The organism is Paenibacillus sp. P2(2022) (assembly GCF_029522175.1).
Lineage (GTDB): Bacteria > Bacillota > Bacilli > Paenibacillales > Paenibacillaceae > Paenibacillus > Paenibacillus polymyxa.
The window spans coordinates 1-56,141 of sequence record NZ_JAKWFI010000015.1; the positions used below are offsets into that span (position 1 = coordinate 1).

Below are 56,141 nucleotides of genomic sequence, written 5' to 3' on the forward strand. Positions count from 1 at the left end.
TCCCATGCAGGAAAAGGATGTATCGGGTATTAGCTACCGTTTCCGGTAGTTATCCCTGTCTTGTGGGCAGGTTGCCTACGTGTTACTCACCCGTCCGCCGCTAGGTTAGTTAGAAGCAAGCTTCTAATTAACCCCGCTCGACTTGCATGTATTAGGCACGCCGCCAGCGTTCGTCCTGAGCCAGGATCAAACTCTCCATTAAAGACCAACCGAAGTTGGTTATAGAAGGAGCGATTAGCTCATTTTGAAACTGACGAGATAAAATATCTCTTTGTTTGATTTTGCGAACAAAATCGGTTCACTCACTCGTTGTTCAGTTTTCAAAGATCAAGTCTTCATTATATCTTACTTTGCTTCATCACCGCATCTCAGCGGCGACTTTTATAATATATCATCTCTTTTTGAATTTTGCAAGAGTTTTTTTTAATTCTTTTTTCGAGCAAATCCTTCAAAAAGGAACGAAAGTTAATTTAACATGAATATTGAATAGAGTCAATACTTTTTTTGATATCAGAAAGTATATTTACTTCCTGATATCTCGGTTTGATATAGTTCTTCTTTATCTTTTTATTGTTTGGTTTGCGGGACACGGCCTCTGCGTGCATATTTGGATAGTTCCTTGGCGGGTGCAAAACGGGCATACATGCGGAAAACTGTTTTATATCGAAGTGCTATAGCATAACGGATATCCTGGTCCAATCGGGTATCACTCATGTCAAGTAGCATTTCATCTAGTTCCTTACGAAGAACGTAGTCAAGTTCCTTGCATTCTTTTTCGTTAAACAGCATTCCCAACATATGACCATACTCCCTTATCAGCAGATTATATAGTACTTATATTTGCTCAATTAATTGTTCCAAACTTTACCTGTTTTTAAACTCAACTGCTAAGGTTTCAAACTTACTCCAAGTAATCTTTAATGCTTTTCTTTACGCTCTCCCTTTTGTTATGTTCAATTTTCGGGAAATATATAAATAATTGGCCATATTATTTTAATGCGACAATAAACGATAAGTTATGCCGCTCTCAATCGCAGCTGCTATAAATAGAAAGATGACAGACCATATTGACACGGTCAACGTTTGTTTCAAAAAAACCTCCCACGATGGGCCAGTACCTTTGCGTTTTAGTCCTATGCTTGTACCTAGGGTAGATATTATATTGACCCCAAACTTCAAACCGAAGGCACAGGCGATAATCAAAACAGGCAATTCAATTACACCATGAGGCAATAATCCTTTTACGACAATTTCATACATACTTCTTCCCATATCTGTCTGCAGGTGTACTACAAAACCTAAAACCATTCCGTTCACAATCAAAAATATAAACGGTACGATTCCAAAAAGAGCTCCGGTATATATTACTAGCACGCATTTGATTGCATTGTTGAAAAAGATAAACACAAAAAAACTCCATTGTGGATGCTCAGAGTTCTGCAATCGTTGCGCCACTCCCCCCAGTCCCTCCATTTGTCGTGCCAACATAGACTGAATAACACCTGTACTTAGCCATCCCACTACAATACTTGCGCAGAAAAAAAGTGCAGCGATCAAAATTAGCCGTCTTGTCGTGCGTAAATCATAAAAAAATGCTCTTAGTCCCATTTGTTGATTCCTCCTATTAGTCCAATGGAATAATTAACAACCCCTGGCATAGCTTTAAGTAAACAAGCACTTCTAGGATGAAAGGGGCATTAACCATGAATTCTTTTTTCTATGTATTGAACGGCAAAAAAATTAAACGATTCTTGATCGTAATGGCAGCGGCCGTCTTTACTGCCGGGGTCATTTATGTAGAAACCGATAATGTTACGGTTTTTTCCGAGGAAGCGCCAACTGCCGTTTACAGTGTGCCTACGGATAAAAAGCTGATCGCTCTCACGTTCGACATTAGCTGGGGTGATAAGCGTACTGCCCCCATTTTAAAAGTTCTCGAAGATAAAAAAGTGACCAAGTCCACCTTTTTTCTTTCTGCCCCTTGGAGCAAAACACACCCAGAACTCGTGAATCAAATTAAAGAAAGCGGATTTGAGATTGGCAGTCATGGCCATAAACACGAAAACTATAGCAGCTTAAGCGATGAAGAGATTCGTAAGCAGATTTCAACGGCTCATACCACATTAACCGAGCTGACTGGACAATCCCCGAAGTTAATCCGTATGCCTAATGGTGACTTTGACAAAAGGGTACTTCAAGTTGCCAGCACTTTAGGCTACAAAACCATTCAATGGGATACTGACTCCCTGGACTGGAAAAACCCTGGTACGCAGGTCATAATCGACCGTGTTGTAAATAAAGCACATCCCGGTGATATCGTCCTTCTTCATGCCAGTGATTCTTGTAAACAAACTCATGAAGCGTTGCCCATCATTATCGACAAGTTGCGGGCACAAGGCTATGAATTTGTGACTGTATCCGAACTGCTTCAACAAGGTACAGTAAAAGGTAAAGAGGTTCGCGATCAAGCTCTGGGTCTTTAAGGAGTTATTTTACATCGTTCTCAGCTAAAAACCAAAAGCAACTCGACATATTTCTCCCCAATCATCCGCATACTATCCACATTCATGATAAAGGAGGAATACGGCCATGAATTGGACTCGTTTGCGATTTGTTAGCATGGTATGCGTACTGGGCGTTGCACTGAGCGGCTGCGGCTCGGATCAGGGTTCTGCACCTCCCCAGAACAGTTATAAAGAGATGAAAACGATGGTGGTTGATATCCTGAAAAGTGATGATGGAAAAAAAGCCGTAGAAGAAGCCTTAACCGGGGAAAAAGAGGGACAATCCGGTCAAAGTGGTGGAGGAGGTGGATCTGGAGGCAGCATGGGAATGAAAATGCTTATGTCCACACAATCCGCTGAACAGATGAAAATTGCAGTAAAAGATACTTTGATCTCACCTGAATATAAAAAAGAAATCGAAAAAATTATGACTGATCCGCGTTTTGCCGGAGAATTTGCCAAAGCCATCAACAGTCAAAGCAAACAGCTTCATATGCAGCTTATAAAAGACCCTTCTTACCAAAAATCAATTGAAGAGATGCTAAAATCGCCAGAACTGACCAAGATGTATATGGACTTAACTAAAACCCCGGAATATCGCAAACAATCTATGACAGTCATGCATGATGCTATGCAGAATCCGATTTTTCGGCTTGAGGTCATGAATTTACTCAAAACTGTTGTGCAAGAAGAACTTCAACCTAAGGTTGAGAAAAAAGGCGGAGAGCAAGGTGGATCCGGGGATCAAAAGCAAGATGGTGGTGGTGGTGAAGGAGAACAAGGTGGTGGTGAAGGAGGTCAAGGAGGAGGTCAGTAAAAAAAAGGCTGGTTCAACAACCAGCCTTTTTTATTATTCAGATTCCATGTGCAACCCGGTAATTTGGGCGGCTATATCATTATAAATAGCTCCTGTCGCCGACTCCGATTTATATACGGATGGAGAAAAATCGGCTTCTGACGGATGATTATCTGGGATACCCAGCGGAATTTGTGCCAAAAGTTTCGTATGAAGTGTTTCTGCCAACATAGCCCCGCCTCCCCGTCCAAAAACATAGTCTTTTTCTCCAGTGGAGGACACATAATAGGACATGTTCTCCACGACGCCTATGACCTTATGATCCGTTTGAAGGGCCATTGCCCCTGCACGTGCAGCTACAAAAGCTGCCGTCGCATGCGGAGTAGTGACAATGATTTCTTCACTCTGCGGAATCATTTGATGTACGTCAAGCGCTACATCACCAGTACCTGGTGGTAAATCGAGTATCATATAGTCCAGCTTGCCCCATTCGACATCACTAAAAAACTGTCTAAGCATTCTCCCCAGCATGGGACCTCTCCAAATAACAGGATTGTTTTCTCTCACAAAGAAGCCCATGGACATGATTTTGATACCAAATCGTTCCACTGGCTGAATGATACCATCTTCGACAGAAGGTACGTCCTCTACCCCAATCATATCCGGCACACTGAATCCATAGATATCAGCATCAATTAAACCCACTCGCTTACCCTGTCTGGCTAGAGCTGCCGCCAAATTCACAGCTACTGTCGATTTTCCGACACCACCTTTTCCGCTTGCAATGGCAATAAATCGTACGCCAGATGCTGGATTAAGCAGCTCATATTCTTGCATACCAACAGCATGTCCTTTGGTCAAAACCGGATCAGCTACCTCCTCGGTATCCTCTCCATTTTGTATAGCTGACTTTTCAGACTCAGATGCCTCACGAATACGAATATGCACGTGACTTAATCCCGCCTTTTCTAACGTCTGCCGGATTTCCCGATCCAGTTCCGTCCGAGTCTCTTCTTGGCTATCCAGGGTAATAGCAGTCAATGATACCCGATCCTCTTTAACAACCACATCCCGAATAAAATGGAGGTCAACCAAACGGCGCCCCGTTTGAGGCTCTCGCACTTGCTGAAGTAGCTCTATAACTTGCTCTCTCGATTGCATGAATAATCAGCACCTCTGCTTTATTGATTTACGTAGTGGTAAACACTTACAGTATACCACTATCTGACTTCAGGTGCTGATGAGGTTGCCTTTTCCCCGGCACTGTAACGCAAAATACCTTTATATATAGATGCGGCCACTTGTCTCTGATAGTTCTCGTCACTGAGTCGTCTGGCTTCCTCTGGATGGGACAAAAATCCGACTTCTACAAGAGCTGCTGGCATTTTGAGTGCCTTTAATAAATAGACCGTGTTTACGGTCTTAGCCACTCTGTCCGTATTTTCCAAATTGCGCTTGATTTCTTCCTGAATTAAGGATGCCAAATTCTCGTTATCTGCATGATTAGGTACGAAAAAGGTCTGGGCTCCACTCCAACGGCTCGACGGGATACTGTTCATATGAATACTTAAAAAGAGGTCCGCTTGCTGCTCCTCAATCATACGTACCCGTTGCTTTAAATCCTCCGTTTTTCTTCTGGAATAGCCTTTTGTTTCTTGCTGCGCCAGATCGCGATCATCCTCACGTGTCATGACGACAACTGCCCCTGCTTGCTGTAAATAATCTCGCAAATAAAAAGCGATCGCCAAATTAATATCCTTTTCAATGACCCCCTCTTTGCTAACCGCTCCTCCATCAGGCCCTCCGTGTCCGGCATCTATAGCAATTACCTTACCAGTAAGCGGTAGACTCCAATGAATCCACGCTCTCGAAGCAGGTATCTCATACAATGTCAGCATGATGAATAGAACAGCGAGACAACAGCCTAACAGCATTTTTTGCAGCGTCCGATAGCGAATCCACAGTGTGACCTCTTTTTTACGATTGTTTTTTTGCATAACAAAACGCCTCCGTCCTATACAGATACTAATAATCTATATGGGACGAGGCGTGTAGTTAGTACAACTCAGGCATGAACATATTCTTTCATACCTTCAATCAGCACTTGAGCGACTTCTGGGCGTGTAAATTCCGGTGGCGGACAAACCCCGGAGCGTAACAATTCCCTCACTTTGGTGCCAGAGAGCGTCAAATGATGCTCCTTGGGATGTGGGCATGTTTTACTTGAGGCCATATTTCCACATTGGGTGCAGTAAAAGCTGTGTTCAAAAAACAACGGGGTAATCCCCAGCTCTTCAGGTGTAAAGTGCTTGAAAATTTCCTGCGCTTCATAGGTACCGTAATAGTCCCCTACACCCGCATGATCTCTTCCGACAATAAAATGAGTGCAGCCGAAGTTCTTCCGCACAATAGCATGGAAAATGGCCTCTCTAGGACCAGCGTATCGCATGGCAGCAGGAAAGACCCCCAGAAAGGCTCGATCAGCCGGATAATAGTTGTCCAGCAACACTAGATAGCTCTTCATACGCACATCTGCTGGAACGTCATCTGACTTGGTCTCTCCAACAAGTGGATTTAGAAATAAAGCATCCACAATTTCCATCGCGCTTTTTTGAATGTACTCATGTGCCCGATGTACCGGATTTCTTGTTTGAAAACCGACTACTGTCTTCCAGCCCTTTTCAGCAAAATGGCTACGTGTCTGTGCTGGTGTGTAATAAAATTCGCTAAATTGAGTAGGTTTGGGTCGATTCAGCACTTGCACCGTTCCACCTACATAGGTAGCAGGTCGATCTAACAATTTATTTACGCCAGGATGGGCCGGGTCAGCCGTCTTGAATACACATCTGGCTTCCTCTGCCTGGTCAACCTGATAAATACTCTCAATATCAAGTACAGCATAGATGATACCATCTGTTTCCCCCACCAAAGCCACCTGCTGACCTAGTTTCAGTTCACTGGCTATGGTTTCTACTACTGCAAGAGTAATGGGAATACTCCAGACTGTACCATCAGCAAGACGCATATCCGTTACCACTGAACGATAATCTGACTCATTCATAAATCCCGTCAATGGAGAAAAGGCACCTACTCCAATTAAATCCAGATCAGAAATCGTCCATGAGTTTACAGGGATAGGAAACAATTCACCTGCAGCCTGCAACAGTGCTTCTTGCTGCGGTCCAGTTATAATTCTATCAACGAGCGTTCCGCCATGCGGAAGAATTGCAGTCATGATGCACTTCCTTTCTATTCATAAATAAGTCTCAGAGCTACCTACATACCATTTTTTATTGGTGGAGCCCACACTCCGTTTTCTCATTGCCTGACCAACGGCCAGCACGTGGATCTTCACCTGGCAGGACTTCACGTGTACATTGCTCACAGCCAATACTGGGAAAATTACGGTCATGCAATGGATTATACAATACATCATGAGTGCGAATATAGTTCCATACATCCTCGGAAGTCCAGCTTGCCAAGGGGTTAAATTTAACGAGACCAAACTTTTCATCATACTCTACCTTTTTTGCATTCGCACGCGTAGGAGCCTGATCGCGACGGATACCGGTAATCCATGCATCGTATTGAGACAGAATGCGTGTCAGCGGCTCAACCTTGCGTATACCACAGCATGCATTAGGATTTGATTTCCACAGCTCCTCTCCATGCTCCGCAGCTTGCTCTTCTGGAGTGATTAAGGGAGAGACTCTAACAAAATCCAAATTGTATCTAGCTTTCATCTGATCACGCGTATCATAAGTTTCTTGAAAATGAAAGTCGGTATCCAAGTAAAAAATATCGGTAGAAGGGCTAATTCTTTGTAGCATATCTACTAGTACTACATCTTCTGCTCCGAAGCTACAAGCAAAGGTGAGGTTGGGAAATGTCTGAACAGCATATTGAATAATTTCTTCAGGCGTGGCCTCTTCCAGTTCACTTGCCTTGACTCTAATCAACGCTTCTTTCTCCAATAAATTCATTATCAATGCGCCTCCATATGAAGATTCATAAACAAGTGATACTTCAATGCCGACTAAACTAATAAGATTAAGTACAGTATAAAACTTTCATATTCATTGTCAATCCAAGCAAAATCGTCATACTGTAAACATTTATCATCCCGCATGAAGCAGGAACGTTGTTCTGTCAGCATTCTTAAACGCTCTCCTGCATATTCAACCAAGTTCAGTGGCTATATATAAAATATTCTTATACCAAACGTTTAAAAATTGCCTTAGATTGCTTAATAACTAAAAGTAACTAGTCATAGCAGAGGGTATGCCTGAACGTAAGTATTTTAGGTTAGCGAAAATGCTTCCTCTACTCCACCCGAGACAAAGATATACCCACTACTCGGCTGTCATCGTAATCCTGGATAGCTATGGCTATTATGATCAGGTAAAAATATCTGAGGATAAAAGCGCCCTTCCTTAGAGCCATGATTATCCTTGGATTTGGTCAAGGAAATATAATTAGGGTTCGTTCGTCATATTTACATTTGCATTCAAAGATGAAGCATACGTGGTCGTGCTCAGCTCAAGGTAAACCAGCTCTGACTATAAGGTTTACATCCGAAGAATCCCACTACTAAATCGGGAGCTCTGATGCTAATCGTGCTTCTATTAAGGAATATTACAAAGAAATGGCACCCAGATCGATAATAAGCCTCTCAACACTCCTATAGCGCTCACAGAGGCCCTCCCTGAGAAATTAAAGCATTCAGATATACAGATAGCCCTTAACGTAACTGGAGCCCTATTTTAGCCCATTCTCAATGGTTAAAAATACTCACATCATCATCGCTGCAATTACGGAAGCCGAGGAGATGGGCAGTACCAAGCTAAAGATTGCTCTGCAAAAGTTCCCTGATCTTTTTAATTAGTCACAGGTTGTGAACATTACAGGATAAACTGTGTTGAAATAGCAAACTATATTTGTGCATAAGTATACCGATCTTAGTTACATCGTGGATAACTTACGTATTCCAGATAGTATATGCACCTTTTTATGTATCGCAGGGCAGACGTAGCCATAAAATTCTAGTGTAGATCCATTTATCCACATGTAGTTAATGTGCAGCAAATGATCTAAATAAAAAAGAACCCTTTCCATAAGGAAAAGGTTCTTCTGTATTCGAAATATTAACGTTTCGAGAACTGTGGTGCACGACGAGCGGCTTTGAGGCCGTATTTTTTACGTTCTTTCATACGTGGGTCACGAGTCAAGAATCCTGCTTTTTTCAAAGCTGGACGGAATTCTGGGTCTGCTTTCAACAGAGCACGGGAAATACCGTGGCGAATTGCGCCTGCTTGACCAGAGATACCACCACCATGAGCGATAACGAGTACGTCATAGCTACCAAGTGTTTCTGTCAGATTCAGTGGTTGTTTTACGATCAGTTTGAGAGTTTCCAAACCGAAATATTCATTAATATCACGCTTATTGATGACAATGCGTCCTTCACCCGGTACGAGACGAACACGAGCTACCGAATGTTTACGACGACCTGTCCCATAGTATTGTACTTGTGCCATGAAACTGTCCTCCCTTTTAATTATCCGCGAAGTTCGTAAACTTCAGGTTTTTGTGCTGCATGTGGATGCTCTGTACCTCTGTAAGCTTTAAGTCTCAGCTTCATTTTGTCGCCTTGACGAGTTTTAGGAAGCATACCGTGAACAGCCAATTCCAACATACGTTCAGGTTTGTTCTTAACCATATCTTGTGCAACTGTTACTTTCAGACCACCTGGGTGCAGGGAGTGACGATAGTATTTTTTGTTCTCCATTTTTTTACCGGTCAATACGATTTTCTCCGCATTGATTACAACAACAAAATCACCTGTGTCCACATGTGGTGTAAACTGTGGCTTGTGTTTGCCGCGAATCAACGCAGCCGCTTCGCTTGCCAGACGGCCGAGCGTTTTGCCTTCGGCATCAATGATGTGCCAATTGCGCTCAACTTCATTTGGCTTCGCCATATACGTAGTACGCATGAAAAGTATCCTCCTTAAGTTCGTTAACAGAAATCATCATTTATCTTCGTTCGTTAAGTTGCTGCATTATCGATGGATTAGATGTTGCTATAAAGTGATTATCTTAATTGGGGCTGTGGGAAAGCCATTAAGAAAACACAACTTTTATATTACAGGATAACCATCAATTCTGCAAGGAAAAAATCAATGTTTTTTGATGTTTTCTTCGTACTCTACATTCCAGAGCGTTAAAGCGTGTCCAACGGCTGTAGGGCCAGCCTTTGAACGGTTTTTTGCTTCCAAAATGGAAGGAATATCATCCGGCGATTTTTTGCCTTCTCCCACTTCCAGCAAAGTCCCCATTATAATCCGAACCATGTGCTGCAAAAATCCGCTACCTGTAATATAAGTATGAATAATTCCCTGATCGTCCGACCCTGGACGTGAAAAGGAATGGTCTACCGTTATATAGGCTTCGTAAATAGTGCGAACATGATTCGTCTTTTGGGAACGTCGAGATGCGAACGAAGTATAGTCAAAGGTGCCCACTAAATGAGCCAACCCCTTTTCCATCGCTCTTACATCCAGACTCGTTGGATGATGGGCCTGTGTACGACGGTGAAAGATGTCTGGAAACCGGTTCGCATTAATACTGTACCGATACGTCTTCCGCTTCGCCATGCGGCGTGCATGAAAGGACAGTGGCACCTCTCTCGCATCCGTAACGATGATATCACGAGGCAGCCAGGCATTAAGTGCCAGACACCAGCGATGTATCGGAATCGGCGATTCAGTATGAAAATTGAATACCTGCCCGTATGCATGCACACCTGCATCTGTACGTCCTGAGCCCGTAATTTTAAGACGTTCGCCCGTCAATGAGTATATAGCATTTTCAAGACAGTCCTGAATGGTGTTGCCACTAGGCTGCGTCTGAAAGCCATCATAGTGGGTTCCATCATAGTTCACCTTCATGCACAAGTTCCGCATGCTTCTCACACCTTTGCAGGGGTATTCTCTGGTCTTACAGGAAATAACCGAACATAACAAAGGAGAAGCCCCTCAAGGACTCCTCCAAGAGAAAAAAAGGGTTGTTCAGAATCAAGCCGATTCTGTCCACCCTTCCCTCATCTTCGCCTGTTTACGCGCGGTCAACCAATTCCAGATATACCATTGGAGCGGCGTCGCCACGACGAGGTCCCAGTTTCAAGATACGAGTGTATCCACCTGGACGCTCATTGTAACGTGTAGCCAATTCGCTAAACAGCTTTTGGATTGCATCCTGCTCACCATCCAAAGTTTCACGGCGAACGAACGCAGCCACTTGACGACGTGCGTGCAGATCTCCTTTTTTCGCTTTGGTGATCAGTTTTTCAGCAATAGAACGAACTTCTTTCGCTTTAGCCTCAGTAGTTTGGATACGCTCATACAAGAACAGATCGGTTACCAAATCACGAAACAAAGCTTTACGGGCACTGGAATTACGGCCCAATTTTTGGTATGCCATGTAGTTTCCCCTCCTTCACAAAAACGTTGCTGTGCTATTCTTCCGTACGAAGTCCTAAACCAAGTTCCTCGAGCTTCTCTTGTACTTCTTCCAAAGATTTGCGACCCAAGTTACGGACCTTCATCATATCTTCTTCAGATTTAGTCGTGAGTTCTTGTACCGTATTGATACCAGCGCGCTTAAGGCAGTTATAGGAACGGACGGAGAGATCCAGCTCTTCGATCGTCATTTCAAGAACTTTTTCTTTCTTGTCTTCTTCTTTTTCGACCATAATTTCTGCATCTTTTGCTTCATCCGTGAGTCCCACGAATAGCATCACATGCTCGGTCAAAATTTTGGCTCCAAGGCTCACAGCTTCTTCAGGACGAATAGTTCCGTCTGTCCAAACCTCAAGTGTCAGCTTGTCATAATTCGTAACCTGGCCGACACGCGTATTTTCTACGCCGTAGTTCACGCGTGCAATCGGAGTGTAGATGGAGTCGACGGGAATGACGCCGATCGGCTGGTCATCACGTTTATTCCGATCCTGCTTAACGTAACCGCGACCGCGATTGGCAAAAATACGCATGTGAAGTCTCGAACCCGGTCCGAGCGTTGCAATGTGAAGATCCGGATTAAGAATTTCCACATCACTATCCGCACGGATATCACCTGCCGTTACAACTCCTTCGCCTTCCGCATCGATTTCGAGTACTTTCTCTTCATCTGAGTGGATTTTAAGCGATAAAGCTTTCAAGTTCAGAATGATCTCCGTTACGTCTTCCTTCACACCGGGAACCGTTGCAAACTCGTGCAGAACCCCATCGATCTGAACCGATGTGACTGCTGCCCCCGGTAACGAGGATAACAGAATACGGCGAAGCGAGTTCCCCAGCGTCGTACCGTATCCGCGTTCCAGCGGTTCTACTACGAATTTTCCATAGGTGCCATCATCATTGACGTCAACCGTCTCAATTTTCGGCTTTTCGATTTCTATCACTGCAATATCCCTCCTTCAAAACGTCGCTCCTATATGAAACATTCACCTTATCCATAGTCTATCATGCAGTATACCTAAACATCCATTCTTGGCAGTTTGTGCCGGATCTATACTACACGCAGAGGAGAAATCTCATTAGACGCGACGACGTTTTGGAGGACGGCATCCGTTATGAGGTACCGGAGTTACGTCTTTGATCAGGTTAACTTCCAGACCAGCAGCTTGCAAAGAGCGGATTGCTGCTTCGCGACCTGCACCAGGTCCTTTAACCATGACTTCGACTGTCTTCATGCCGTGTTCCATAGCAGCTTTAGCAGCAGTTTCTGCGGCCATTTGCGCTGCGAATGGAGTAGATTTACGGGAACCACGGAATCCCATGCCGCCTGAGCTGGCCCAAGAGATTGCGTTACCGTGTGGGTCTGTGATCGTAACGATCGTGTTGTTGAACGTGGAACGGATGTGTGCCACGCCACTCTCGATATTTTTACGGTCACGGCGTTTTGTGCGTACAACTTTTTTCGGTTTAGCCATTGAATGTTATCCTCCCTTCTTATTTCTTCTTGTTCGCTACAGTCCGACGAGGACCTTTACGGGTACGAGCATTAGTTTTAGTACGTTGTCCACGAACAGGCAATCCACGACGGTGACGAACACCACGGTAGCAGCCAATCTCAGTCAGACGTTTAATATTCAAGGAAATTTCACGACGCAGATCGCCTTCTACTTTAACTTCTTTGTCGATCGTTTCACGTAATTTGCTCACTTCATCTTCAGTCAAATCACGAACACGCGTGTTTGCACTGATGCCTGTTTCCTTCAAAATTTTCTGAGAAGTCGTCTTACCGATTCCGAAAATGTAAGTCAAGGCGATCTCAACGCGTTTGTCACGTGGCAAATCCACACCAGCTATACGAGCCATTTTACGCTACACCCCCTTCTATTAACCTTGTTTTTGTTTGTGTTTCGGATTTTCGCAAATAACCATTACATTCCCTTTGCGGCGAATGACTTTGCATTTCTCGCAAATAGGTTTTACAGAAGGTCTTACCTTCATGTTGATTACCTCCTCCAAGCTTTACCCTGGTAAAACTCGCTTCGTGAACATTCACATCGTTTTGCCGAGCAAAACAAGTTTTTTTAAATGACGTACGTTTAATAAAAACCTGCATGAATTACTTGCGGTACGTTATACGGCCTTTAGTTAAATCGTAAGGCGATAACTGTACAACCACCTTGTCGCCTGTCAAAATACGGATAAAGTGCATCCGCAGCTTTCCGGAAACATGAGCAAGAATTTGATGACCGTTCTCCAGCTCTACCTTGAACGTAGCGTTCGGCAGTGGCTCGATTACCGTACCTTCAACCTCAATGACATCTTCTTTGGCCAAAGTCAGTCTCCTTTCTCTTCAGCTTGGTATTCGGACGAGTCCAGGAAAGTTTTCACTGCATGCCGCAGTTTTCCGTTCGTCACCCGACCGCTTTCGTTTAAACTATTTACAATCTCGCTACTAATCTTTGGCTGAGGTACCAAATGAAGAACATTTTTCTTCTTCGCTTGATCAAACTTTCGTTTATCCCCATCCGCAATATACACAAACCTGCTATCTGCTATTGAAACGACAACCGCAATCTGTCCGGCACCTCTGCCCTTCAGAATCTTCACCAGCTGACCGATTTGCAGGTTTCCTTGCTGATTCATTCCAATCACCTACGCACTCAGTTTCGTGAAAATGTCCATGCCGTCCGCTTCGCACGTCACCACTTGCTCAAAATGAGTACAAGTGATTACGTTCATCGTAACGACCGTCCAGTTGTCTTCCAGCGTCCCTACAAGGCGAGCACCTATTGGAATCATTGATTCAATAGCCAGCACAATGCCGGTTTTCAGCCTCGGCCCCTGCTCAGGAATACCACGGTTTGGATTCTCAATATATTGCCGAATGGCATGCGACATTGTAAACTGGCGAGTTTTCGTAATGACATCGCCTTTGTTTAACTTGCGTTTGCCGGGAAATCCGTGCACCAGTTGTTCGTTGACTGAAGCGCAAATGCTAGCAGGAAAACCGTTATAACCTTTAAAAGACGGCACAGCTCCCTGACTGCGAATATACCGATCAGCTAAATGATCAAGTTCACCGGTCGTAATACCGGGCTCGATGTGTCCTGCTAAGAAATAACTCGTTGCCGAATTCATTTTCCTAGCTTTCCTCATAAAGCTTGATTCCGTCCCCGACTTGCAAATGATCATTACAGCTAACCCCGCAACAAGGACACGATATTTTGGGAAACCACATCAATATCCTGTTCTCCGTCAATATGACGCAGAAGATTCTGGTTCTCATAAAACGTGAGGAGTGGTGCTGTTTTATTACTATATTCGTCAAGTCGTGTTCTTACGCTATCTTCGTTATCGTCAGGACGCTGATAGAGTTCACCACCGTCTTTATCGCAAATGCCTTCAACCTTAGGAGGATTAAAGACAATATGATAGCTAGCTCCGCAGCTTTTACAAACTCGCCGTCCTGTGATTCGTGCCAACAAGTTGTCACGATCCACTTTCAGGTTGATGACATCATCCAGCTTCGTATTCAAACGGCCCAAAATTTGATCCAAGGCTTCAGCTTGAGCTAAAGTTCTTGGAAAACCGTCCAGCAAGAAACCTTTCTTGCAATCACGCTGCTGCAGCCGTTCTTCAACGATACCGATTGTTACATCATCCGGAACAAGTTCACCCTTGTCAATATACTCTTTGGCTTTAATGCCAATAGGTGTTCCCTGTTTCATCGCTAGGCGAAACGCATCACCTGTCGAGATATGAGGAATGCCGAACTCCTTCACAATGACATCTGCTTGTGTACCTTTACCAGCCCCCGGAGGGCCCATGATCAAAATATTCACAATCTGTCACTCCTCAAGACGACCCCTACACAAGAAACAGCACAAAAGGTGCCGGTAAGCATGCGAACATCCTATGCCGGTACCTATTGCCTATTTGTTGATGAAGCCTTTGTAATGGCGTTTGATCAGTTGGCTTTCGATTTGCTTCATCGTATCCAATGCTACACCAATAATGATGAGCAATGAAGTACCGCCAATTTGCACGGAACGAGGCAAGCCCGAAAGCGAACCGAAGAATACCGGCAAAACGGATATGACTGCCAGGAACAAAGCTCCTGTCATTGTCAAACGTGACATTACTCGTGTCAAGTATTTCTCCGTGGCTTTACCTGGGCGAATGCCTGGGATATAACCGCCGTTTTTCTTCATATTGTCGGCCATTTGCTGCGGATTCATCTGTACAAAGGTATAGAAGAATGTGAAACCGATAATCATTACGACATACAAAACCATGCCCAGTGGCTTGTCATAATACAAGTAAGTGGTAATCCACTTAGCCCAAGCATGATCTGCCCAGAAACTCGCAATAATTGTCGGGAATTGCAGCAATGATACCGCAAAGATTACCGGAATAACGCCTGCCGCATTAATTTTCATCGGAATATGCGTATTCTGGCCACCGTACATTTTGTTGCCAACTACACGTTTTGCGTATTGTACTGGAATTTTCCGAATACCTTGCTGGATGTAGATAACACCAACGATAATCAGAACAACCACCAAGGCAATGATAATTGCCTTCAGAATATTCATAAACAGCTGATCTGCTTGAATAAACTGAGATTCTACAATCGTCCGAATATGTCTTGGAATACCTGCCGCAATCCCTGCAAAGATTACAATAGAGATACCATTACCGATTCCCTTTTCGGTAATTTGCTCACCGAGCCACATAAGGAACGTAGTTCCTGCAGTAAGCACAATGGCAATAACCAGATAATCAGCAAAAGTAGCACCTGGAATCATTGCTGCACCGTACAGTCGATTAAATCCAATCGACGTTCCGAATGCTTGGATTAAGCCCAGTATTACAGTACCATACCGTGTAATTTGAGCCAATTTCTTTTTACCATGCTCTCCTTGTTTAGCCCATTCCGCAAGTTTCGGAATCACGTCCATTGACAGCAACTGTACAATGATGGACGCTGTAATATATGGCATAATCCCGAGGGCGAAGATCGAAAACTGATACAACGCGCCCCCTGAGAAGGTGTTAAGGAGTCCAAACAACTCGCTTCCTGCCTGATCCTGAGAAGTAAAGACTTGCTTATTCACACCGGGAACCGGCACGAAGGAGCCAATACGATATACAAAGAGTATAAACAGGGTAAACAGGATTCGGGTTCTAAGATCCTCAACCCGCCATATATTTTTCAGGGTCTTGAACATTAGATCACCTCGGTTTTACCGCCGGCAGCTTCAATTTTCTCTACCGCAGATTGAGAGAACTTGTTCGCTTTAACTGTCAATTTCACAGTGATTTCACCGTTACCCAGAATTTTAATTCCGGATTTCGCGTTCTTCACAATACCATTGTTCAGCAAAAACTCAGGGCTTACTTCTGTACCCGCTGCAAAACTGTTCAAATCTTCGATATTCAAAACCGCATACTCTTTACGAGTAGGATTTACGAAACCGCGTTTAGGCAAGCGACGATACAGTGGGTTTTGACCACCCTCGAAGCCCGGACGTACACCACCGCCGGAACGAGCGTTTTGACCCTTATGACCACGACCAGAAGTTTTACCCGTACCGCTACTAGGACCACGACCCAAACGTTTACGTTCTTTGCGGGAGCCTGGAGCTGGGGAAAGCTCATGTAACTTCATCGTTCGTTGCACCTCCTTGATTATTGTTAAAATACTTTATTTCTTAAGCCTCGATTTCTTTAACAGAAACCAAATGGCTAACTTGATTAATCATCCCGCGAATTGCTGCATTGTCGGGTTGAACTACTTTATGGTTGATTTTACGCAAGCCGAGCGTTTTAACAGTCGTTCTCTGAGTACCAGGACGGCCGATCAACGAACGAACGAGGGTAATTTCTAATTTCGCCATGATATTCCCTCCTTAGCCCAGCAGCTCTTCGATGGATTTGCCGCGCAATTTAGCAACATCTTCAGCGCGTTTCAAGCGGGACAAACCTTCCAAAGTCGCATTGACCATATTCATGGAATTCGAAGAACCCAAAGATTTTGTCAAGATATCACCTACACCAGCAAGTTCCAGAACTGCACGAACTGGACCACCAGCGATAACCCCAGTACCTTCCGATGCCGGTTTCAACAGAACCCGGCCAGCACCGAACTTACCTGTAACAAGGTGAGGAATTGTTGTGCCTACGAGTGGAACGTGAACCAGGTTTTTCTTAGCATCTTCAATACCTTTGCGAATCGCATCAGGTACTTCGCCCGCTTTACCGATTCCAGCGCCTACCCAGCCGTTGCCGTCGCCCACTACTACCAGAGCACTGAAGCTAAAACGGCGTCCGCCTTTGACAACTTTAGCTACACGATTAATATTTACTACTCTTTCAGTCAGTTCCAAAGTATTCGGATCTACACGCAAGTCGTTAACCTCCTTTTGAGAAATGTCTTAGAATTCAAGGCCTGCTTCGCGAGCTGCATCAGCCAAAGCTTGAATCCGTCCATGATACAAGTATCCACCACGATCAAATACGATGTTAGCATGGCCTTTTTCTTTCGCACGTTTAGCAACGAGTTCGCCAACCTTACGAGCTGCTTCTACACTACCACCGTTTTTGATTTCGCTGCTCAGTTCTTTATCCATAGTGGATGCAGAAACCAATGTTACACCAGCAACATCATCAATCAGTTGTGCGTAGATATGCTTGGAAGAGCGGAATACGTTCAAACGAGGACGTACAGCCGTACCTTCGATTTTCTTACGTACACGCAGATGTCTTCTGACACGTGCTTTATTTTTATCTTGTTTTGTAATCATCTCAAGTTTTCACTCCCTTCAGTTTGCCTTTTAAAACTTTATACTAAGACGCACTGGGTAAAAAAGAGTACAAGTCTTTCCAGTAGAAAGACCGCACAAAGTCGGTAAGAAACTTATTTCTTCTTACCGGCTTTACCTTCTTTACGGATGATGCGCTCGCCTTCGTATTTAATCCCTTTACCTTTGTACGGTTCAGGTTCACGAACGGAACGAATCTTAGCAGCATAGGCACCTACACGCTCTTTATCAATTCCGCGAACGATAATTTTAGTGTTCGAAGGAACTTCGAACTCGATGCCCGCTTCCGGTGTAATTTCAACCGGGTGAGAGTATCCAACGTTCAGAACGATTTTATCTCCGGATTTGCTTGCACGATATCCGACCCCAACCAGCTCCAGAGATTTTGAAAAACCTTCAGTTACACCACTTACCATGTTATTGACAACGCTGCGGGTTGTTCCATGCAAAGAGCGGTGAAGTTTATTGTCCGAAGGACGAACTACATTAATTTCATTATTTTCCACAGTAACGGACATGTCTTTATGAAGCTCACGAGTCAATGTTCCTTTAGGACCTTTAACTGTGATCACTGTGTTGTTCAAAGTCACGTCAACACCACTTGGTACTGTGATTGGTTTACGACCAATACGGGACATATCTGTTGCACCTCCTATCTTTTAAACGTTAAATTACCAAACGTAGCAAACCACTTCTCCGCCGGCTTTGGACTGACGCGCTTCTTTGTCGGTCATGATACCTTTGGATGTTGAAATGATTGCGATCCCGAGTCCACCCAATACGCGTGGAATCTCATTGCTCTTCGTGTAAACGCGAAGACCTGGTTTACTGATTCTTTTCAAACCTGTGATAACACGCTCGTTGTTCGCACCGTATTTCAAGAAAATACGGATGATCCCTTGTTTGCTATCTTCAACAAATTCCGCATCACGAATGAATCCTTCACGTTTCAGGATGTCGGCGATTTGTTTTTTCATTGTAGATGCAGGCATTTCTACTGTTTCGTGGCGAACAGTGTTCGCGTTACGAATACGAGTAAGCATATCTGCAATTGGATCAGACATAGTCATTGTGTATAAACCTCCTTCCCAAACAGGACTTTTTACCAGCTTGCTTTTTTCACGCCAGGAATCTGGCCTTTATAAGCTAATTCACGGAAGCAAATTCTGCAGATCTTAAACTTTTGCAGCACCGAATGTGGACGACCACAACGTTCGCAACGAGTATAAGCACGAACTTTAAACTTTGGTGCGCGTTGTTGTTTGACTTTCATTGAAGTTTTTGCCACTTAGCCTGACACCTCCTAAATAGTTTCGGAGAACAGGGTGTCTTTAAATCAGACGCCCGAAACGTTATGCCAACATTATTTCGCGAAAGGCATGCCCAGCTGAGTCAGAAGCTCACGGGACTCTTCGTCAGTCTTGGCAGTCGTTACGATAACGATGTCCATACCACGAACTTTATCAACTTGATCATACTCGATTTCCGGGAAGATCAACTGTTCTTTCAGACCAAGCGTGTAGTTACCACGTCCGTCGAAAGCTTTTGTTGATACACCATGGAAGTCACGTACGCGAGGAAGTGTAATGTTGAACAATTTGTCCAAGAAATAATACATACGCTCGCCACGAAGTGTTACCTTTACACCGATCGGCATGTTTTCACGCAATTTAAAACCTGCGATAGATTTTTTCGCGCGAGTGATAACTGGTTTTTGACCAGCGATCAGCTGCATGTCGTTGAGAGCCGAATCAAGCACTTTGGAGTTTTGGACTGCGTCGCCAACACCCATGTTGATTACAACTTTCTCGATTTTAGGCACTTGCATCACTGTTGTATAGTTGAACTTCTGCATCAAAGCAGGAGTGATTTCTTTCAAGAAACGTTCTTTCATTCTTGTTGTTGCCATGAATCATAGTCCTCCTTTCTTCAAAAAATAATTAGTCGATCACTTCGCCTGAACGTTTTGCAATGCGCACTTTTTTTCCGTTGTCCAAAACCTTGTAACCCACACGAGTTACTTTTCCGCTCTTCGGATCAATGTGCATAACGTTGGAAACGTGAATCGGAGCTTCTTTCTCGATGATGCCGCCTTGTGGATTCAGCTGATTAGGCTTTTGGTGTTTTTTAATCATGTTAACACCTTCCACAAGCACACGGTTTTGACGAGGGTAAGCAGCGATAACGCGACCTTTTTTACCTTTATCTTTACCTGTAATCACCAGAACAGTGTCGTCTTTTTTGACGTGCAGCTTGTTGTTATGGGATTCCAGAACTTTTTTCACTTTTGGCATTTCGTACACCTCCTACGGGCACATTTTAAGGTGAATTTAGATCACTTCCGGAGCCAAGGAAACGATTTTCATGAAGTCCTTGTCACGAAGTTCGCGAGCAACTGGTCCGAAAATACGAGTACCGCGTGGGCTCTTGTCTTCTTTAACGACCACTGCTGCGTTCTCATCAAATCCGATGTAGGAACCGTCTTTACGGCGGATAGAACGTTTAGTGCGAACGACAACCGCTCTTACTACATCACCCTTTTTGACAACGCCGCCTGGTGTTGCTTGTTTTACGGAACAAACGATCAGGTCACCAATTTGAGCTGTACGACGTCCCGTACCACCGAGCACACGGATACACATCAGTTCCTTCGCGCCGGAATTGTCAGCTACAGTCAAACGTGTAAATGGTTGAATCATTTATTTATCCTCCTTTCGGAAAAACTACACTACATTAGATTATAACAGCTTTTTCAACGATTTCGACCAGTCTCCAGTTTTTGTCTTTGGACAAAGGACGAGTTTCCATGATTTTAACAGTATCACCGATTTGTGCAGTGTTGTTTTCATCATGAGCTTTGAATTTTTTAGTCACTTTAATGCGTTTATGATAGAGATCATGTTTTTTGTAAGTTTCTACAGCAATCACAATCGTTTTATCCATTTTGTCGCTGACTACTTTACCGACTAATACTTTACGGGCATTACGTTCGCTCATTGTTGGCCTCCTTCCTAATTACAGGCGGAATTTCCACCCGGTCTAATATCTTAGCTAATCCCAAGTTCTCTTTCACGGATCACAGTTTTAGCACGAGCAATTTCCTTACGCACAGCACCGATCCGAGTCGGGTTATCAAGCTGACCGGTAGCGAGTTGAAAACGAAGGTTGAAAAGTTCTTCTTTAAAACCAGAGATCTTTTGTTCGATTTCAGCAGTGGTAAGGTTGCGGAATTCACTAGCCTTCATTTGCTTCACCACCCAATTCTTCACGTTTCACAAACTTAGTTTTGATTGGCAGTTTGTGAGCGGCAAGACGCATTGCTTCACGAGCAATCTCTTCCGGTACACCAGCAAGTTCAAACATGATCTTACCTGGTTTCACTACTGCAACCCATTTTTCTACGTTACCTTTACCACTACCCATACGAACCTCAAGAGGCTTTTGAGTAATTGGTTTGTCAGGGAATATTTTAATCCAAACCTTACCACCACGTTTGATGTAACGAGTCATCGCAATACGAGCAGCTTCGATTTGACGGTTAGTGATCCATGCTGGTTCAGTAGCTTGCAAACCGTACTCACCGAAATTCAGTGTAGTACCGCCTTTTGCACGACCCTTCATATGACCACGTTGTTGTTTACGATGTTTTACGCGTTTAGGTACCAACATGATTAGTTGCCTCCTTCCTGAGGAGCTTGTTTCTTAGCTGGAGGAAGAACCTCTCCACGATAGATCCATACTTTTACGCCAAGACGGCCATAAGTAGTATGAGCCTCTGCTGTACCGTAGTCGATGTCAGCACGAAGCGTATGCAGTGGAACAGTTCCTTCGCTGTATCCTTCGGAACGAGCGATTTCAGCACCGCCAAGACGTCCGCCTACTTGAGTTTTAATTCCTTTTGCACCGGAACGCATAGTTCTTTGAATTGCTTGTTTCAACGCACGACGGAAAGAAACACGACGTTCCAATTGTTGTGCAATGCTTTCAGCAACAAGAATTGCATCCAGTTCAGGATTTTTAATTTCAGAAATATTGATGTGTACCTTTTTACCGCCTGCGATTTTAGTGATTTCATTACGCAGATTTTCAACTTCGGAACCACCCTTACCGATAACCATACCTGGTTTCGCAGTGTGAATCGTTACGTTGACACGGTTAGCTGCTCTCTCGATTTCAACACGGGATACAGCGGAGTCTTTCAATCTTTTCTTCAGATGCTCACGAATCTTAACGTCTTCTAGCAAAAGATCACCGAAATCTTTGCCTGCATACCATTTGGATTCCCAATCACGAATAATACCGATTCGGAGTCCGACGGGATTTACCTTTTGGCCCACACGTTTTCCCTCCTTATTTTTCAGATACCACCAGAGTAATATGACTGGTGCGTTTATTGATGCGGCTTGCACGACCCATTGCACGCGGGCGGAACCGTTTCATTGTAGGACCTTGGTTTACAAAAACCTCAGACACTACCAATTTATTTACGTCCATGGAGTAGTTGTGATCTGCATTTGCGATAGCAGAATTCAGCAATTTCTCAACGACTGGAGAAGCGGATTTCGGAGTGTGACGAAGAATTGCAATCGCCTCACCTACCTGCTTGCCACGAATCAAATCGATAACAAGTTTCACTTTGCGAGCGGAAATCCGCACGGATTTAGCATGTGCTTTTGCTTCCATTGAGTTACCTCCTCTCAAACACTACGCTGTGTTGATTATCTTCTTGTTTTCTTATCGTCATCCGTATGGCCTTTGTACGTACGCGTTGGAGCGAATTCGCCCAATTTGTGTCCAACCATATCTTCCGTTACGTATACAGGCACGTGTTTACGACCATCATATACACCAAACGTGTGTCCGATAAATTGCGGGAAAATTGTAGAGCGACGGGACCAAGTTTTGATCACGACTTTTTTGTCAGACTCGTTCAAAACCTCTACTTTTTTCAACAGGTAACCATCAATAAATGGTCCTTTTTTGAGACTGCGACCCATTTGTGAATCCTCCCTTCGTTAAAACGTAGTCGTTCTTTAATATGTTAACGTGCGACTTAAGCGCACGTTTTATTACTTAGTACGACGACGAACGATGTACTTATCAGATGCTTTGCCTTTTTTACGTGTCTTGTAACCAAGGGTTGGTTTACCCCATGGAGACATTGGAGATTTACGTCCGATTGGAGCGCGACCTTCACCACCACCGTGTGGGTGATCGTTAGGGTTCATAACAACACCGCGAACTTCAGGACGTTGTCCCAACCAACGACTACGACCAGCTTTACCGATCTTAACAAGCTCGTGGTCTTCGTTACCTACAGATCCGATTGTAGCACGGCAAACTTTCAGAATGCGACGCACTTCACCAGAAGTCAAACGAATTGTAACATACTTCTCTTCTTTACCAAGAAGTTGGGCTTCCGTACCAGCAGCACGAACAAGTTGGCCACCTTTACCCGGTTTCAATTCGATATTGTGGATAACCGTACCTACTGGAATGTTTTCCAATGGCAAGGAGTTACCGATTTTAATATCGGAGTCCGGACCGGATACCACTACATCTCCTACTTTCAGACCTTTAGGAGCGATGATGTAACGTTTTTCACCATCCACATAGTGGATAAGTGCGATGTTGGACGTACGGTTTGGATCATATTCGATCGTAGCAACGCGGCCCGGTATTCCATCTTTGTTACGTTTGAAGTCAATAATACGGTATTTACGTTTATGTCCGCCGCCATGATGACGAACTGTAATTTTACCTTGGTTATTACGTCCAGCTTGCTTGCTCAGAGGTGCCAGCAACGATTTCTCGGGCTGATTTGTTGTGATCTCCTCGAAAGTAGATACAGACATTGCACGTCTGGCCGGGGACGTCGGTTTATACTTTTTAATTGGCACTGAGTTTCCCTCCTTACTTTACAGATTCAATTATACTGTTTCAAAAAACTCAAGCGGCTTACTGTCTTTGCTCAGCGTTACGAACGCTTTTTTCCACTCGCTCGTATAGCCGGAATGACGTCCGTAGCGTTTTGGTTTTGCAGGAACACGAAGTGTGTTAACGTTACTTACTTTCACGTTAAAAATCGCTTCGATTGCTTTCTTGACTTCGACTTTATTGGAACGAATGTCAACTTCGAAAACATATTTCAAGTCATTCATCATACCAGCCGTACGTTCGGTGATAATCGGACGCTTGATAATATCACGAGGATCCTTCATTACGCGAGCACCTCCTCTACCTTCTGAACTGCTTCCTTCGTAATGATCAGTTTGTCGTGTCCGAGCACATCAAGAACATTAATGCCGTCTGCGGCTACAAACTTCACACCAGGAATATTACGTGCGGACAGTGCTACATTATCATCATAGCTAGGAGCTACAATCAATGCTTTACGATCTGCTTTAAGGTTATTCAAAATGGCTGCGAATTCTTTCGTTTTAGGTCCGTTCAGCGTAAGAGCGTCCAATACGATGATTTCATTCTCAATCACTTTGGATGACAGTGCCGATTTGATCGCCAGACGACGAACTTTTTTAGGCAATTTGTAAGCATAGCTGCGTGGAGTCGGACCGAATACAGTACCGCCGCCAACCCATTGTGGTGCACGAATCGAACCTTGACGAGCGCGACCAGTACCTTTTTGTTTCCAAGGTTTACGTCCGCCGCCACGTACTTCAGAACGTCCTTTTACTTTGTGAGTACCTTGACGCAGGGAAGCCAATTGCATAACAACAGCGTCATGAAGAACGTGTTTATTCGGCTCGATACCGAACACTGCATCGTTCAATTCAATTTCGCCAACTTGGCTGCCGCTAATATTAAATAGTGCTACTTTTGGCATTTCGTGTTCCTCCTTTCTTCAGTTAATTATTTTTTCACCGTTTCTAATACTTTAACGAAGCTGTTTTTAGGTCCTGGAATGGAACCTTTCACGAGCAATACATTGCGTTCTGTATCGATCTTAACAACTTCAAGGCGTTGGATTGTTACCGTTTCATGCCCCATGTGTCCTGGCAGGTGTTTACCTTTAGGAACGCGGTTAGCTTGAATGGAACCCATAGAACCTGGACCTCTGTGGTAGCGCGAGCCGTGTGCCATTGGTCCGCGGCTTTGTCCCCAACGTTTGATAACGCCGGCAAAACCTTTACCTTTAGAAATACCTGTTACGTCAACGAATTCGCCTTCTGTGAAGACATCAGCCTTCAGTTCTTGGCCAACCTCGTACGCAGCAAGGTCGATGCCACGAAGTTCACGAACGTAGCGCTTAGGTGCAGTATTTGCTTTTTTAGCATGCCCTGCTTCAGGTTTATTGGATCTTTTTTCTTTTTTATCAGAGAACCCGAGTTGGATAGCTTCGTATCCATCGTTTTCCAGATCTTTCTTTTGCAGAACAACACAAGGACCAGCTTCGATAACCGTAACAGCAAGTACGTTACCTTCAGGGGTAAACACTTGAGTCATTCCGAGTTTTTTTCCTAAGATACCTTTCATGTTGACACCTCTTTTCTTTTCCTGATTACATATTACAATTTAATTTCGATATCTACACCGGACGGCAGGTCCAAGCGCATCAAGGCATCCACAGTTTGTGGAGTCGGATTAACAATGTCGATCAAACGCTTGTGTGTGCGCATTTCGAATTGTTCCCGAGAATCCTTGTACTTGTGTACCGCACGGAGAATAGTAATGATTTGTTTTTCAGTTGGCAGCGGAATTGGTCCGGAAACACCTGCACCCGAACGTTTAGCTGTTTCAACAATTTTCTCAGCGGATTGATCAAGAATTCTGTGATCGTAAGCTTTCAAACGAATACGAATTTTTTGCTTTGCCATTTTAGTCCCTCCTTCTATCGCCCAATTTGGTATCGGACATACTCCGTGAAAATTTTCCGACAGCCCTCCCATGGCAAAGGGGCCGGGTGTGTCAGTAACCTCTCACATCATCGCACAGTCACAAACAACATTAGTTATTATATCGAATACTTCTGCCTATTGCAAGCAAAAACGAAAAAAACAATGTATCTTATTTTCAAAGATAACAATTGTGCTCGCAGCTCGCGATTTTCCTCAAGAGAAAAGCCCCCGCACCATGGCAGGGGCTCGTTTTGCTTCGTTCCAATACAATGTTACTCGTTCCAGTACAATGTTGCTATATTCAAGGCTCGAAGCCTTATTATTTAGAGATTGTTGCTACAGCGCCTGCACCAACTGTACGTCCGCCTTCACGAATGGAGAACTTAGTTCCTTCTTCAATCGCGATTGGGCTGATCAGTTGAACAGTAACCGTAATGTTATCACCAGGCATTACCATTTCGGAACCTTCTGGCAAAGTAATGATACCAGTTACGTCAGTTGTACGGAAGTAGAACTGTGGACGGTAACCAGTGAAGAAAGGTTTGTGACGTCCGCCTTCTTCTTTAGTCAAAACGTAAATTTGAGCAGAGAATTCTGTATGTGGGTTAACAGAACCTGGCTTAGCCAATACTTGGCCACGCTCGATTTGTGCACGATCTACACCGCGAAGCAGTGCGCCGATGTTGTCACCAGCTTGAGCGGAGTCAAGCAATTTACGGAACATTTCTACGCCTGTTACTACGGATTTACGGGATTCTTCTTGAATACCGATGATTTCGATTTCGTCGCCCACTTTAACTGTACCACGCTCTACACGGCCTGTAGCAACTGTACCACGACCAGTGATGGAGAATACGTCCTCGACAGGCATAAGGAAAGGCTTGTCAGTGTCGCGTTCTGGAGTTGGGATGTAAGTGTCGATTGTTTCGAACATTTCAACGATTTTCTTAGCCCAGTCGCCATCTGGGTTTTGCAGTGCTTCACGAGCGGAACCACGAGTGATTGGAGTGTCGTCGCCTGGGAAGTCATACTCGCTCAGCAAGTCGCGAACTTCCATTTCAACCAATTCCAGCAACTCTTCGTCTTCAACCATGTCGCATTTGTTCAGGAATACAACGATGTATGGAACACCTACTTGACGGGACAAGAGGATGTGTTCGCGAGTTTGTGGCATAGGACCGTCAGCTGCGGATACAACCAGAATAGCTCCGTCCATTTGTGCAGCGCCAGTGATCATGTTTTTAACATAGTCGGCGTGACCTGGGCAGTCAACGTGTGCATAGTGACGGTTAGGTGTTTCATATTCCACGTGTGCAGTGGAGATTGTGATACCGCGTTCGCGCTCTTCTGGAGCTTTATCGATTTGATCGAATGCTACAGCAGCACCACCGTAAGTTTTGGAAAGTACAGTTGTGATTGCAGCAGTCAAAGTTGTTTTACCATGATCGACGTGACCAATTGTACCGATATTAACGTGCGGTTTGTTACGTTCAAACTTAGCCTTTGCCATTTGAACAATTCCTCCTCAATAACATGTTTTATTTTTAGGCTGTCGGAAACCTCTTGGAAAACCTAGAGTATCCGATCAGCTAATACACTGTATTACTCGCCGCCTTTGGTTTTGGCAACGATCTCTTCAGCAATGCTCTTCGGAACTTCTTCATAGTGATGAAGCTCCATGGAGAACACACCGCGTCCTTGTGTACCGGAACGAAGTGTAGTGGAATATCCAAACATTTCGGACAATGGAACCATTGCACGAATAATTTGGGCACCGCCACGGGAATCCATACCTTCAATCCGACCACGACGGGAGTTCAGCATACCCATTACGTCTCCCATGTATTCCTCTGGAACCGTTACTTCAACTTTCATAATCGGCTCAAGCAATACAGGTTTACATTTGTCTTTCGCAGCTTTCAGCGCCATTGAACCGGCAATTTTAAATGCCATTTCATTGGAATCGACATCATGGTATGATCCATCCACGATTGTAGCTTTAACGTCCACAAGCGGGAAGCCTGCAAGGACACCGTTCTTCATTTGCTCTTCAATACCAGCAAGTGCAGGTCCGATGTATTCTCTTGGAACAGAGCCACCGACAACCTTGCTTTCAAACTGGCTACCAGTACCTGCTTCAAGCGGTTCGAACTCAACCCATACGTGACCATATTGACCACGACCACCGGATTGACGAACAAACTTACCTTCAACACGTGCTGGAGCACGGAATGTTTCACGGTATGCTACCTGTGGTTTACCAACATTGGTTTCCACTTTGAACTCACGACGCATACGGTCAATGATAATGTCCAAGTGAAGCTCACCCATACCTGCCAAGATAGTTTGGCCAGTTTCTTCGTTAGTCGAAGCGCGAAGAGTTGGATCCTCTTCGGTCAACTTACCGAGTGCAACTGCCATTTTGTCTTGGTCAGCTTTGGTTTTAGGCTCAACCGCGATTTCGATAACCGGATCAGGGAAGTTCATGGATTCGAGAATAACAGGATTCTTCTCATCACACAGTGTATCACCTGTACCTGTATCTTTCAAACCTACGGCTGCCGCAATGTCACCGGAGTATACTTCAGTGATTTCTTGACGGCTGTTCGCGTGCATTTGAAGGATACGTCCGATACGTTCGCGTTTGCCTTTTGTTGCATTCAATACGTAAGAACCGGATTGAAGAACACCGGAATATACGCGGAAGAATGTCAATTTACCAACGTAAGGGTCCGTCATGATTTTGAAGGCCAATGCGGAGAAAGGCTCTTCATCAGAAGAATGACGTTCAACTTCCGTTCCATCTTCCAGATGACCTTGAATACTTGGTACATCAATAGGAGCTGGCAGGTAATCAACAACTGCATCCAGCATCAGCTGAACACCTTTATTACGGTAAGAAGATCCACAGATAACTGGGAAGATCTTAACTTCTACAACACCTTTACGGAGAGCGGCTTTAATTTCTTCAACCGTGATCTCTTCGCCTTCAAGGTATTTCATAGTCAAATCTTCATCCAGTTCAGCAACCTTCTCGATCAATTCGTTGCGGAGTTCCTCAACTTTGTCTTTGTAGTCCGCAGGAATTTCGGCTTCTTCGATATTTTGACCAAGGTCATCTTTGTACATATGAGCCTTTTGTTCAACAATATCGATGATACCTAAAAAGTCATTTTCTGCACCGATTGGAAGTTGAATAGCAACTGCGTTCGCTTGAAGGCGATCACGCATATCAGCTACAACGTTCAAGAAGTCGGCACCGATAATATCCATTTTGTTTACATATGCGATCCGTGGAACGCCATAGCGATCAGCCTGTCTCCATACGGTTTCAGACTGAGGCTCAACGCCTTCTTTCGCACTGAAAACACCAACTGCTCCGTCCAATACACGAAGGGAACGTTCAACTTCAACAGTGAAGTCAACGTGCCCCGGGGTGTCGATGATATTGACGCGGTGACCTTTCCAGGCAGCGGTCGTCGCAGCGGAAGTAATCGTGATTCCGCGCTCTTGTTCTTGTTCCATCCAGTCCATTGTCGCAGCACCTTCGTGAACTTCACCGATTTTGTGCGTACGGCCTGTGTAGAACAAGATCCGCTCTGTTGTTGTGGTTTTACCCGCGTCAATATGAGCCATGATCCCGATATTACGTGTATTTTTCAAGGAGAACTCTCTTGCCATGAAATGGGTCTCCCTTCAAAATTGAAGTTATTTTTTTAAGCTGAATCCTACCAACGATAGTGAGCAAACGCTTTGTTCGCTTCAGCCATTTTGTGCGTGTCTTCACGTTTCTTCACGGAAGCGCCTGTGTTGTTGGAAGCATCGATAATCTCAGCCGCCAAACGCTCTTCCATAGTTTTCTCGCCGCGGTTGCGGGAGTAGTTTACGAGCCAACGTAATCCCAGGGACGTACGTCTTTCTGGTTTTACCTCGATTGGTACTTGGTAGTTGGCACCGCCGACACGGCGTGCTTTAACTTCCAGGACTGGCATGATATTCTTGATAGCTGCTTCAAATACTTCCATCGGGTCATTACCCGTACGTTCTTGGATAAGCTTGAACGCATTATACAGAATGCTTTGAGCAACGCCTCGTTTTCCGTCGAGCATGATGCGGTTGATCAAGCGAGTAACCAACTTGCTGTTGTATACCGGATCTGGCAACACGTCTCTTTTGGTAACTGGACCTTTGCGTGGCATGGATATCCCCCTTTCTTACATGTTAAACCTGCATACGCGGTTTATATTCATTAGGATTTTTTAGCTTTAGGGCGTTTTGCGCCGTATTTGGAACGAGCTTGCATGCGGTTGTTTACGCCTGCAGTATCCAAAGCACCGCGAACGATGTGGTAACGCACACCCGGAAGGTCTTTTACACGACCGCCACGAATCAGCACTACGCTGTGTTCTTGAAGGTTATGTCCAATACCTGGAATGTAAGCAGTCACCTCTACACGGTTCGTCAAGCGAACACGAGCATATTTACGAAGTGCGGAGTTTGGTTTTTTCGGAGTCATAGTACCTACACGAGTGCAAACTCCGCGTTTTTGCGGGGCACTGATGTCGGTAGCTTCACGTTTCAAGGCATTAAAACCTTTTTGCAAAGCCGGTGATTTCGATTTCTCGATTTTGGCTTGACGTCCTTTACGAACCAGTTGGTTAATAGTTGGCATGTTGGTTGCCACCCCCTTCCTCAATTTTTGCTGTTACTTTACAAACCTTATCTAAGCCCACAGACCCAGGCGGTTCATAAAAGAACAAATGAAAAGTCTTTGCCGCCAAGAATAACGATTCCCTAGACAAAAACGTTCCTTACCCTATTGTTTTACGATAGCAGCCATCGCGGCTCCCACTTCAATCCCGCATGCAGCTCCGAGATTTTTCATTGTATCTACGAGAGTCACTTTGACCCCGTGCTTGTTGCACAAATCAATGATGTTGGAAGTGAAACGCTGATCTGCATCTTCTGCCACATATACTTCCGAGGCGAAGCCCATTTCTACCATACGAATGGTTTGTTTGGTACCGATTTTGACATGAGCATCTTGCAGTCCCTGTTCTTTAGACATATCTCATTCCTCCGAAAAGACCCAATAGCATATAGGCTGCTCACGCACCTTTGCTATATTAGCATTGACTATGAACAATGTCAAGACAATTATCAACTATAATCTATTTAAACACAGTAATACGTTACATTTTTATAAGAAGTACCGGAGCACCGTTGCTACAGCCTTTACCAAAGCTTATATCTACGGTGTTCCGGGCTTATCATATTATTTTTATATTACTACTCAGCTGAAATGGGTTCGAGTTCCTCAGATGAGGATTGCCCCTCTTCAGGCTGGGCAAATTTCACGCTACGGTAACGATTCATACCTGTTCCCGCAGGGATCAATTTACCGATAATTACATTCTCTTTTAATCCAAGCAACTGATCGACTTTCCCTTTGATAGCTGCATCTGTCAAGACACGAGTAGTTTCTTGGAAGGAAGCTGCTGACAAGAAGGAGTCCGTTTCCAGAGAGGCCTTGGTAATACCAAGGAGAACCGGTTTGGCTACCGCTGGTTCTTGGCCGCTGAGAATCGCTATCTTGTTTGCATTTTCATACTCATGCACATCCACAAATGAACCTGGAAGTAGTGTTGTGTCACCCGCATCAATGATACGAATTTTACGCAACATTTGACGAATCATAACTTCTACGTGCTTGTCGTTGATTTCAACACCTTGGTTCCGGTATACACGTTGAACTTCCTGAAGGATATAGTTCTGCACCCCGCGAATACCTTTAATACGCAGCATTTCTTTAGGGTCAATCGAACCATCCGTCAGTTCGTCCCCGGCTTCAACAGTCATGCCTTCGCTTACGCGCAAACGTGAACCATAAGTGACCGAATAGGTTTTTGTTTCAGCTTCACCCTGAATGTCGATTTCGCGACGGTCTTTCCCTTCACGAACTTCTTTAACTACACCGTCAATTTCACTGATGGTTGCCTGACCTTTAGGATTACGTGCTTCAAAAAGCTCCTGGATACGAGGCAAACCTTGTGTGATATCGTCGCCCGCTACACCACCTGTGTGGAACGTACGCATGGTGAGCTGTGTCCCTGGTTCACCGATGGATTGAGCCGCGATAATACCAACCGCTTCACCAATCTCAACGTGTTTGCCAGTAGCCAGATTACGGCCGTAGCATTTTTTGCAGACGCCATGTTTGGCACGGCAGCTTAGCACGGAACGAATTTGAACTTTATCCACACCAGCTTTGACGATCGCCTCAGCTTTGTTGGAGTCAATCAATTCGTTGCGTCTAGCCAAGATCTCACCCGTCTCAGGATGACGTACAGTTTCGAAGCAATAACGACCTTCCAGACGATCGTACAGGTCCTCAATGACTTCTTTACCGTCTTGGATGCGGCTTACTGTAAAGCCTTTATCCGTTCCGCAGTCATCTTCGCGCACGATAACATCTTGTGCCACATCAACGAGACGACGAGTCAGGTAACCGGAGTCAGCCGTACGTAACGCTGTATCCGCCAAACCTTTACGCGCTCCGTGAGTGGAGATGAAGTACTCGAGTACTGTCAGACCTTCACGGAAATTCGATTTAATTGGGAGCTCGATAATACGACCCGATGGATTCGCCATCAGTCCACGCATACCGCCAAGCTGGGTAATCTGCGATTTGTTACCACGCGCTTTGGAGTCAACCATCATCATGATAGAGTTGTAGCGATCCATGGATTTCATCAAAATGTCTGTAATATCGTCTTTGGCCTTGGACCAAATATCAATAATCCGATCATAGCGTTCCTCGTTCGTAATCAGACCACGACGGTACTGATTGGTCACGACTTGTGCTTTATCATCAGACGCTTTAAGAATATCCTGTTTCTCTTGAGGTACAACTACGTCTGCCACAGCAACCGTCACACCTGCACGAGTAGAATACGTAAAGCCAAGCTGTTTGATTTTATCCAAAATCACAGCAGTTTCTGTCGTATGGTAAATCTCAAAGCAACGGGCGATGATATTACCAAGGTAATCCTTGCCCACTCCACTAGCTTGCGGAGCGTTCTGGATGGCTTCAGTGAGGTTTACACCCTTATCGTAGACAAAGAACTCTTCAGCAGTACCATAGAGCAGGTTGGCACGAGTAGCGTCATTGATGTACGGGAAGCTTGCCGGGAAAATCTCATTAAAGATAATTTTACCCACGGTTGTAATCAACATTGCATCCTGTTGCTTCTCTGTAAAGCTAGTTTTATTCAAAGCCTTAACCGGAATAGCTACACGAGCATGAAGACCCGCTGTTCCACGTTGATAAGCCGAGATAGCCTCATTCGGGTTGCGAAGGATCATGTTGCTTCCCTCTTCTTCCTTGTTGTCCATAGTCAAATAGAATGAACCAAGGACCATATCCTGGGAAGGGGTAACAACAGGCTTGCCGTCTTTTGGATTCAAAATATTGCCGGATGCCAGCATGAGCAAACGAGCTTCCGCTTGAGCTTCTGCAGACAACGGAACGTGAACCGCCATTTGGTCACCGTCAAAGTCGGCATTATACGCCGTACATACGAGTGGATGCAAACGAATCGCACGACCTTCAACCAAGATCGGTTCAAACGCTTGAATCCCCAATCTATGCAGCGTAGGGGCACGGTTTAGAAGAACCGGATGTTCTTTGATTACTTCTTCGAGCACATCCCATACTTCAGCACTCACACGCTCTACTTTACGCTTCGCACTCTTAATGTTGTGTGCCAAACCTTTGTTAACAAGTTCTTTCATAACAAAAGGTTTGAACAGCTCCAGCGCCATCTCTTTTGGCAGACCGCATTGGTACATCTTCAAGTACGGACCTACTACGATAACGGAACGACCGGAGTAGTCAACACGTTTACCGAGCAAGTTTTGACGGAAACGTCCTTGTTTACCTTTCAGCATGTGGCTGAGGGATTTCAAAGGACGATTACCCGGACCTGTAACAGGACGACCACGACGACCATTATCAATCAGAGCGTCAACAGCTTCCTGCAGCATCCGTTTTTCATTTTGCACGATAATATCTGGCGCACCCAGATCTAACAAGCGTTTCAGACGGTTATTACGGTTAATAACACGACGATACAGATCATTAAGGTCAGAAGTAGCAAAACGTCCACCATCCAACTGTACCATTGGACGAAGCTCAGGAGGAATAACAGGCAGTACGTCCATGATCATCCAATCCGGTTGGTTGCCAGAGTTACGGAATGCCTCAATAACTTCAAGGCGCTTGATCGCACGGTTTCGACGTTGCCCTTGAGCTGTACGCAGCTCTTCTTTCAAAAATTCCAATTCTTTGTCTATATCTAAATCTTGAAGAAGCTTTTTAACCGCTTCAGCACCCATTCCTGCCTGGAATCCGTAGCCATATTTCTCACGATAGCTGCGGTATTCTTTCTCGGACAGGAGTTGCTTTTTCTCCAAAGGCGTATCTCCTGGATCGGTTACAACATAAGATGCGAAGTAAATGATCTCTTCCAAAGATCTTGGAGACATATCAAGAGCAAGACCCATACGACTCGGAATGCCTTTGAAGTACCAAATGTGCGATACAGGAGCTGCCAACTCAATGTGGCCCATACGCTCACGGCGAACCTTAGCGCGAGTAACTTCTACTCCACAACGGTCACAGACAACACCTTTATAGCGTACACGTTTGTACTTACCACAGTGACATTCCCAATCTTTCGTAGGTCCGAAAATTTTCTCGCAAAATAGTCCTTCTTTTTCCGGTTTAAGCGTACGATAGTTAATCGTCTCCGGTTTTTTGACTTCTCCGCGGGACCAAGAACGAATCTTTTCGGGGGAAGCAAGCCCGATTTTCATATATTCGAAATTGTTAACGTCCAACAAGGAGCAACCCTCCTTAACCAAATCCTGAGTTTTTAGGTTTGATACCGCCCGGCAGCACCGGGCGGTATCAAGAAGCCTGATCCATCCAAAAATGGATCGAGGCATATAACAAAGCTGATATGAGTCAGTCAGCAGTCAAATTACTCTACGCCAACCTCAGAGCCTTCCAGATTCAAACTCAGCTTATCGCCAGTTGTGTCATCTTCATCATCAAGCTCTCTCATTTCGATCTCTTGTTCGTCTTCAGACAGAATCTTCACGTCCATACCCAAGCTTTGCAGCTCTTTGATCAAGACCTTGAATGATTCAGGAACACCCGGTTCAGGGACATTTTCACCTTTGACGATGGATTCGTAAGTTTTAACACGTCCAACCACATCATCGGATTTCACAGTCAAAATTTCCTGAAGCGTGTATGCTGCACCGTAGGCTTCCAGTGCCCATACTTCCATCTCCCCGAAGCGCTGACCACCGAATTGGGCTTTACCACCCAACGGCTGTTGCGTAACGAGAGAGTAAGGACCTGTAGAACGGGCATGGATCTTATCGTCGACCATGTGCGCCAGTTTGATCATGTGCATGACACCGACAGTAACTTCACGTTCAAAACGATCACCTGTACGTCCATCATACAACACCGTCTTACCATTGCGTTGCATACCCGCTTCTTCCATCGTATCAAATACGTCATACTCCTTGGCACCATCGAATACTGGAGTTGCCACATGAATACCAAGACGCATTGCAGCCATACCCAGATGCACTTCGAGCACCTGTCCGATGTTCATCCGTGAAGGTACGCCCAGTGGGTTCAGTACGACTTGTACTGGGGTACCATCTGGCAAGAATGGCATATCTTCTTCAGGCAGAATACGGGCAACGACACCCTTGTTACCGTGACGTCCGGCCATTTTATCGCCTTCGGAAATTTTACGTTTTTGAGCAATGTATACGCGTACCAGCTGGTTTACACCCGGTGGCAGCTCATCGCCATTTTCACGTGTAAATACTTTAACATCTACAACGATCCCGTCAGTTCCATGAGGAACTCTCAAGGAAGTATCGCGAACCTCGCGCGCCTTCTCACCGAAGATTGCATGCAAGAGACGTTCTTCAGCTGTCAGCTCAGTCACACCCTTAGGTGTTACTTTACCAACAAGAATGTCACCTGCGGCAATTTCCGCACCGATGCGAATGATGCCGCGCTCATCTAGATTACGAAGCGCTTCTTCACCAACATTCGGAATATCACGAGTGATTTCTTCTGGTCCAAGCTTCGTATCACGAGCCTCGGATTCGTATTCCTCGATATGGATCGAGGTGTATACATCCTCTTTAACCAGCTTCTCGCTCAGCAAGATGGCATCCTCGTAGTTGTAACCTTCCCAAGTCATGAACGCTACGACAACGTTACGTCCCAATGCCAACTCGCCCATTTCTGTGGATGGACCATCCGCTAGAATATCGCCAACCTTGACAATATCGCCTCTGTTTACGATTGGACGCTGGTTGATGCATGTTCCTTGGTTAGAACGCATAAATTTGTGTAATTTATACTTAACAATATCGCCTTTTACTTCAGTACCATCTACATTTTCAATACGACGCAACCAAATTTCGTTAGCCGAAGAACGTTCAATTACCCCGTTGTACTTGGACACAACGCAAACACCAGAATCTTTTGCAGACTTATGTTCCATCCCTGTTCCTACCAAAGGCGCTTTCGGAATCAGTAGTGGAACAGCCTGCCGCTGCATGTTGGAACCCATCAATGCTCGGTTCGAGTCATCATTCTCCAGGAACGGAATCAGTGCAGTAGCGACTGATACGACCTGTTTAGGCGATACGTCCATGTAATCAACACGGCTACTTGCCATCGGAATAATGTTATCAGACTGCTTGTTATAGCGGACAATAACGATTTCATCCTTAAAGGTGTTTTCTTCCGTCAATTCCGCATTTGCCTGAGCAACGATGTAGTTATCTTCTTCATCAGCAGTCAGGTAATCAATCTGATCTGTAACTTTTCCGGTTTTCGGATCTACCCAGCGATAAGGAGCTTCGATAAATCCGTACTCATTGATACGTGCGAAAGTGGACAAAGAGTTGATCAAACCAATGTTTGGTCCCTCAGGTGTCTCGATAGGACACATACGGCCGTAGTGACTCGGATGGACGTCACGCACTTCCATGCCCGCGCGTTCGCGCGTCAAACCGCCGGGTCCGAGTGCAGACAGACGACGTTTGTGCGTTAATTCAGCAAGCGGGTTTGTCTGATCCATGAACTGAGACAGCTGGGAGCTACCAAAGAACTCTTTAATCGACGCAATGACCGGACGTATGTTAATCAGCGCCTGTGGCGTGATTACATTAGCATCCTGAATTGACATTCTTTCGCGTACCACGCGTTCCATACGGGACAGACCAATACGGAACTGATTTTGCAGCAACTCACCTACAGAACGCAAACGACGGTTACCCAAATGGTCAATGTCGTCTGTACTTCCGATTCCGTGAAGCAAGTTAATAAAATAACTGATGGAGGAAATAATATCGGCAGGCGTAATGTTCTTAACCGATTTATCGATATTTCCATTGGCAATCAGTTTTACTACTTTACCGTCTTCAATTGGCGAGAATACATCGATCGTTTGAAGCGGAATATCGTTGCTTTCCAATACGCCACTAGCAACATGATACGTACGATGTCCAACCGACTCTTCTAGTTGTGCCAAAATCTCGTCCAACAGGCGACGGTCTACCATTTGTCCTGCTTCAGCGATGATTTCACCAGTTGTCGTATCAATCAGTGTCTCAGCAAGACGTTGATTGAACAGACGGTTTTTGATGTGAAGCTTTTTATTGATTTTGTAACGGCCTACGTTGGCCAGATCATACCGTTTTGGATCAAAGAAGCGTGCAACAAGCAAGCTCTTTGCATTATCCAATGTTGGTGGCTCACCCGGACGAAGACGCTCATAAATTTCAATCAGCGCTTTCTCCGTGGAATCCGTGTTGTCTTTATCAAGTGTGTTGCGGATATATTCGTCATTGCCGAGCAAATCCAGAATCTCAGCATCAGTGCCAAAGCCAAGCGCACGCAGCAACACCGTAACCGGAATTTTACGGGTACGGTCAATCCGGACATAGATAATATCCTTCGCATCCATCTCCAGTTCGAGCCAAGCCCCCCGGTTAGGAATTACCGTTGCGGTGTATGTTGTTTTCGCATTCTTGTCGACTTTTGTGCTGAAATAGACGCTGGGAGAGCGAACCAACTGGCTGACAATAACCCGTTCCGCACCGTTAATAATAAACGTACCCGTTTCAGTCATCAGCGGGAAGTCTCCCATGAATACTTCCTGCTCTTTCACTTCCCCGGTTTCTTTATTAATAAGCCGGACTTTTACCCGAAGCGGTGCTGCATACGTAACGTCGCGTTCCTTTGCGTCGTCAACGGTATATTTGGGTTCTCCGAGAGAGTAATCGATAAACTCCAGAATCAGATTTCCTGTGAAATCTTGAATTGGAGAAATATCCCGAAACATTTCCCGTAATCCTTCCTCCAAAAACCAATCATAGGATTTTTGTTGGATCTCAATCAGGTTGGGAACCTCGAGTACCTCATTAATACGTGCATAACTGCGCCGAGTGCGTCGACCATATTGAACAAGATGTCCTGCCAACTTAAACTCACCCCTCATGTCTACTCACTTTAAAAATACATTGCGAACCTCTGTTTGTGACCTTATAATAAGACACATACAGATGATTCGATCTTACAAATACAGAAAAGCCCTTACTCGAATGCATTCGAAAAAAGAGCGACGTATCTGCAGAATCCTCATACCGGAAGATCTTCATCACTTGTAGATTTGCCCAAAATGGTTATATTATACGTAAGAGATATAAATACTATACCCTGTTACGCATAAATCTATTGACATTTCAACAAACTAAAGCCATGGAGGGCATCCTAATACTGACATTTTATAATGATATCACAGACCAGGATTCAAGTCAATGGTCCTATTGCATTTTTCTAAAACTTTTTTCAGCCTTTAAAATCCGATAACCTTTATCCTTCGTAACTTCTTCCACATGACCGAAAAGGCTCTCTATTTTAGCGCTCGCCGAAGGAGCACCCTGCTTTTTCTGAATGACGACCCATAAAGCTCCACCCTCATTTAAATGCTCATACGCAAGCTCAAATATGGTATGCACCGTTTCTTTCCCTGCACGTATAGGAGGATTCGTCAAGATCACGTCAAAACGTTCATGTTGCACTTCTGCAAACAAATCACTTTGCTTAATGGTGACATTTTTAATTCCATTACGCTCCGCATTCTCTATCGCTAGTTGAACGGCTCGCTCGTTAATATCAACCATTGTAACGTGTCCGTCCGGGACAAGCGTAGCCGCCGTCAAACCAATCGGCCCGTAACCACATCCTACATCCAATACCGAGGCATTTGCAGGAAGTTGCATAGCTTCAATCAACACACGACTCCCATAATCAATCCCCTGCTTTGAAAAAACGCCTGAATCGCTGGCAAATCGATAGGAACGTCCACGCAGCACCGTCTCTAGACTTCGCCGTTCATGTGCCGTCTCTGGCCGTCTGGAGTAATAATGATCAGCCATTCACGCCCACCTCTTTCGGTTGTACGGTTATATTAACATCATAGCCTTTAGAATAATATTTCAGACCTGTTTGTACTACCGCTTTACAGCAACAAACCCCTTGAAGATCACCTCAAGGGGTTTGTTTTAATTCATTGTCTGCTAAAGAGCAGTCAATTATTTTACTTCTACAGAAGCGCCTGCTTCTTCCAATTTTGCTTTAACGGATTCAGCTTCTTCTTTTGCAACTTTTTCTTTCAATGGTTTTGGAGCGTTGTCAACCAGTTCTTTTGCTTCTTTCAGGCCAAGACCTGTAATTTCGCGAACTGCTTTGATAACGTTGATTTTGGAAGCGCCAGCGCTTGTCAAGATTACGTCGAACTCGGATTGCTCAGCTTCTGCTGCGCCACCTGCTGCGCCACCTGCTACAGCTACTGGAGCTGCTGCAGTTACGCCGAATTCTTCTTCGATTGCTTTCACGAGATCGTTCAGTTCCAATACGGACATACCTTTAATTGCTTCCAAGATTTGCTCTTTACTCATGGTTGAACCTCCATTTAAATTCGTATTTTTTTGTTCTTAACTGCTATACAGCAGGTTTAAATCCCAACTTATGCACTTTGCTCTTCTTTATCTGCAACAGCTTTAACCGCAAGCGCGAAGTTGCGCATAGGAGCTTGAAGCACGCTGAGGAGCATGGAAAGGAGACCTTCGCGGGATGGCAGTTCTGCCAGCGCTTTGATTTCCTCAACACCGATCACACGACCTTCTACAACTGCACCTTTCAGTTCCAATGCATTGTTTTTCTTAGCGAAATCGTTCAAGATTTTAGCTGCAGACACTGCATCATCTTTGCCGAACGCGATTGCAGTAGGACCTGTCAATACTGCGTCCAGTTCAGTCAATTCTGCTGCCGCAGTTGCACGGCGGAGCAGTGTGTTTTTCAGCACTTGAAATTCGATTCCGGCTTCGCGAAGCTGCTTACGCAGCTCAGTTACTTGGGCAACATTCAGACCGCGATAGTCTGCAACTACAGTTGTTACGCTCTCGCGCAATTTTGCAGCTACAACTTCAACAGCTTCTTGTTTTGCTTGAATCACTTTTGCATTTGCCAAACTGTACACCTCCTGATCAATTTATCTACTTTGTTAGAAACACCCATTCTGGCGTTCTACCAAAGTCGTTTTCATGAGCATGAAAAAAGCCTCCGTAGAGTACGAAGGCTTGATAAATCCACATGGACGGGACAAGCCCGTCGCATGAAACGTTCTATCATAACACCTCGGTAGGAAATTAAGCCCGAAAGCACCTACTGTCTACGGTAAGCATATTCAACTTTAACGGTCAGTCACAAGGACTCACAACTTTTACAGAATAACAAATTTGATTGAACGTGTCAACCGAAATATTATCTGTAAACAGATGTGTTCACACGTGCACTTGGTCCCATAGTCGAAGAAATAGCGATGTTTTTCAGGTATACACCTTTAGCAGCTGCTGGCTTCGCACGGTTCAAGGCTTCAATCAAGGCTTTAAGGTTCTCGTTCAGTTGCTCAGCACTGAAAGATGCTTTGCCGATTGGTGCGTGAATTTGACCTGCTTTGTCGAGACGGTATTCGATTTTACCGGCTTTAATTTCTTGAACAGCCTTGGCAACGTCGAAAGTAACTGTGCCTGCTTTAGGGTTAGGCATTAAACCTTTACCACCGAGCAAACGACCCAGTTTACCAACCTCACTCATCATATCAGGTGTCGCAACGCAGACGTCGAATTCGAACCAGCCTTGTTGGATTTTGTTGATCATATCTTGATCGCCAACAAAATCAGCGCCAGCCGCTTCCGCTTCTTTCACTTTGTCACCTTTTGCAAATACCAGAACGCGTTGTGTTTTACCCGTACCATGTGGCAGGACAACAACACCACGAACAGCCTGGTCTTGTTTACGGGAATCTACGCCCAGACGAACTGCAGCTTCAACGGTTTCGTCGAATTTAGCAGTTGCAGCCTTTTTCACCAATTCAACGGCTTCCAAAGGCTCATAAGTTGCTTCGCTGTCAATCAGCTTAGCAGCTTCCAGGTACTTCTTACCATGTTTAGCCATTATCTTTTCCTCCTTATGTGGTATTAGCGGATATTCCTCCCACACTTGCCGGACAGTCAAACCGCCGGCACACGTAGATTAATAAAATTAATCTACGATGGTGATACCCATGCTGCGAGCAGTACCTTCAACCATACGCATTGCCGATTCTACGGAAGCTGCGTTAAGGTCAGGCATTTTTTGCTCTGCAATTTGACGAACAGCAGCGCGATTTACAGTTGCAACTTTCGTTTTATTCGGTTCACCGGAACCTTTTTCGATTTTAGCAGCAACTTTCAACAGAACAGCAGCCGGTGGAGTTTTGGTGATGAACGTAAAAGAACGATCCTCAAATACCGAAATTTCAACCGGGATAATCAGGCCTGCTTGATCAGCAGTACGAGCATTGAACTCTTTACAGAATGCCATAATGTTGACACCTGCTTGACCCAAAGCTGGACCTACTGGAGGCGCTGGATTAGCTTTCCCTGCAGGGATCTGCAGTTTTACCATTTTAATTACCTTTTTTGCCATGGATGACACCTCCTTGACTCAATAGTGGTAGACGGACCTATTGATCCTCCCACAAGAAACCTGTAAGAAAAATCTATATTTTCTCCACTTGAGTATAATCCAACTCAAGCGGGGTTTCCCGTCCAAACATGTTGACGTGAACCTTAAGCTTGCTCTTCTCAACCAAAATTTCTTCCACGGAGCCCACAAAATTCGCAAAAGGACCAACTTTAATTCGCACGGATTCCTTAACATCGAATTCAATCTTCGGTTTCGGCTCTACCATGCCCATATGCTTCAGAATCTGTTCAACTTCTTCTGGAAGCAATGGCGTCGGCTTGGAACCCGAGCCTGTCGATCCTACAAATCCCGTAACACCTGGTGTGTTGCGTACAACATACCAAGAATCATCGGTTTGGACCATTTCGACCAAGACATAACCAGGGTAGACTTTACGCATAACGGTTTTTTTCTTACCGTCCTTGGTTACCAGTTCTTCTTCCATAGGAACAAGAACACGGAATATCTTGTCTTCCATGCCCATGGACTCAACGCGTTTTTCCAAATTGGCTTTGACTTTGTTCTCATACCCTGAATAGGTATGAACGACGTACCATCTTTTTTCCATATCAAGCCACCTGGAACCCTTCCTAGATAATCGCTTCGATCACAGCGGAAATGCCGATATCGAGAACCCAAAAATAAATCGTGACGAACGCAATCGTCCCTATGACAATCAGCGTATAGTTGGTCAGTTCTTTACGATTGGGCCAGCGAACTTTCTTGAGTTCAGCCCAGCTTTCAGAGAAAAAGGAAAACAGAGACTTGAAACTGCGTTTCACGCCGACTACACCTCCAAAAACTATCTGGTTTCCCGATGAGAAGTCTGTTCGTTACAGGACTTACAGAATTTCTTCATCTCCATGCGGTCGGGGTGATTACGCTTGTTTTTCGTCGTTGTGTAATTTCTTTGTTTGCAATTTGTACAAGCCAAAGTAATAATTACCCGCATGATGTGCACCTCCCGAAGACATCCAACACCGGAAGTCTCATAATTGATCCTAAAAAAAACCGCGAATTTAGGCCTACCTAAAACACTTTATCACACGGGGTTTTCCATGTCAACGAATGTTTGCATACATTTCGCAGTCCCGGTTGTGGTGCATTTTTACATCTGTCCATCCTTTGAAGCTATTCTCTGAAATACTGCTTCAAAATCAAAGCGATATCTATTATTCATCTTTTTTAGTATAAATCATTTACAACACTTATAAACCTGCACAGCATACCCAAAACGAATAAAAAAAGACTCAAACTCGAGCCTTTTCCATGTCAGCCTCTACTTTCAACTATCCCTTACTTCCAGATACTTTTCAAGTTTACGTTTGACCCGTTGCAGCGCGTTATCAATGGATTTCACATGACGATCCAGATCTTCAGCAATCTCCTGATACGAACGACCGTCCAGATACAACATAAGTACCTTGCGTTCTAGCTCGCTCAGAATCTCGGACATTTTGTCCTCAAGACCCACAAACTCTTCCTGATTGATAATCAGCTCTTCAGGATCACTTACTTGTGTTCCGCAAATCACATCGAGCAACGTCCGGTCTGACTCTTCATCATAGATGGGCTTGTCCAGAGATACGTAAGAGTTCAGAGGAATGTGCTTTTGTCGTGTAGCCGTCTTAATTGCCGTAATAATCTGTCGTGTTATGCACAACTCGGCGAAAGCCTTGAACGAAGCAAGCTTGTCTCCCTTAAAATCACGGATGGATTTGTAGAGACCAATCATGCCCTCCTGAATAATATCCTCGCGATCAGCCCCAATCAGGAAGTAGGATCTGGCCTTGGCCCGCACAAAGTTTCGATATTTGTTAATCAGAAACTCCAGCGCTTCCCCATCACCTTCATGGACTGCTCCGACAATGTCTTCATCATTTTTGTAATCAAACTTTGACAACATGATATCCTTGAGGTCCACACTCACTAACAATCCCTCCGGCTGCAACGCAAGGTACCCGTTACTCTCTCAAATATACGACAAGTATACGCGATGTAACCTGATACCGTCAACCACAACAACCTAAAAAAGAAGAGCGCTAACAAAATTGTCAATGGTTTCAAAATGGAGAGTATTCCAATTACTGGATCATTCTCTTCTCCAGCGTTCAAACAACTTTCGAAGCTCCGGACTCAGCTTGCCATCCAGCGAATTGCGGGACAATTTGGCGTTATCCTGCTGGATTCGCTTCTGGACTTCCCTTTCAGATTCCTCAATCTCAATCAGTAATTCTCGTGCCGATACTCTGAGTGCTCCCTGGCCAAAGGCCACATGCTGCTCTACCTGATCACTTGTCGCTACGTAAATGCTTCTCCTCTTGCTGCTCAGCTCACGAACTAATCGCTCGATGCACTCATCGGCTGTCTCTTTTTCTCTCGTAAAATAAATCTGGACTTTGCTCTGGGCAAAGGTTTTACCTAATCCTGGCACCCTGTAAGCATCAAATACGACGATGACTCTTCTGCCCGAATACGCCTGATGATCCGCCAATCGTTCAAGAAGTCTGTCCCTCGCTTCCTGCATACCAGATTGTACCAGTGCGGAAAGTTCGGGCCAGGCTCCAATCATGTTGTAACCGTCCACAAGCAGAACATCCCGCGTGTCAGCCATATCGTTAGCCCCGTGCCTGTCGTCCGCGCAAAACTTCGTACATGACGACACCTGCAGCTACAGAAGCATTGAGGGAATTGATTTGTCCCGCCATTGGCAGCTTGACGAGTACATCACATTTCTCGCGGATCAAACGGCCCATTCCTTTATTTTCGTTACCAATGACAATCGCTACGGGACCGGTGAATACTCCATTCCCAAAGACAGGATCGGTTGCTGTAACATCCGTGCCAACTACCCATACACCTTCTTCTTTAAGACGGTCAATGGTTTGTCCCAAATTGCTCACACGCGCCACCGGGACGTACTCCACAGCACCTGCCGATGTTTTAGACACCGTTACAGTTACAGCGGCTGAACGCCTTTTCGGCACTATGATACCGTGTGCTCCAGTGCAGTCCGCCGTACGCAGGATGGAGCCCAAGTTATGAGGGTCTTCAATCTCATCCAGCAAAATCAAAAACGGCTCTTCTCCCTTAGCACGAGCACTAGCAAGCAAGTCCTCCACCTCAGCGTAGGCAAAAGGTGCAGCTTGCGCGACCACTCCCTGATGCTGAATGCCTGGAACCATTTGATCGAGCTTACGCTTGTCCACCTGCAAAACAATGATTCCTGCTTTTTTCGCCTCAGCCGTAATCGGCAGTGTCAAATGCTTCTGTGCATTATCCGCAATCCATATTTTATTTATCGTCCTGCCTGAACGCAGCGCCTCTGTTACCGAATGCTTACCGGCAATCCATTCTTCTTCCATCTCTAGCTTCCTCCCGGAAAACGGTCGATATCAATTCGTTCAATCCGTCTCCAATTTATGATTTTTCTGCATTTTCCATTTGTGCAATTCCGTACGTAATCAACTCTGACAATCTGTCCAAATGTCCATCACAATAAAGATAACCAATCAATCCTTCCAGTGCAGTGGCATGCCGATACTCAAGCACATCAGCATTTTTGGGCAGGCTCCCTGATTTGGCATTTCTTCCTTGTCGGACAATGTCACGCTCTTCATCCGTCAGCGCTGTTTCTAGCAGCCCCAACATACGACTCTGTGCCTTGGCGGAGACTAGCTTTGTAGCTCGTCGATGTAAATGATTGGGACGCAGGTTGGGCTGTGCCAGCAGATATTGCCGGACAGCCACCTCATACACTGCATCACCAATGTAAGCTAACGCAATGGGGGGCATCAAGCGAGCCGGCTTGGACGCAGGATACGGAAACCAGTTTCCTGCGCCTTCCACAGCTTCTGAGTTCAGTGGCTTATTACTCATTTCCGCCGCCACCGCATCCCCTGCGCCGTATCTTCAAGCACAATACCTTTAGCAGCCAATAGATCGCGAATTTCGTCCGCTCTACCCCAGTTTTTGGTTTTACGAGCTTCGACACGTTCTGCAATTAACTGCTCTATTTCGTCATCCAGCAGTTCTTCACTCGGTTTTGAATAAATGCGAAGTACACTATTCATCGAGTGGAAGGTTTGCAGCACAGCCTGTAGTTCCGCCTGATTGACAACATCACGCTGCAACAAAAGATTGGCTTCGCTGACCCACTCGAATACCGCAGTAATGGCATCAGGTGTATTGAAATCATCATTCATTTTTTCCTCGAATTGCCGTAATATCCCGTCAAGCTTCATTTGCAGCTCAGCCGATACTTCTTCATTACCTTTCAAAGCCATGGATAAACGATGCTTTACATTGGCGACTGCATTGGCAATCCGTTCGACACTATTCTCCGCCTGACTCATCGTCTCTTGGTTGTAGTTCAAAGGGTTGCGGTAATGTGTCGACAGCATAAAATAACGTAAAGCTTCGGGCTTGTGACGAGCACGCAGATCTTTAACCAAAATACCGTTACCGAGTGATTTCGACATTTTTTCATTATCTATGCGAATATATCCGTTATGCATCCAGTAGCGAGATAATGGTTTACCCGTAATCACTTCGGATTGTGCGCATTCACATTCATGATGCGGAAATTGCAGATCCTGTCCGCCTCCGTGAATATCCAGTGTATCCCCCAAATAGTGACGAGCCATAGCAGAGCATTCGATATGCCAGCCTGGGCGTCCATCCCCCCAAGGACTTGACCAGTAAATTTCTCCCGGTTTCGCTGCTTTCCAGAGTACAAAATCCTCGGCATTCTCCTTGCGTTCATCCACATTGATGCGAATCCCAAACTGGAGTTCCTCCAAATTTTGGCCTGACAGCTGTCCGTAGTCTTTAAACATTTTGGTCCGGTAGAAGACATCACCATCATTCTCGTAGGCATAGCCTTTGTCTACCAGGTCCTTGATAAAATCAATAATCAGATCCATGCTTTCGGTTACACGAGGATTTATGCTGGCAGCAGGAACATTCAATCCTGTCAGATCCTCATGATAGGCAGCAATAAACTTCTCGGCAACTGCCGGAACCTCCATATTAAGTTCCCGAGCTTTGCGGATCAACTTATCATCAACGTCCGTAAAATTCACCACATAGTTTACATCATAGCCCAAATACTCCAAGTAGCTGCGTACCACGTCGAACACAATTACAGGTCGTGCATTACCAATATGAATGTAATCATACACTGTAGGACCACATACATACATTTTAACCTTTCCAGGCTCCAGTGGCACAAAAGGCTCCCGGCTCCTCGTCATTGTATTATAAATTTGAAGCGACATCGTTATGTTCCTCCCTCATGAAAATTATCCTTGTAATTTATTCTCTTGGGTCACCTGATGTTTCTGAGCAGATTGCTCCTCCTTCAAATCAGACAATTCTGCTCGTAATCGTTCTATTTCCATTTGAAGAGACCGTATGGAATCGACGACTGGGTCAGGCAACTGGTGACTAAGTCGATCTGGACGTCTGCCATCCTGTCTGACCACTCGCCCGGGGATACCCACTACCGTACTGTTTGGCGGAACTTCTTTTAGCACAACCGAGTTGGAGCCAATATTGGATTGCGCCCCAATCGTAAATGAACCCAATATTTTTGCACCGGAGCCTATAACGACATTATTCCCAATGGTGGGGTGGCGCTTCCCTTTCTCTTTTCCAGTTCCTCCAAGAGTAACCCCCTGATACAATACGACATCATCGCCAATTTCACAGGTTTCGCCAATGACAACACCCATGCCGTGGTCAATGAACAGCCGATCTCCGATACGAGCGCCAGGATGAATTTCAATTCCTGTCATAAACCTCGATACCTGGGATATAACACGGGCTAGAGTACACCACTTTCGCAAATAAAACCAATGTGCGATTCGGTGTGCCCAAAGGGCATGAACGCCAGAATACGTAAAAATGACTTCCAGCTTACTCCGGGCGGCCGGATCATTATCCAAAACAGTTTGAATATCGGATTTGAAATGCCTGAACATGTCGCCCTCCTATTCCCTCCATATCCTTGCCGCATCACACTTCACATTTCGCCAATTTTCGTAGTCACCAGCATTCTTCGACAATTTTCAGTCTACAGCGAGTCTGAATCTGATAAAAATGAAAAAGCGTCTCCGCAGCCTAGGCTGCAGAGACGCATATACGTGGTCCCACTCTGCTTCGAACATATCTGCTACAAAAAAAGCAGAAAAGTCCGTCTTTGGCGTCCTGTAACGGGAACGAATCGGCAAGCCCTTGCCACATTAGCATCGTAGGCTAACGAGGGTTCGGGCGCACGGCTCCCAGGCGCATTTCCTCCGCAGGTTATCTAGACGGTTCTCAGCCTGGGGTTTCCCCTCGACCGTCCTCTCTGGCAGATGCCCTTATGCAGTGTACTTCTCCTGTTCGCAGCCTTTACACGTAAGTATCAATCCATATCAATGGAGTCATTATAGCGAAAAGACAACAAATTGACAAGAAATATCAGCCTTTAATTTGTGCCTTAAGACGGTCCAATACCTTGTCACGTCCAAGTAGATAGATGGTCTCGTTCAGATCCCGTCCATGAGTTTGACCTGTAAGGGCCACACGAATCGGCATGAACAGCTGTTTCCCCTTAAAACCAGTTTCCTTTTGGACTTCTTTGATCAGCTTGGCCATTTGTGGAGCTGTAAATTCCTCGCTCGTTTCAACCTTAGCTGCAAAGGCTTTAAGTACATCAGGAACCTGTTCTTCAGCCAGAACAGCCGCCGCATCAGCATCCAACTCCAGATGTGAACGGAAAAACAACTCAGACAACGCCACAATATCAGACGCTGAAGTCATTTGTTCTTGGTATAAGCGGACAAGAGCTTTAGCCCAATCCTGTTGTTCAGCCGATAAATCATTCGGCAACAGTCCTGCTGCCTGCAAATGTGGAATTGCCATACTGGCAATCCGTTCAGGATCAGCTTTTTTAATATAATGATTATTCAAATAAGCAAGCTTGTTTGTATCAAATACAGCTGGGCTTTTGGACAAACGATTAGGATCGAAAATCGAGATTAATTGTTCCCGATCATAGATCTCTTCCTCGCCTTCCGGAGACCAGCCCAACAATGCAATAAAGTTGAATATAGCTTCCGGCAGATAGCCCAGCTTATCGTACTGCTCCATGAACTGAATAATGGATTCATTTCGTTTGCTGAGCTTTTTGTGATCCTCGCCTACGATCAGCGTCATATGACCAAAGCGTGGAGGCTCCCAGCCGAGAGCTTCAAAAATCATCAACTGCCGCGGTGTATTGGATACATGATCCTCACCCCGTAGTACATGCGATATTTTCATCAAATAGTCGTCAACCGCTACAGCGAAGTTATATGTCGGAATACCGTCTTTTTTGACGATAACAAAATCGCCGCTTTCTTTGGAATTGAACGTAATTTGACCTTTAACAATATCATCAAACGTATATTCACGATCTTCTGGTACGCGAAAACGAATACTTGGTACACGGCCCTCTGCTTCAAACGCCTGACACTGTTCTTCTGTTAAATCACGGTGTTTTCCTGAGTAACGTGGTGTCTCCCCACGTTCCATCTGTTCTTCACGCTCGCGTTCAAGTTCTTCTTCCGTGCAATAACAGCGGTATGCCAAACCGCGATCCAGCAAGTCCTGCCAGTATGTTTTGTAGATGTCCAAGCGCTCGGTCTGGCGATAAGGTCCGAACTCGCCGCCCACGTCTATACTTTCATCCCAGTCCATACCCAACCATTTCAAATATTTAAGCTGGCTTTCTTCTCCGCCCTCAATATTGCGCTTCACATCTGTATCTTCAATGCGAATAATAAATTTCCCGCCTTGATTGCGGGCAAACAAATAATTAAATAATGCCGTTCTAGCATTTCCAATATGCAGATGTCCTGTTGGACTTGGTGCATAGCGTACACGAACTTCCGTGCTCATATAATCTCCTCCAAATAGAATTACTCAAGATGATAGCATTTACTTGATTAGACAGACAACCGACTGAGCCGCGATTCCCTCGCTTCGCCCGGTAAACCCGAGTTGCTCCGTCGTCGTCGCCTTGACATTTACCTGGGATGACTCCTCTGCTTCCAGCACCCGGGCGATGATTTCATTCATCTGCGGGATGTACGATGCCATCTTGGGCTTCTGCGCAATAATTGTAGAATCGATGTTCCCCAATCGGTATCCCCGCTCTTTAGCCAGCCCCCACACATGCTCCAGTAGCTTAAGACTATCCGCGTCCTTAAATTCAGGGTCATTATCTGGAAAATGCTTTCCGATGTCTCCCAAGCCAAGCGCACCCAGGATAGCATCGCTAATGGCATGCAGCAGCACGTCTGCATCGGAATGACCCAGTAAACCTTTTTCATACGGAATATTTACTCCTCCGATGATGCATGGCCTTCCTTCCACCAGCTGGTGGACGTCAAATCCTTGCCCCACTCTAATCATTTGATATCCTCTCCCTCTGTCTTTACCCATAACGCCGCCATCTCCAAATCCTCAGGCGTAGTAATTTTGATGTTTTTGTAGCTGCCTTGAACGACAGTAACCGGAATGCCTAGCCGCTCCACCAGCATGGAATCATCTGTCCCCAAAAATCCTGTCTGCTCCGCTTCCTCATAGGCCCGCAGCAGGTCGGAAAGACGAAAAGTCTGTGGCGTTTGAATACTCCACAGACTTCGGCGATCCGGCGTTGCTGTAATGATACCATCCCCGTTCACTTGCTTGATCGTATCCTTTACAGGTACTGCCGCTACAGAAGCACCAGTACGCTGAGCAGCCTCCAGGCATGAACGTACAAGCTCAGGTTGAATCAATGGCCGCACACCATCATGCACCATCACCCAATCTGTTCGCAAGTGGCGCAAACCGCGATAAACCGAATGCTGGCGTTCACTGCCACCAGCCACCACCCGTACATTTTTACCAATCTTGTATTGATGAATCCAGTCTCTGCAGCGTTCCACATCTCCAGTTCCAGTAACCATCACCATTTCATCCACTTCAGGCATTGCTGCGAATATTTCAAGTGTATGTATGAAGATGGGCTTGTCTCGCAAAAGCAGAAATTGCTTGCTCTCCTGCGTTCCCATACGGGAGCCGCGCCCGGCCGCCACAATCACGACTCCTACCTGATTGTTCATTCAAATAACTCCTGCCCTGATCGCACTTGGACGATCCGTATGATAACACATCTACTTCATCATACCTCGTTTATTGAGCTTTTTCCAATAATTTCGGTTTAGCAAAGATCATGCGACCCGCAGAGGTCTGAAGTACGCTCGTGACCAGTACTTCCATGAGAGATCCAATATAGTCACGTCCACCCTCCACAACAATCATCGTACCATCATCCAGATAAGCTACACCTTGCCCATGCTCCTTGCCATCTTTGATAATCTGCACCATAATCTCCTCACCGGGCAGTACGACAGGCTTCACTGCATTCGCCAAATCATTAATGTTCAGCACAGACACACCTTGAAGTTCGCATACTTTATTCAGGTTAAAATCATTAGTTACAACTTTACCCTGCAACACCTTTGCAAGCTTAACCAGCTTACTGTCGACCTCTGAAATTTCCTCAAAATCCCCCTCATAGATGAGCACATTCACATCTAGCTCTTTTTGAATTTTATTCAAAATATCCAGACCCCGCCGCCCACGATTACGCTTAAGTAAATCTGAAGAATCTGCGATATGCTGAAGCTCCTCCAACACAAATTCAGGAATTACAATGGTCCCTTCAATAAAACCTGTCTTGCAGATATCCGCAATACGCCCATCTATAATGACGCTGGTGTCCAAAATTTTATGTTCCTCCAGCTTGCGTTCTTCTACATCCGTTCCCCGACCAAAAAAGCCTGAACTCCAAAAGGATGACAACTCGTCCCGTTTTTCTAGCCCAACCATCAACCCCACATATCCACATACCAAGGTAACCGCGGTCTGGATAAGTAAACCAGGTGCCCCTAACCCTGAAAAGAGTGGATAAACTGCCAAGGAAAGGATCAGCCCCACCGCTAAGCCCATGACACCTGCCATCATCTCATTCATCGGAATTCGTACCAAACCTTCAATACCCTGCTGCAATCGATTCGCCACGGACGCCCCTGCGAATGAGCAGCCAACCATAAATACCACCGCTCCCGCTAACATCCAAACAGCCATTCCTGGTAAAGAACCATCACTCAACCATTGTGGCATCCACGTTACTAAGCCTCCTATCCGCTGGTATAACGTATAGCCAAACCACGCGCCGCACAATCCTGTAAAAGTTAAAATAGCCTTTCTCCACATTGAGTCTCTATACCTCCTTTATTTTCTTTTCAATAGTCTGCTATTTATTGGATACATAGCACTTCCCTTACCAGTATGGTCCATTTCCCACATAACTAACCCTGTGTTTTCACTTTTTATGCATAAAAAAAGCATTTATCCCCTTGAATGAATCAAGGAAATAAATGCTTCTTGTAGTTCTTGTCTGACACTAACGTTGCGAATGACGATATTGATCGTCCTGTTCTTCCTGTTTAGAACGATCCCGCTCACGTCCACGTCTGCGTGATAACTTCCGAATGTTCAGCTTCATACCGTACAACGCATAAAGCACCAGTGGTACAAAAATCAGCTTCGACAGCTGATCAGGAAATTTAACAGCTAGAACCACCGCTGCAATTACGACCCACGGAGCAACCCAGATGGCTTTTTTCGGAAGGCCGACCTTTTTGAAATTTGGATATCTCATGGAGCTAACCATCAAATAAGAGACTAGCAACATGGCAATCGACATGTATAACAATGAAATCTCGTTATGGAATAAGGACAACGTGGCTAATACGCCACCTGCTGCCGGAATGGGTAAACCTGTGAAATAACCTGGTACACCGGGACGTACGTTAAATCGAGCCAAACGCAATGCTCCGCACATCGGAAAAATGGCTGTAACCGTCCAAGCCAAAGCCGAATTCGCATCATGAAAAGCAACCATGTACATAATAACTGCGGGAGCAACACCAAAAGATATCATATCTGATAAGGAGTCCAGTTCTTTACCGAATTCGCTCTGGGCATTCAAAGCCCGGGCCATCCTTCCATCCAGTCCGTCCAACAACATGGCGACAATAACCATAATAGCGGCAAGACTGTATTTTCCGTCTACGGCCAATAAAATGGCGATCATTCCGAGAAACAAGTTACCCAAGGTACACATGTTCGGAATTGATTTGGTAATCATCTCTTCACCTCAATGTATGAATTGTTCCATTATAATCCTTTCACTGTATTACATTTACATTTGTCTGTCAATGAAAACTTGTTCCTGTAAACGTTTAAGCCCTTCTTTAATCGTACGTGCACGAACCTCTCCTATACCATCCACTTCATCCAGTTCTTCTATCGTTGCTGTCATGACATGTGGAAAACGTCCAAATCGCTCCACCAGATTATGAATAATTACATTTGGCAAACGAGGTATTTTGTTCAGCACCCGATATCCGCGTGCAGCAATATATTCTTCTGATGTCGCTGCTGAAGAAGGGTAGCCTAATAAACGTACTATATGATTCACATCCAGTAATTCGTCGTCCGTAGAACGTTTGAGTCCCAATATAATTTCACGGATCTTCTCGTCGCTGTCGTCTTTGGCATAATCCTTATACAGCAACCAAGCTTCTTCCTCGATATTACTGACAAGCTCCTCCATCTGCATGCTAATCAGCCTGCCCTCATTCCCGAGCTCGTTAATAAATCGTTTGATCTCCATTTTGATGCGCAGCACCATTTCGATCCGTTGAATGACATTAACGACCTCCGGCATGGTAACCAGTTCTTCGAATTCAGATGCAGTTAGATTCGTTGAGGCTTGCCCCAATACGGATCTATATTTTTCTAACGTCTGAATAGCCTGATTAGCTTTCGTTAAAATAACCCCGATTTCCTTGAGCGCATATCGTAAAGTCCCCTGATACAACGTAATAATATTACGACGCTGGGAAATAGACACAACCAGTTTACCAGTCTGCTTTGCAACTCGTTCCGCCGTCCGATGCCGAATCCCTGTTTCTATGGACGAAATGGAGGAATCGGGAATCAATTGCGTATTGGCATATAAAATTCGTTTTAAATCCTCACTTAATATGATTGCGCCGTCCATTTTAGCCAGCTCATACAAATAGTTCGGCGAAAAGTCACAATTAATAGAGAAACCGCCATCCACGACTTCCATTACTTCCGGGCTATAGCCAACGACCAGAAGAGCACCCGTTTTGGCACGCAAAACGTTTTCCAATCCGTCGCGAAAGGGAGTTCCCGGTGCCACAAGCCGTAGCAAATCGTTCATTTTATCCAGTTGGCTCGCTTCCTTCATCCTCAATGCCCCCTAATCTAATGCGGCTGCCAGTGCATCTGCCACCGTTCCAACTCCGATAATTTGTATCCCTTTTGGATGTGTCCAGCCCTTCAAGCTTTTCTCGGGCATGATCACCCGTTTGAAACCTAATTTCTCTGCTTCTCGCACTCGCTGTTCTGCTCGGGATACAGCCCGCACCTCGCCTGTCAGTCCTACTTCACCAAAAATCACATCGTACGGCTTGGTAGGAGCATCCCTAAAGCTGGAAGCAATGCTCACCGCTATGGCTAAATCCACCGCTGGTTCATCCAGCTTTACGCCTCCAGCAACATTGAGATAAGCGTCCTGGTTTTGCAAAAACATGCCCATCCGCTTTTCTAATACGGCAATGATTAATCCCATCCGATGATGGTCAATCCCCGTACCCATTCGGCGTGGAGATGGAAAATGCGTAGCCGCAATGAGTGCTTGCAATTCAACCAACACAGGCCGGGTTCCCTCCATACTGGCAACGACTGTGGAACCAGCCACCCCCAGTGGCCGTTCGGACAGGAAGAGCTCAGAAGGATTCGCCACCTCACGCAAACCACTTTCGGCCATTTCAAAAATACCAATTTCATTCGTAGAACCGAAACGATTCTTAACCGCACGCAACAGCCGATACGTATGATGGCGCTCTCCTTCAAAATAAAGTACACAATCGACCATATGCTCCAACAAACGCGGACCTGCAATAGCGCCTTCTTTGGTCACATGCCCTACCAGTACTGTAGCAATACCTAATCCCTTGGCAATCCGCATAAATCGTGAAGTACACTCGCGCACCTGAGCTACACTACCAGGCGCACTTGTCACCTCAGGCAAATATACAGTCTGTATCGAGTCGATGACCAGAAACTCCGGCTTCAAGCTGTCCACTGCTTCTTCAATCGTCTCCAAATTCGTCTCACATAATACGTACAGACTGGGAGACAAAGCACCGAGGCGATCTGCACGTAGCTTCGTTTGGCGGACGGATTCCTCACCAGACACGTAGAGTACCTTTAAACCAGTTAAAGCCAGCTCATTAGAGGTTTGCAGCATAAGCGTAGACTTACCGATCCCCGGGTCACCACCCACCAGAACAAGTGAACCTGGCACCACACCTCCACCGAGTACACGATTTAATTCACCAATTCCCGTCAAAATTCGTGTTTCTTTGCCACTCTCCACTTCAATAATAGGAAGCGGTTTGTCTTTTGTGCTATGAGTAAGAAGGGAAGATCCCATTCCTTGAGTTTTTACAACGCTTTCCGTTTCTTCGACCATGGAATTCCATGCCTGGCATCCAGGACATTTTCCGTACCATTTAGGCGATTCATAGCCACATTCTGTACAGGAAAATTTAGTTTTCACTTTAGCCATACTTTATTCCCTGGCTCCTTCTTGACAACGATGATGTCAATTTTATCTTCACACAGCACCTGAAAGAGCTGTAACAATAAAAGTTTACCATTGAAGCTTGGCGGACGTAAAGCAATATCACAAACTTTCCCAAAGCTTTTACCCTACCCTTTCAAGGTGTTCAATACACAAAAAGGGTGCCTTCGCAATAGCTTTCCAGCCTGCGAGACACCCTTTTCTAATGTTTTATTTACTAAACTGCTTTAGGACTTCGCGGATACATTATCCTTTTTCGTTACTGTCAATGCACCGTTCTCTTCATCAATATAGAGAGAGTCGCCTTTAGAAATGTTTCCAGTCAACAGTTCCTCGGACAGGCGATCTTCAATATGCTTCTGGATTGCACGACGCAATGGACGCGCACCATACGCTGGATCGAAGCCTTCCTTGGCAAGGAAATTCTTAGCCTTGTCTGTCAACTCAAAGTCAACCTCATACTCATTCAGACGCTTACGCAGCTCCTCAGACATGAGTGAAACAATTTCGGCAATATGTTTTTCTTCGAGAGAATGGAACACGATGATTTCATCTATCCGGTTCAAGAACTCAGGACGGAAGCTCTTCTTCAGTTCATCCATCACTTTGCCCTTCATGTTATCGTAATCCGCCCCAGCGTCCACAACAGCTGTAAAGCCAAGCGTGGAGTTTCGCTTGATCGCCTGTGCACCAACGTTGGATG

71 protein-coding genes, 1 rRNA gene and 1 other annotated feature (1 of these 73 running past the window's edge) are annotated in these 56,141 nt (G+C 45.1%); of the genes, 2 read left to right on the top strand and 70 right to left on the bottom strand.

Going from position 1 to position 56,141, the window contains the following annotated elements:
• The 3 genes from MMB75_RS24425 to MMB75_RS24435 all read right to left on the bottom strand — a co-directional run.
• A 16S ribosomal RNA gene (locus MMB75_RS24425) occupies positions 1–202 on the bottom strand; the annotation flags it as partial.
• Between the two features lie 365 nt (positions 203–567).
• Entirely contained in the window at positions 568–798 is a 231-nt protein-coding gene (locus tag MMB75_RS24430) for a hypothetical protein (RefSeq protein ID WP_013312131.1), read from the bottom strand.
• A 195-nt stretch (positions 799–993) separates the two neighbouring features.
• Positions 994–1,608: a stage II sporulation protein M gene (locus MMB75_RS24435; protein ID WP_019688706.1), complete on the bottom strand. Its 615-nt coding sequence runs from the start codon at positions 1,606–1,608 to the stop codon at positions 994–996.
• 95 nt (positions 1,609–1,703) lie between these two features.
• Between MMB75_RS24435 and pdaB the strand changes: the two genes are divergently transcribed.
• Both pdaB and gerD read left to right on the top strand, forming a co-directional pair.
• Entirely contained in the window at positions 1,704–2,483 is a 780-nt protein-coding gene (pdaB, locus tag MMB75_RS24440) for a polysaccharide deacetylase family sporulation protein PdaB (protein ID WP_016818661.1), read from the top strand.
• Positions 2,484–2,589: 106 nt separating this feature from the next.
• A complete protein-coding gene (gerD, locus tag MMB75_RS24445) occupies positions 2,590–3,321 on the top strand; it encodes a spore germination lipoprotein GerD (RefSeq protein ID WP_016818660.1) in 732 nt (243 codons plus the stop codon).
• A gap of 33 nt (positions 3,322–3,354) precedes the next feature.
• On the opposite strand, the gene MMB75_RS24450 is transcribed toward gerD, so the two are convergent.
• The 67 genes from MMB75_RS24450 to clpC form a co-directional block, all read right to left on the bottom strand.
• Positions 3,355–4,461, bottom strand: coding sequence for an Mrp/NBP35 family ATP-binding protein (locus tag MMB75_RS24450; protein WP_045245371.1), 1,107 nt, complete (start codon positions 4,459–4,461; stop codon positions 3,355–3,357).
• 59 nt (positions 4,462–4,520) lie between these two features.
• Positions 4,521–5,297 (bottom strand): N-acetylmuramoyl-L-alanine amidase CwlD, encoded by a 777-nt coding sequence (gene cwlD / locus MMB75_RS24455; RefSeq protein WP_025365928.1) that lies wholly within the window; start codon positions 5,295–5,297, stop codon positions 4,521–4,523.
• A gap of 68 nt (positions 5,298–5,365) precedes the next feature.
• Positions 5,366–6,535 carry a sulfate adenylyltransferase gene (gene sat / locus MMB75_RS24460; protein ID WP_016818657.1) on the bottom strand — a complete coding sequence of 390 codons (1,170 nt, stop codon included), beginning with the start codon at positions 6,533–6,535 and terminating at the stop codon, positions 5,366–5,368.
• A 55-nt stretch (positions 6,536–6,590) separates the two neighbouring features.
• Entirely contained in the window at positions 6,591–7,283 is a 693-nt protein-coding gene (locus MMB75_RS24465; protein WP_017427891.1) for a phosphoadenylyl-sulfate reductase, read from the bottom strand.
• 1,161 nt (positions 7,284–8,444) lie between these two features.
• Positions 8,445–8,837 carry a 30S ribosomal protein S9 gene (gene rpsI / locus MMB75_RS24470; protein WP_013373250.1) on the bottom strand — a complete coding sequence of 131 codons (393 nt, stop codon included), beginning with the start codon at positions 8,835–8,837 and terminating at the stop codon, positions 8,445–8,447.
• A 20-nt stretch (positions 8,838–8,857) separates the two neighbouring features.
• On the bottom strand, positions 8,858–9,295 hold the full coding sequence (rplM, locus tag MMB75_RS24475; RefSeq protein ID WP_013373251.1) for a 50S ribosomal protein L13: 438 nt from the start codon (positions 9,293–9,295) through the stop codon (positions 8,858–8,860).
• A gap of 183 nt (positions 9,296–9,478) precedes the next feature.
• Positions 9,479–10,264 (bottom strand): tRNA pseudouridine(38-40) synthase TruA, encoded by a 786-nt coding sequence (truA, locus tag MMB75_RS24480; protein WP_025365929.1) that lies wholly within the window; start codon positions 10,262–10,264, stop codon positions 9,479–9,481.
• A 151-nt stretch (positions 10,265–10,415) separates the two neighbouring features.
• On the bottom strand, positions 10,416–10,781 hold the full coding sequence (gene rplQ, locus MMB75_RS24485; protein WP_013373253.1) for a 50S ribosomal protein L17: 366 nt from the start codon (positions 10,779–10,781) through the stop codon (positions 10,416–10,418).
• 34 nt (positions 10,782–10,815) lie between these two features.
• Complete coding sequence (locus MMB75_RS24490) at positions 10,816–11,760, bottom strand: DNA-directed RNA polymerase subunit alpha (RefSeq protein ID WP_013373254.1); 945 nt, start codon at positions 11,758–11,760, stop codon at positions 10,816–10,818.
• A 135-nt stretch (positions 11,761–11,895) separates the two neighbouring features.
• Positions 11,896–12,291, bottom strand: coding sequence for a 30S ribosomal protein S11 (gene rpsK / locus MMB75_RS24495; RefSeq protein ID WP_007432559.1), 396 nt, complete (start codon positions 12,289–12,291; stop codon positions 11,896–11,898).
• Between the two features lie 19 nt (positions 12,292–12,310).
• Complete coding sequence (rpsM, locus tag MMB75_RS24500) at positions 12,311–12,679, bottom strand: 30S ribosomal protein S13 (RefSeq protein WP_007432560.1); 369 nt, start codon at positions 12,677–12,679, stop codon at positions 12,311–12,313.
• Between the two features lie 21 nt (positions 12,680–12,700).
• Positions 12,701–12,814, bottom strand: coding sequence for a 50S ribosomal protein L36 (gene rpmJ, locus MMB75_RS24505; RefSeq protein ID WP_003333770.1), 114 nt, complete (start codon positions 12,812–12,814; stop codon positions 12,701–12,703).
• A gap of 118 nt (positions 12,815–12,932) precedes the next feature.
• Positions 12,933–13,148, bottom strand: coding sequence for a translation initiation factor IF-1 (gene infA, locus MMB75_RS24510; RefSeq protein ID WP_006212898.1), 216 nt, complete (start codon positions 13,146–13,148; stop codon positions 12,933–12,935).
• 2 nt (positions 13,149–13,150) lie between these two features.
• Positions 13,151–13,459: a KOW domain-containing RNA-binding protein gene (locus tag MMB75_RS24515; protein ID WP_013373256.1), complete on the bottom strand. Its 309-nt coding sequence runs from the start codon at positions 13,457–13,459 to the stop codon at positions 13,151–13,153.
• Between the two features lie 9 nt (positions 13,460–13,468).
• Positions 13,469–14,008 (bottom strand): M24 family metallopeptidase, encoded by a 540-nt coding sequence (locus MMB75_RS24520; protein WP_045245370.1) that lies wholly within the window; start codon positions 14,006–14,008, stop codon positions 13,469–13,471.
• Positions 14,009–14,013: 5 nt separating this feature from the next.
• Positions 14,014–14,658: an adenylate kinase gene (locus MMB75_RS24525; RefSeq protein ID WP_045245369.1), complete on the bottom strand. Its 645-nt coding sequence runs from the start codon at positions 14,656–14,658 to the stop codon at positions 14,014–14,016.
• Between the two features lie 90 nt (positions 14,659–14,748).
• Entirely contained in the window at positions 14,749–16,047 is a 1,299-nt protein-coding gene (secY, locus tag MMB75_RS24530; RefSeq protein WP_013373259.1) for a preprotein translocase subunit SecY, read from the bottom strand.
• Entirely contained in the window at positions 16,047–16,487 is a 441-nt protein-coding gene (rplO, locus tag MMB75_RS24535; RefSeq protein WP_013312149.1) for a 50S ribosomal protein L15, read from the bottom strand. Before rplO ends, secY begins: the two co-directional genes overlap by 1 nt.
• 43 nt (positions 16,488–16,530) lie before the next feature.
• The gene (gene rpmD, locus MMB75_RS24540) at positions 16,531–16,716 is read right to left on the bottom strand and encodes a 50S ribosomal protein L30 (protein WP_013373260.1); all 186 of its coding nucleotides are present in this window, start codon (positions 16,714–16,716) and stop codon (positions 16,531–16,533) included.
• Positions 16,717–16,728: 12 nt separating this feature from the next.
• Positions 16,729–17,226, bottom strand: coding sequence for a 30S ribosomal protein S5 (gene rpsE / locus MMB75_RS24545; protein ID WP_013373261.1), 498 nt, complete (start codon positions 17,224–17,226; stop codon positions 16,729–16,731).
• A gap of 27 nt (positions 17,227–17,253) precedes the next feature.
• Positions 17,254–17,622: a 50S ribosomal protein L18 gene (gene rplR / locus MMB75_RS24550; RefSeq protein WP_007432568.1), complete on the bottom strand. Its 369-nt coding sequence runs from the start codon at positions 17,620–17,622 to the stop codon at positions 17,254–17,256.
• A gap of 113 nt (positions 17,623–17,735) precedes the next feature.
• On the bottom strand, positions 17,736–18,278 hold the full coding sequence (gene rplF, locus MMB75_RS24555; protein WP_016818652.1) for a 50S ribosomal protein L6: 543 nt from the start codon (positions 18,276–18,278) through the stop codon (positions 17,736–17,738).
• 33 nt (positions 18,279–18,311) lie between these two features.
• Positions 18,312–18,710, bottom strand: coding sequence for a 30S ribosomal protein S8 (rpsH, locus tag MMB75_RS24560; protein WP_007432570.1), 399 nt, complete (start codon positions 18,708–18,710; stop codon positions 18,312–18,314).
• Between the two features lie 32 nt (positions 18,711–18,742).
• On the bottom strand, positions 18,743–18,928 hold the full coding sequence (locus MMB75_RS24565; RefSeq protein ID WP_010348808.1) for a type Z 30S ribosomal protein S14: 186 nt from the start codon (positions 18,926–18,928) through the stop codon (positions 18,743–18,745).
• Positions 18,929–19,003: 75 nt separating this feature from the next.
• The gene (gene rplE / locus MMB75_RS24570; protein ID WP_007432571.1) at positions 19,004–19,549 is read right to left on the bottom strand and encodes a 50S ribosomal protein L5; all 546 of its coding nucleotides are present in this window, start codon (positions 19,547–19,549) and stop codon (positions 19,004–19,006) included.
• 31 nt (positions 19,550–19,580) lie between these two features.
• Positions 19,581–19,934 carry a 50S ribosomal protein L24 gene (rplX, locus tag MMB75_RS24575; protein WP_013312155.1) on the bottom strand — a complete coding sequence of 118 codons (354 nt, stop codon included), beginning with the start codon at positions 19,932–19,934 and terminating at the stop codon, positions 19,581–19,583.
• A 36-nt stretch (positions 19,935–19,970) separates the two neighbouring features.
• A complete protein-coding gene (rplN, locus tag MMB75_RS24580) occupies positions 19,971–20,339 on the bottom strand; it encodes a 50S ribosomal protein L14 (RefSeq protein ID WP_007432573.1) in 369 nt (122 codons plus the stop codon).
• 34 nt (positions 20,340–20,373) lie between these two features.
• Positions 20,374–20,637, bottom strand: a complete 264-nt coding sequence (rpsQ, locus tag MMB75_RS24585) for a 30S ribosomal protein S17 (RefSeq protein ID WP_007432574.1) — start codon at positions 20,635–20,637, stop codon at positions 20,374–20,376.
• Between the two features lie 50 nt (positions 20,638–20,687).
• Complete coding sequence (gene rpmC / locus MMB75_RS24590) at positions 20,688–20,885, bottom strand: 50S ribosomal protein L29 (protein WP_007432575.1); 198 nt, start codon at positions 20,883–20,885, stop codon at positions 20,688–20,690.
• Positions 20,875–21,309: a 50S ribosomal protein L16 gene (rplP, locus tag MMB75_RS24595; RefSeq protein WP_007432576.1), complete on the bottom strand. Its 435-nt coding sequence runs from the start codon at positions 21,307–21,309 to the stop codon at positions 20,875–20,877. Before rplP ends, rpmC begins: the two co-directional genes overlap by 11 nt.
• Positions 21,310–21,311: 2 nt before the next feature.
• The gene (gene rpsC, locus MMB75_RS24600; RefSeq protein WP_007432577.1) at positions 21,312–21,977 is read right to left on the bottom strand and encodes a 30S ribosomal protein S3; all 666 of its coding nucleotides are present in this window, start codon (positions 21,975–21,977) and stop codon (positions 21,312–21,314) included.
• 13 nt (positions 21,978–21,990) lie between these two features.
• Positions 21,991–22,323, bottom strand: coding sequence for a 50S ribosomal protein L22 (rplV, locus tag MMB75_RS24605; RefSeq protein WP_007432578.1), 333 nt, complete (start codon positions 22,321–22,323; stop codon positions 21,991–21,993).
• A gap of 35 nt (positions 22,324–22,358) precedes the next feature.
• The gene (rpsS, locus tag MMB75_RS24610) at positions 22,359–22,637 is read right to left on the bottom strand and encodes a 30S ribosomal protein S19 (protein ID WP_007432579.1); all 279 of its coding nucleotides are present in this window, start codon (positions 22,635–22,637) and stop codon (positions 22,359–22,361) included.
• A gap of 72 nt (positions 22,638–22,709) precedes the next feature.
• Positions 22,710–23,540, bottom strand: a complete 831-nt coding sequence (rplB, locus tag MMB75_RS24615) for a 50S ribosomal protein L2 (protein ID WP_016818651.1) — start codon at positions 23,538–23,540, stop codon at positions 22,710–22,712.
• Positions 23,541–23,570: 30 nt separating this feature from the next.
• Positions 23,571–23,861, bottom strand: a complete 291-nt coding sequence (gene rplW, locus MMB75_RS24620) for a 50S ribosomal protein L23 (RefSeq protein ID WP_013373266.1) — start codon at positions 23,859–23,861, stop codon at positions 23,571–23,573.
• Complete coding sequence (gene rplD, locus MMB75_RS24625) at positions 23,861–24,484, bottom strand: 50S ribosomal protein L4 (RefSeq protein ID WP_013312160.1); 624 nt, start codon at positions 24,482–24,484, stop codon at positions 23,861–23,863. The genes rplW and rplD overlap by 1 nt, the downstream gene beginning before the upstream one ends.
• Before the next feature lie 26 nt (positions 24,485–24,510).
• The gene (gene rplC, locus MMB75_RS24630) at positions 24,511–25,134 is read right to left on the bottom strand and encodes a 50S ribosomal protein L3 (RefSeq protein ID WP_013312161.1); all 624 of its coding nucleotides are present in this window, start codon (positions 25,132–25,134) and stop codon (positions 24,511–24,513) included.
• Between the two features lie 32 nt (positions 25,135–25,166).
• Entirely contained in the window at positions 25,167–25,475 is a 309-nt protein-coding gene (gene rpsJ / locus MMB75_RS24635) for a 30S ribosomal protein S10 (RefSeq protein WP_005544556.1), read from the bottom strand.
• A gap of 340 nt (positions 25,476–25,815) precedes the next feature.
• Entirely contained in the window at positions 25,816–27,006 is a 1,191-nt protein-coding gene (tuf, locus tag MMB75_RS24640; RefSeq protein ID WP_013373267.1) for an elongation factor Tu, read from the bottom strand.
• Between the two features lie 92 nt (positions 27,007–27,098).
• Positions 27,099–29,177 (bottom strand): elongation factor G, encoded by a 2,079-nt coding sequence (fusA, locus tag MMB75_RS24645; protein WP_016818650.1) that lies wholly within the window; start codon positions 29,175–29,177, stop codon positions 27,099–27,101.
• Between the two features lie 47 nt (positions 29,178–29,224).
• Positions 29,225–29,695 (bottom strand): 30S ribosomal protein S7, encoded by a 471-nt coding sequence (rpsG, locus tag MMB75_RS24650; RefSeq protein ID WP_007432586.1) that lies wholly within the window; start codon positions 29,693–29,695, stop codon positions 29,225–29,227.
• A 50-nt stretch (positions 29,696–29,745) separates the two neighbouring features.
• Positions 29,746–30,168 carry a 30S ribosomal protein S12 gene (gene rpsL / locus MMB75_RS24655; RefSeq protein ID WP_007432587.1) on the bottom strand — a complete coding sequence of 141 codons (423 nt, stop codon included), beginning with the start codon at positions 30,166–30,168 and terminating at the stop codon, positions 29,746–29,748.
• 144 nt (positions 30,169–30,312) lie between these two features.
• Positions 30,313–30,564 (bottom strand): ribosomal L7Ae/L30e/S12e/Gadd45 family protein, encoded by a 252-nt coding sequence (locus MMB75_RS24660; RefSeq protein WP_016818649.1) that lies wholly within the window; start codon positions 30,562–30,564, stop codon positions 30,313–30,315.
• 221 nt (positions 30,565–30,785) lie between these two features.
• Positions 30,786–34,400, bottom strand: coding sequence for a DNA-directed RNA polymerase subunit beta' (gene rpoC / locus MMB75_RS24665; protein WP_016818648.1), 3,615 nt, complete (start codon positions 34,398–34,400; stop codon positions 30,786–30,788).
• 140 nt (positions 34,401–34,540) lie between these two features.
• Positions 34,541–38,086 (bottom strand): DNA-directed RNA polymerase subunit beta, encoded by a 3,546-nt coding sequence (rpoB, locus tag MMB75_RS24670; RefSeq protein ID WP_016818647.1) that lies wholly within the window; start codon positions 38,084–38,086, stop codon positions 34,541–34,543.
• A gap of 343 nt (positions 38,087–38,429) precedes the next feature.
• On the bottom strand, positions 38,430–39,044 hold the full coding sequence (locus tag MMB75_RS24675; RefSeq protein ID WP_016818646.1) for a class I SAM-dependent methyltransferase: 615 nt from the start codon (positions 39,042–39,044) through the stop codon (positions 38,430–38,432).
• Positions 39,045–39,200: 156 nt separating this feature from the next.
• Positions 39,201–39,566, bottom strand: a complete 366-nt coding sequence (gene rplL / locus MMB75_RS24680; RefSeq protein ID WP_013373275.1) for a 50S ribosomal protein L7/L12 — start codon at positions 39,564–39,566, stop codon at positions 39,201–39,203.
• A 68-nt stretch (positions 39,567–39,634) separates the two neighbouring features.
• A complete protein-coding gene (gene rplJ / locus MMB75_RS24685) occupies positions 39,635–40,138 on the bottom strand; it encodes a 50S ribosomal protein L10 (RefSeq protein ID WP_016818645.1) in 504 nt (167 codons plus the stop codon).
• 73 nt (positions 40,139–40,211) lie between these two features.
• Positions 40,212–40,363: a sequence feature (ribosomal protein L10 leader region), on the bottom strand.
• A 68-nt stretch (positions 40,364–40,431) separates the two neighbouring features.
• Complete coding sequence (rplA, locus tag MMB75_RS24690; RefSeq protein ID WP_016818644.1) at positions 40,432–41,124, bottom strand: 50S ribosomal protein L1; 693 nt, start codon at positions 41,122–41,124, stop codon at positions 40,432–40,434.
• An 87-nt stretch (positions 41,125–41,211) separates the two neighbouring features.
• Complete coding sequence (rplK, locus tag MMB75_RS24695; protein ID WP_007432595.1) at positions 41,212–41,637, bottom strand: 50S ribosomal protein L11; 426 nt, start codon at positions 41,635–41,637, stop codon at positions 41,212–41,214.
• A 73-nt stretch (positions 41,638–41,710) separates the two neighbouring features.
• Complete coding sequence (gene nusG / locus MMB75_RS24700; protein WP_007432596.1) at positions 41,711–42,244, bottom strand: transcription termination/antitermination protein NusG; 534 nt, start codon at positions 42,242–42,244, stop codon at positions 41,711–41,713.
• A gap of 22 nt (positions 42,245–42,266) precedes the next feature.
• The gene (gene secE, locus MMB75_RS24705; protein ID WP_013312170.1) at positions 42,267–42,458 is read right to left on the bottom strand and encodes a preprotein translocase subunit SecE; all 192 of its coding nucleotides are present in this window, start codon (positions 42,456–42,458) and stop codon (positions 42,267–42,269) included.
• A 20-nt stretch (positions 42,459–42,478) separates the two neighbouring features.
• Positions 42,479–42,628 carry a 50S ribosomal protein L33 gene (gene rpmG / locus MMB75_RS24710; RefSeq protein WP_013373278.1) on the bottom strand — a complete coding sequence of 50 codons (150 nt, stop codon included), beginning with the start codon at positions 42,626–42,628 and terminating at the stop codon, positions 42,479–42,481.
• A gap of 333 nt (positions 42,629–42,961) precedes the next feature.
• Complete coding sequence (gene sigH, locus MMB75_RS24715; protein WP_016324748.1) at positions 42,962–43,606, bottom strand: RNA polymerase sporulation sigma factor SigH; 645 nt, start codon at positions 43,604–43,606, stop codon at positions 42,962–42,964.
• A 162-nt stretch (positions 43,607–43,768) separates the two neighbouring features.
• Entirely contained in the window at positions 43,769–44,290 is a 522-nt protein-coding gene (locus MMB75_RS24720; RefSeq protein ID WP_016818643.1) for an NYN domain-containing protein, read from the bottom strand.
• A gap of 4 nt (positions 44,291–44,294) precedes the next feature.
• A complete protein-coding gene (gene rlmB, locus MMB75_RS24725) occupies positions 44,295–45,041 on the bottom strand; it encodes a 23S rRNA (guanosine(2251)-2'-O)-methyltransferase RlmB (RefSeq protein WP_025365931.1) in 747 nt (248 codons plus the stop codon).
• A 55-nt stretch (positions 45,042–45,096) separates the two neighbouring features.
• A complete protein-coding gene (locus tag MMB75_RS24730) occupies positions 45,097–45,555 on the bottom strand; it encodes a Mini-ribonuclease 3 (protein ID WP_016818641.1) in 459 nt (152 codons plus the stop codon).
• Positions 45,552–46,955 (bottom strand): cysteine--tRNA ligase, encoded by a 1,404-nt coding sequence (cysS, locus tag MMB75_RS24735; RefSeq protein WP_044788218.1) that lies wholly within the window; start codon positions 46,953–46,955, stop codon positions 45,552–45,554. Before cysS ends, MMB75_RS24730 begins: the two co-directional genes overlap by 4 nt.
• 24 nt (positions 46,956–46,979) lie before the next feature.
• A complete protein-coding gene (cysE, locus tag MMB75_RS24740; protein ID WP_013373284.1) occupies positions 46,980–47,660 on the bottom strand; it encodes a serine O-acetyltransferase in 681 nt (226 codons plus the stop codon).
• A 481-nt stretch (positions 47,661–48,141) separates the two neighbouring features.
• Entirely contained in the window at positions 48,142–49,602 is a 1,461-nt protein-coding gene (gltX, locus tag MMB75_RS24745) for a glutamate--tRNA ligase (RefSeq protein WP_044788217.1), read from the bottom strand.
• Between the two features lie 39 nt (positions 49,603–49,641).
• Positions 49,642–50,118, bottom strand: coding sequence for a 2-C-methyl-D-erythritol 2,4-cyclodiphosphate synthase (gene ispF / locus MMB75_RS24750; RefSeq protein ID WP_016818638.1), 477 nt, complete (start codon positions 50,116–50,118; stop codon positions 49,642–49,644).
• On the bottom strand, positions 50,115–50,813 hold the full coding sequence (ispD, locus tag MMB75_RS24755) for a 2-C-methyl-D-erythritol 4-phosphate cytidylyltransferase (RefSeq protein WP_045245368.1): 699 nt from the start codon (positions 50,811–50,813) through the stop codon (positions 50,115–50,117). The genes ispF and ispD overlap by 4 nt, the downstream gene beginning before the upstream one ends.
• A 70-nt stretch (positions 50,814–50,883) precedes the next feature.
• Positions 50,884–51,969, bottom strand: coding sequence for a PIN/TRAM domain-containing protein (locus MMB75_RS24760; protein WP_017427900.1), 1,086 nt, complete (start codon positions 51,967–51,969; stop codon positions 50,884–50,886).
• 190 nt (positions 51,970–52,159) lie between these two features.
• Positions 52,160–52,906, bottom strand: coding sequence for a CDP-diacylglycerol--serine O-phosphatidyltransferase (pssA, locus tag MMB75_RS24765; RefSeq protein WP_016818635.1), 747 nt, complete (start codon positions 52,904–52,906; stop codon positions 52,160–52,162).
• 54 nt (positions 52,907–52,960) lie between these two features.
• The gene (disA, locus tag MMB75_RS24770; RefSeq protein ID WP_013373290.1) at positions 52,961–54,037 is read right to left on the bottom strand and encodes a DNA integrity scanning diadenylate cyclase DisA; all 1,077 of its coding nucleotides are present in this window, start codon (positions 54,035–54,037) and stop codon (positions 52,961–52,963) included.
• Between the two features lie 12 nt (positions 54,038–54,049).
• Complete coding sequence (radA, locus tag MMB75_RS24775) at positions 54,050–55,423, bottom strand: DNA repair protein RadA (RefSeq protein ID WP_013373291.1); 1,374 nt, start codon at positions 55,421–55,423, stop codon at positions 54,050–54,052.
• A gap of 242 nt (positions 55,424–55,665) precedes the next feature.
• Positions 55,666–56,141, bottom strand: the 3' end of a protein-coding gene (clpC, locus tag MMB75_RS24780; protein WP_016818634.1) for an ATP-dependent protease ATP-binding subunit ClpC. 1,969 nt of this gene lie beyond the right edge of the window; 476 of the gene's 2,445 nt are visible here — the last part of the coding sequence; its start codon lies off the right edge, out of view — the gene reads right to left on this strand; the stop codon is at positions 55,666–55,668.

What these genes read in the sequence shown, in the direction of transcription:
- MMB75_RS24430 (WP_013312131.1), bottom strand. Translation starts at nt 798, where the DNA reads ATGTTGGGAATGCTGTTTAACGAAAAAGAATGCAAGGAACTTGACTAC.
- MMB75_RS24435 (WP_019688706.1), bottom strand. Translation starts at nt 1,608, where the DNA reads ATGGGACTAAGAGCATTTTTTTATGATTTACGCACGACAAGACGGCTA.
- pdaB (WP_016818661.1), top strand. Translation starts at nt 1,704, where the DNA reads ATGAATTCTTTTTTCTATGTATTGAACGGCAAAAAAATTAAACGATTC.
- gerD (WP_016818660.1), top strand. Translation starts at nt 2,590, where the DNA reads ATGAATTGGACTCGTTTGCGATTTGTTAGCATGGTATGCGTACTGGGC.
- MMB75_RS24450 (WP_045245371.1), bottom strand. Translation starts at nt 4,461, where the DNA reads ATGCAATCGAGAGAGCAAGTTATAGAGCTACTTCAGCAAGTGCGAGAG.
- cwlD (WP_025365928.1), bottom strand. Translation starts at nt 5,297, where the DNA reads ATGCAAAAAAACAATCGTAAAAAAGAGGTCACACTGTGGATTCGCTAT.
- sat (WP_016818657.1), bottom strand. Translation starts at nt 6,535, where the DNA reads ATGACTGCAATTCTTCCGCATGGCGGAACGCTCGTTGATAGAATTATA.
- MMB75_RS24465 (WP_017427891.1), bottom strand. Translation starts at nt 7,283, where the DNA reads ATGAATTTATTGGAGAAAGAAGCGTTGATTAGAGTCAAGGCAAGTGAA.
- rpsI (WP_013373250.1), bottom strand. Translation starts at nt 8,837, where the DNA reads ATGGCACAAGTACAATACTATGGGACAGGTCGTCGTAAACATTCGGTA.
- rplM (WP_013373251.1), bottom strand. Translation starts at nt 9,295, where the DNA reads ATGCGTACTACGTATATGGCGAAGCCAAATGAAGTTGAGCGCAATTGG.
- truA (WP_025365929.1), bottom strand. Translation starts at nt 10,264, where the DNA reads ATGCGGAACTTGTGCATGAAGGTGAACTATGATGGAACCCACTATGAT.
- rplQ (WP_013373253.1), bottom strand. Translation starts at nt 10,781, where the DNA reads ATGGCATACCAAAAATTGGGCCGTAATTCCAGTGCCCGTAAAGCTTTG.
- rpsK (WP_007432559.1), bottom strand. Translation starts at nt 12,291, where the DNA reads ATGGCTAAACCGAAAAAAGTTGTACGCACAAAACGCCGTGACCGTAAA.
- rpsM (WP_007432560.1), bottom strand. Translation starts at nt 12,679, where the DNA reads ATGGCTCGTATAGCTGGTGTGGATTTGCCACGTGACAAACGCGTTGAG.
- rpmJ (WP_003333770.1), bottom strand. Translation starts at nt 12,814, where the DNA reads ATGAAGGTAAGACCTTCTGTAAAACCTATTTGCGAGAAATGCAAAGTC.
- MMB75_RS24515 (WP_013373256.1), bottom strand. Translation starts at nt 13,459, where the DNA reads ATGAATCAGCAAGGAAACCTGCAAATCGGTCAGCTGGTGAAGATTCTG.
- MMB75_RS24520 (WP_045245370.1), bottom strand. Translation starts at nt 14,008, where the DNA reads ATGATCATTTGCAAGTCGGGGACGGAATCAAGCTTTATGAGGAAAGCT.
- secY (WP_013373259.1), bottom strand. Translation starts at nt 16,047, where the DNA reads ATGTTCAAGACCCTGAAAAATATATGGCGGGTTGAGGATCTTAGAACC.
- rplO (WP_013312149.1), bottom strand. Translation starts at nt 16,487, where the DNA reads ATGAAGTTACATGAGCTTTCCCCAGCTCCAGGCTCCCGCAAAGAACGT.
- rpmD (WP_013373260.1), bottom strand. Translation starts at nt 16,716, where the DNA reads ATGGCGAAATTAGAAATTACCCTCGTTCGTTCGTTGATCGGCCGTCCT.
- rplR (WP_007432568.1), bottom strand. Translation starts at nt 17,622, where the DNA reads ATGATTACAAAACAAGATAAAAATAAAGCACGTGTCAGAAGACATCTG.
- rplF (WP_016818652.1), bottom strand. Translation starts at nt 18,278, where the DNA reads ATGTCCCGTATTGGTCGTAAACCAATCACAGTACCAAGTGGTGTTGAC.
- rpsH (WP_007432570.1), bottom strand. Translation starts at nt 18,710, where the DNA reads ATGACTATGTCTGATCCAATTGCAGATATGCTTACTCGTATTCGTAAC.
- rplE (WP_007432571.1), bottom strand. Translation starts at nt 19,549, where the DNA reads ATGGCAACAACAAGAATGAAAGAACGTTTCTTGAAAGAAATCACTCCT.
- rplX (WP_013312155.1), bottom strand. Translation starts at nt 19,934, where the DNA reads ATGCCAAAAGTGAAAAAAGTTCTGGAATCCCATAACAACAAGCTGCAC.
- rplN (WP_007432573.1), bottom strand. Translation starts at nt 20,339, where the DNA reads ATGATTCAACCATTTACACGTTTGACTGTAGCTGACAATTCCGGCGCG.
- rpsQ (WP_007432574.1), bottom strand. Translation starts at nt 20,637, where the DNA reads ATGAGCGAACGTAATGCCCGTAAAGTATTAGTCGGTAAAGTAGTCAGC.
- rpmC (WP_007432575.1), bottom strand. Translation starts at nt 20,885, where the DNA reads ATGAAGGCTAGTGAATTCCGCAACCTTACCACTGCTGAAATCGAACAA.
- rplP (WP_007432576.1), bottom strand. Translation starts at nt 21,309, where the DNA reads ATGTTGGTACCTAAACGCGTAAAACATCGTAAACAACAACGTGGTCAT.
- rplV (WP_007432578.1), bottom strand. Translation starts at nt 22,323, where the DNA reads ATGGAAGCAAAAGCACATGCTAAATCCGTGCGGATTTCCGCTCGCAAA.
- rpsS (WP_007432579.1), bottom strand. Translation starts at nt 22,637, where the DNA reads ATGGGTCGCAGTCTCAAAAAAGGACCATTTATTGATGGTTACCTGTTG.
- rplW (WP_013373266.1), bottom strand. Translation starts at nt 23,861, where the DNA reads ATGAAGGATCCTCGTGATATTATCAAGCGTCCGATTATCACCGAACGT.
- rplD (WP_013312160.1), bottom strand. Translation starts at nt 24,484, where the DNA reads ATGCCAAAAGTAGCACTATTTAATATTAGCGGCAGCCAAGTTGGCGAA.
- rplC (WP_013312161.1), bottom strand. Translation starts at nt 25,134, where the DNA reads ATGAAAGGTATCTTAGGAAAAAAACTCGGAATGACTCAAGTGTTTACC.
- rpsJ (WP_005544556.1), bottom strand. Translation starts at nt 25,475, where the DNA reads ATGGCAAAGCAAAAAATTCGTATTCGTTTGAAAGCTTACGATCACAGA.
- tuf (WP_013373267.1), bottom strand. Translation starts at nt 27,006, where the DNA reads ATGGCAAAGGCTAAGTTTGAACGTAACAAACCGCACGTTAATATCGGT.
- fusA (WP_016818650.1), bottom strand. Translation starts at nt 29,177, where the DNA reads ATGGCAAGAGAGTTCTCCTTGAAAAATACACGTAATATCGGGATCATG.
- rpsG (WP_007432586.1), bottom strand. Translation starts at nt 29,695, where the DNA reads ATGCCACGCAAAGGTCCAGTTACCAAAAGAGACGTGTTGCCAGATCCG.
- rpsL (WP_007432587.1), bottom strand. Translation starts at nt 30,168, where the DNA reads ATGCCAACTATTAACCAACTGGTTCGTAAAGGACGTCAAGCCAAAATC.
- MMB75_RS24660 (WP_016818649.1), bottom strand. Translation starts at nt 30,564, where the DNA reads ATGTCTAAAGAACAGGGACTGCAAGATGCTCATGTCAAAATCGGTACC.
- MMB75_RS24675 (WP_016818646.1), bottom strand. Translation starts at nt 39,044, where the DNA reads ATGGCTGATCATTATTACTCCAGACGGCCAGAGACGGCACATGAACGG.
- rplL (WP_013373275.1), bottom strand. Translation starts at nt 39,566, where the DNA reads ATGAGTAAAGAGCAAATCTTGGAAGCAATTAAAGGTATGTCCGTATTG.
- rplA (WP_016818644.1), bottom strand. Translation starts at nt 41,124, where the DNA reads ATGGCTAAACATGGTAAGAAGTACCTGGAAGCTGCTAAGCTGATTGAC.
- rplK (WP_007432595.1), bottom strand. Translation starts at nt 41,637, where the DNA reads ATGGCAAAAAAGGTAATTAAAATGGTAAAACTGCAGATCCCTGCAGGG.
- nusG (WP_007432596.1), bottom strand. Translation starts at nt 42,244, where the DNA reads ATGGAAAAAAGATGGTACGTCGTTCATACCTATTCAGGGTATGAGAAC.
- rpmG (WP_013373278.1), bottom strand. Translation starts at nt 42,628, where the DNA reads ATGCGGGTAATTATTACTTTGGCTTGTACAAATTGCAAACAAAGAAAT.
- MMB75_RS24720 (WP_016818643.1), bottom strand. Translation starts at nt 44,290, where the DNA reads ATGGCTGACACGCGGGATGTTCTGCTTGTGGACGGTTACAACATGATT.
- rlmB (WP_025365931.1), bottom strand. Translation starts at nt 45,041, where the DNA reads ATGGAAGAAGAATGGATTGCCGGTAAGCATTCGGTAACAGAGGCGCTG.
- MMB75_RS24730 (WP_016818641.1), bottom strand. Translation starts at nt 45,555, where the DNA reads ATGAGTAATAAGCCACTGAACTCAGAAGCTGTGGAAGGCGCAGGAAAC.
- cysS (WP_044788218.1), bottom strand. Translation starts at nt 46,955, where the DNA reads ATGTCGCTTCAAATTTATAATACAATGACGAGGAGCCGGGAGCCTTTT.
- cysE (WP_013373284.1), bottom strand. Translation starts at nt 47,660, where the DNA reads ATGTTCAGGCATTTCAAATCCGATATTCAAACTGTTTTGGATAATGAT.
- gltX (WP_044788217.1), bottom strand. Translation starts at nt 49,602, where the DNA reads ATGAGCACGGAAGTTCGTGTACGCTATGCACCAAGTCCAACAGGACAT.
- ispF (WP_016818638.1), bottom strand. Translation starts at nt 50,118, where the DNA reads ATGATTAGAGTGGGGCAAGGATTTGACGTCCACCAGCTGGTGGAAGGA.
- ispD (WP_045245368.1), bottom strand. Translation starts at nt 50,813, where the DNA reads ATGAACAATCAGGTAGGAGTCGTGATTGTGGCGGCCGGGCGCGGCTCC.
- MMB75_RS24760 (WP_017427900.1), bottom strand. Translation starts at nt 51,969, where the DNA reads ATGTGGAGAAAGGCTATTTTAACTTTTACAGGATTGTGCGGCGCGTGG.
- pssA (WP_016818635.1), bottom strand. Translation starts at nt 52,906, where the DNA reads ATGATTACCAAATCAATTCCGAACATGTGTACCTTGGGTAACTTGTTT.
- disA (WP_013373290.1), bottom strand. Translation starts at nt 54,037, where the DNA reads ATGAAGGAAGCGAGCCAACTGGATAAAATGAACGATTTGCTACGGCTT.
- radA (WP_013373291.1), bottom strand. Translation starts at nt 55,423, where the DNA reads ATGGCTAAAGTGAAAACTAAATTTTCCTGTACAGAATGTGGCTATGAA.